The organism is Streptomyces sp. NPDC005266 (assembly GCF_040607655.1).
Classification (GTDB): Bacteria; Actinomycetota; Actinomycetes; order Streptomycetales; family Streptomycetaceae; genus Streptomyces.
In genome coordinates this window covers 67,903-123,507 of record NZ_JBEXHC010000012.1, presented here as the reverse complement: position 1 = coordinate 123,507, position 55,605 = coordinate 67,903, and the positions used below count along the sequence as shown (strand labels likewise).

The 55,605-nt window shown below is 71.4% G+C and carries 55 protein-coding genes and 1 riboswitch (2 of these 56 cut by a window edge); of the genes, 30 read left to right on the top strand and 25 right to left on the bottom strand.

Features of this window, described 5'->3' with window-relative positions:
* Together ABZU99_RS22030 and ABZU99_RS22025 are read right to left on the bottom strand one after the other, a co-directional pair.
* Positions 1 to 728, bottom strand: the 5' portion of a protein-coding gene (locus ABZU99_RS22030) for a peptidoglycan bridge formation glycyltransferase FemA/FemB family protein (protein ID WP_355943093.1). Its footprint begins 391 nt before the window's first position; only the first 728 of its 1,119 coding nucleotides appear in the window; it begins with the start codon at positions 726 to 728; the stop codon falls past the left edge of the window.
* Positions 729 to 845: 117 nt separating this feature from the next.
* Entirely contained in the window at positions 846 to 1,163 is a 318-nt protein-coding gene (locus tag ABZU99_RS22025; protein WP_355943095.1) for a hypothetical protein, read from the bottom strand.
* Between the two features lie 227 nt (positions 1,164 to 1,390).
* Here ABZU99_RS22025 and rpsF point away from each other — a divergent pair, with 227 nt between their 5' ends.
* From rpsF to rplI, 4 genes are all read left to right on the top strand, one after another.
* Entirely contained in the window at positions 1,391 to 1,681 is a 291-nt protein-coding gene (gene rpsF, locus ABZU99_RS22020; RefSeq protein ID WP_009716508.1) for a 30S ribosomal protein S6, read from the top strand.
* Positions 1,682 to 1,763: 82 nt separating this feature from the next.
* Positions 1,764 to 2,354, top strand: coding sequence for a single-stranded DNA-binding protein (locus ABZU99_RS22015; RefSeq protein WP_355943096.1), 591 nt, complete (start codon positions 1,764 to 1,766; stop codon positions 2,352 to 2,354).
* A gap of 104 nt (positions 2,355 to 2,458) precedes the next feature.
* Positions 2,459 to 2,695 (top strand): 30S ribosomal protein S18, encoded by a 237-nt coding sequence (rpsR, locus tag ABZU99_RS22010; protein WP_003978893.1) that lies wholly within the window; start codon positions 2,459 to 2,461, stop codon positions 2,693 to 2,695.
* A gap of 18 nt (positions 2,696 to 2,713) precedes the next feature.
* On the top strand, positions 2,714 to 3,160 hold the full coding sequence (gene rplI, locus ABZU99_RS22005) for a 50S ribosomal protein L9 (RefSeq protein ID WP_355943098.1): 447 nt from the start codon (positions 2,714 to 2,716) through the stop codon (positions 3,158 to 3,160).
* 251 nt (positions 3,161 to 3,411) lie between these two features.
* On the opposite strand, the gene ABZU99_RS22000 is transcribed toward rplI, so the two are convergent.
* Positions 3,412 to 4,752, bottom strand: a complete 1,341-nt coding sequence (locus ABZU99_RS22000; protein WP_355943099.1) for an MATE family efflux transporter — start codon at positions 4,750 to 4,752, stop codon at positions 3,412 to 3,414.
* A gap of 458 nt (positions 4,753 to 5,210) precedes the next feature.
* Here ABZU99_RS22000 and dnaB point away from each other — a divergent pair, with 458 nt between their 5' ends.
* Both dnaB and ABZU99_RS21990 read left to right on the top strand, forming a co-directional pair.
* Positions 5,211 to 6,698 carry a replicative DNA helicase gene (gene dnaB / locus ABZU99_RS21995; RefSeq protein ID WP_355943101.1) on the top strand — a complete coding sequence of 496 codons (1,488 nt, stop codon included), beginning with the start codon at positions 5,211 to 5,213 and terminating at the stop codon, positions 6,696 to 6,698.
* A gap of 50 nt (positions 6,699 to 6,748) precedes the next feature.
* A complete protein-coding gene (locus ABZU99_RS21990) occupies positions 6,749 to 6,892 on the top strand; it encodes a hypothetical protein (protein WP_355943103.1) in 144 nt (47 codons plus the stop codon).
* 63 nt (positions 6,893 to 6,955) lie between these two features.
* Here ABZU99_RS21990 and trxA read toward each other — a convergent pair whose 3' ends face one another.
* Entirely contained in the window at positions 6,956 to 7,294 is a 339-nt protein-coding gene (gene trxA / locus ABZU99_RS21985) for a thioredoxin (protein ID WP_355943105.1), read from the bottom strand.
* Positions 7,295 to 7,359: 65 nt separating this feature from the next.
* Positions 7,360 to 7,791, bottom strand: a complete 432-nt coding sequence (locus ABZU99_RS21980) for a MerR family transcriptional regulator (protein WP_355943107.1) — start codon at positions 7,789 to 7,791, stop codon at positions 7,360 to 7,362.
* Positions 7,792 to 7,865: 74 nt separating this feature from the next.
* Between ABZU99_RS21980 and ABZU99_RS21975 the strand changes: the two genes are divergently transcribed.
* Entirely contained in the window at positions 7,866 to 9,266 is a 1,401-nt protein-coding gene (locus ABZU99_RS21975) for a serine hydrolase domain-containing protein (protein WP_356046721.1), read from the top strand.
* A gap of 9 nt (positions 9,267 to 9,275) precedes the next feature.
* On the opposite strand, the gene ABZU99_RS21970 is transcribed toward ABZU99_RS21975, so the two are convergent.
* The 3 genes from ABZU99_RS21970 to ABZU99_RS21960 all read right to left on the bottom strand — a co-directional run bounded on the left by ABZU99_RS21970 (position 9,276) and on the right by ABZU99_RS21960 (position 10,919).
* Positions 9,276 to 9,731 carry a GNAT family N-acetyltransferase gene (locus tag ABZU99_RS21970; protein WP_355943110.1) on the bottom strand — a complete coding sequence of 152 codons (456 nt, stop codon included), beginning with the start codon at positions 9,729 to 9,731 and terminating at the stop codon, positions 9,276 to 9,278.
* A 120-nt stretch (positions 9,732 to 9,851) separates the two neighbouring features.
* A complete protein-coding gene (locus ABZU99_RS21965; protein ID WP_355943112.1) occupies positions 9,852 to 10,328 on the bottom strand; it encodes a MarR family transcriptional regulator in 477 nt (158 codons plus the stop codon).
* A 93-nt stretch (positions 10,329 to 10,421) separates the two neighbouring features.
* Positions 10,422 to 10,919, bottom strand: coding sequence for a DUF2269 domain-containing protein (locus ABZU99_RS21960; protein ID WP_355943114.1), 498 nt, complete (start codon positions 10,917 to 10,919; stop codon positions 10,422 to 10,424).
* A 492-nt stretch (positions 10,920 to 11,411) separates the two neighbouring features.
* Here ABZU99_RS21960 and ABZU99_RS21955 point away from each other — a divergent pair, with 492 nt between their 5' ends.
* The 3 genes from ABZU99_RS21955 (at position 11,412) to ABZU99_RS21945 (ending at position 14,936) form a co-directional block, all read left to right on the top strand.
* Positions 11,412 to 12,044: an HAD-IB family phosphatase gene (locus ABZU99_RS21955; protein WP_355943115.1), complete on the top strand. Its 633-nt coding sequence runs from the start codon at positions 11,412 to 11,414 to the stop codon at positions 12,042 to 12,044.
* A gap of 352 nt (positions 12,045 to 12,396) precedes the next feature.
* Positions 12,397 to 13,935: a globin domain-containing protein gene (locus ABZU99_RS21950; protein ID WP_355943117.1), complete on the top strand. Its 1,539-nt coding sequence runs from the start codon at positions 12,397 to 12,399 to the stop codon at positions 13,933 to 13,935.
* A 92-nt stretch (positions 13,936 to 14,027) separates the two neighbouring features.
* Entirely contained in the window at positions 14,028 to 14,936 is a 909-nt protein-coding gene (locus tag ABZU99_RS21945) for a pyridoxamine 5'-phosphate oxidase family protein (RefSeq protein ID WP_355943174.1), read from the top strand.
* Positions 14,937 to 15,105: 169 nt separating this feature from the next.
* On the opposite strand, the gene ABZU99_RS21940 is transcribed toward ABZU99_RS21945, so the two are convergent.
* The 5 genes from ABZU99_RS21940 to ABZU99_RS21920 form a co-directional block, all read right to left on the bottom strand.
* Positions 15,106 to 15,600, bottom strand: a complete 495-nt coding sequence (locus ABZU99_RS21940; RefSeq protein WP_355943119.1) for an NUDIX hydrolase — start codon at positions 15,598 to 15,600, stop codon at positions 15,106 to 15,108.
* Between the two features lie 42 nt (positions 15,601 to 15,642).
* Entirely contained in the window at positions 15,643 to 16,539 is an 897-nt protein-coding gene (locus ABZU99_RS21935; RefSeq protein WP_355943121.1) for a LysR family transcriptional regulator, read from the bottom strand.
* A 197-nt stretch (positions 16,540 to 16,736) separates the two neighbouring features.
* A complete protein-coding gene (locus tag ABZU99_RS21930; protein ID WP_355943123.1) occupies positions 16,737 to 17,876 on the bottom strand; it encodes a cystathionine gamma-lyase in 1,140 nt (379 codons plus the stop codon).
* A complete protein-coding gene (locus ABZU99_RS21925; RefSeq protein WP_355943125.1) occupies positions 17,873 to 18,466 on the bottom strand; it encodes a low molecular weight protein-tyrosine-phosphatase in 594 nt (197 codons plus the stop codon). Before ABZU99_RS21925 ends, ABZU99_RS21930 begins: the two co-directional genes overlap by 4 nt.
* A gap of 24 nt (positions 18,467 to 18,490) precedes the next feature.
* A complete protein-coding gene (locus ABZU99_RS21920) occupies positions 18,491 to 18,871 on the bottom strand; it encodes a phage holin family protein (protein WP_355943127.1) in 381 nt (126 codons plus the stop codon).
* 67 nt (positions 18,872 to 18,938) lie between these two features.
* Here ABZU99_RS21920 and ABZU99_RS21915 point away from each other — a divergent pair, with 67 nt between their 5' ends.
* The 3 genes from ABZU99_RS21915 (at position 18,939) to ABZU99_RS21905 (ending at position 20,416) form a co-directional block, all read left to right on the top strand.
* Positions 18,939 to 19,256, top strand: a complete 318-nt coding sequence (locus ABZU99_RS21915; RefSeq protein ID WP_355943129.1) for a cupin domain-containing protein — start codon at positions 18,939 to 18,941, stop codon at positions 19,254 to 19,256.
* Between the two features lie 151 nt (positions 19,257 to 19,407).
* Positions 19,408 to 19,623, top strand: coding sequence for a DUF5326 family protein (locus ABZU99_RS21910; protein WP_355943131.1), 216 nt, complete (start codon positions 19,408 to 19,410; stop codon positions 19,621 to 19,623).
* 355 nt (positions 19,624 to 19,978) lie between these two features.
* Positions 19,979 to 20,416, top strand: coding sequence for an SsgA family sporulation/cell division regulator (locus tag ABZU99_RS21905; protein WP_355943132.1), 438 nt, complete (start codon positions 19,979 to 19,981; stop codon positions 20,414 to 20,416).
* Between the two features lie 38 nt (positions 20,417 to 20,454).
* On the opposite strand, the gene ABZU99_RS21900 is transcribed toward ABZU99_RS21905, so the two are convergent.
* Positions 20,455 to 21,885 (bottom strand): YibE/F family protein, encoded by a 1,431-nt coding sequence (locus ABZU99_RS21900; protein ID WP_355943134.1) that lies wholly within the window; start codon positions 21,883 to 21,885, stop codon positions 20,455 to 20,457.
* A gap of 69 nt (positions 21,886 to 21,954) precedes the next feature.
* Positions 21,955 to 22,071, top strand: a riboswitch (TPP riboswitch).
* On the opposite strand from ABZU99_RS21900, the gene thiC reads away from it, so the two are divergent.
* Complete coding sequence (gene thiC, locus ABZU99_RS21895; RefSeq protein WP_355943136.1) at positions 22,064 to 23,827, top strand: phosphomethylpyrimidine synthase ThiC; 1,764 nt, start codon at positions 22,064 to 22,066, stop codon at positions 23,825 to 23,827. (Overlaps the previous riboswitch by 8 nt.)
* 390 nt (positions 23,828 to 24,217) lie before the next feature.
* Positions 24,218 to 24,760, top strand: a complete 543-nt coding sequence (locus ABZU99_RS21890) for a TIGR03086 family metal-binding protein (protein ID WP_355943137.1) — start codon at positions 24,218 to 24,220, stop codon at positions 24,758 to 24,760.
* On the opposite strand, the gene ABZU99_RS21885 is transcribed toward ABZU99_RS21890, so the two are convergent.
* From ABZU99_RS21885 to ABZU99_RS21875, 3 genes are all read right to left on the bottom strand, one after another.
* The gene (locus ABZU99_RS21885; protein ID WP_356046715.1) at positions 24,757 to 25,641 is read right to left on the bottom strand and encodes a hypothetical protein; all 885 of its coding nucleotides are present in this window, start codon (positions 25,639 to 25,641) and stop codon (positions 24,757 to 24,759) included. The genes ABZU99_RS21890 and ABZU99_RS21885 overlap by 4 nt on opposite strands.
* A 189-nt stretch (positions 25,642 to 25,830) precedes the next feature.
* Entirely contained in the window at positions 25,831 to 27,009 is a 1,179-nt protein-coding gene (locus ABZU99_RS21880; protein ID WP_356046713.1) for a metallophosphoesterase, read from the bottom strand.
* A 217-nt stretch (positions 27,010 to 27,226) separates the two neighbouring features.
* Entirely contained in the window at positions 27,227 to 28,327 is a 1,101-nt protein-coding gene (locus ABZU99_RS21875) for a LacI family DNA-binding transcriptional regulator (protein WP_355943143.1), read from the bottom strand.
* Between the two features lie 404 nt (positions 28,328 to 28,731).
* Between ABZU99_RS21875 and hisC the strand changes: the two genes are divergently transcribed.
* From hisC to ABZU99_RS21845, 6 genes are all read left to right on the top strand, one after another.
* Entirely contained in the window at positions 28,732 to 29,811 is a 1,080-nt protein-coding gene (hisC, locus tag ABZU99_RS21870) for a histidinol-phosphate transaminase (RefSeq protein WP_356046711.1), read from the top strand.
* 203 nt (positions 29,812 to 30,014) lie between these two features.
* Entirely contained in the window at positions 30,015 to 31,604 is a 1,590-nt protein-coding gene (locus tag ABZU99_RS21865) for a cytochrome ubiquinol oxidase subunit I (RefSeq protein ID WP_356046709.1), read from the top strand.
* A gap of 15 nt (positions 31,605 to 31,619) precedes the next feature.
* Positions 31,620 to 32,621, top strand: coding sequence for a cytochrome d ubiquinol oxidase subunit II (cydB, locus tag ABZU99_RS21860; protein ID WP_356046707.1), 1,002 nt, complete (start codon positions 31,620 to 31,622; stop codon positions 32,619 to 32,621).
* Between the two features lie 26 nt (positions 32,622 to 32,647).
* Complete coding sequence (gene cydD, locus ABZU99_RS21855) at positions 32,648 to 36,805, top strand: thiol reductant ABC exporter subunit CydD (protein WP_356046705.1); 4,158 nt, start codon at positions 32,648 to 32,650, stop codon at positions 36,803 to 36,805.
* Positions 36,806 to 36,967: 162 nt separating this feature from the next.
* A complete protein-coding gene (locus ABZU99_RS21850) occupies positions 36,968 to 38,617 on the top strand; it encodes a GAF domain-containing protein (protein ID WP_356046703.1) in 1,650 nt (549 codons plus the stop codon).
* Between the two features lie 227 nt (positions 38,618 to 38,844).
* Positions 38,845 to 39,666 carry a hypothetical protein gene (locus tag ABZU99_RS21845; RefSeq protein WP_355951668.1) on the top strand — a complete coding sequence of 274 codons (822 nt, stop codon included), beginning with the start codon at positions 38,845 to 38,847 and terminating at the stop codon, positions 39,664 to 39,666.
* Positions 39,667 to 39,714: 48 nt separating this feature from the next.
* On the opposite strand, the gene ABZU99_RS21840 is transcribed toward ABZU99_RS21845, so the two are convergent.
* Positions 39,715 to 40,596 carry a Cof-type HAD-IIB family hydrolase gene (locus ABZU99_RS21840; RefSeq protein WP_355951666.1) on the bottom strand — a complete coding sequence of 294 codons (882 nt, stop codon included), beginning with the start codon at positions 40,594 to 40,596 and terminating at the stop codon, positions 39,715 to 39,717.
* A gap of 100 nt (positions 40,597 to 40,696) precedes the next feature.
* Here ABZU99_RS21840 and ABZU99_RS21835 point away from each other — a divergent pair, with 100 nt between their 5' ends.
* From ABZU99_RS21835 to ABZU99_RS21825, 3 genes are all read left to right on the top strand, one after another.
* A complete protein-coding gene (locus tag ABZU99_RS21835) occupies positions 40,697 to 41,605 on the top strand; it encodes an LLM class flavin-dependent oxidoreductase (RefSeq protein WP_356046700.1) in 909 nt (302 codons plus the stop codon).
* A 112-nt stretch (positions 41,606 to 41,717) separates the two neighbouring features.
* Positions 41,718 to 42,626, top strand: a complete 909-nt coding sequence (htpX, locus tag ABZU99_RS21830) for a zinc metalloprotease HtpX (RefSeq protein WP_356046698.1) — start codon at positions 41,718 to 41,720, stop codon at positions 42,624 to 42,626.
* A 6-nt stretch (positions 42,627 to 42,632) separates the two neighbouring features.
* Positions 42,633 to 43,220 carry a hypothetical protein gene (locus tag ABZU99_RS21825; protein WP_356046696.1) on the top strand — a complete coding sequence of 196 codons (588 nt, stop codon included), beginning with the start codon at positions 42,633 to 42,635 and terminating at the stop codon, positions 43,218 to 43,220.
* Positions 43,221 to 43,244: 24 nt separating this feature from the next.
* Here the strand turns inward: ABZU99_RS21825 and ABZU99_RS21820 are convergent, their stop codons facing one another.
* Entirely contained in the window at positions 43,245 to 44,963 is a 1,719-nt protein-coding gene (locus ABZU99_RS21820; RefSeq protein WP_356046694.1) for an SDR family oxidoreductase, read from the bottom strand.
* Positions 44,964 to 45,156: 193 nt separating this feature from the next.
* On the opposite strand from ABZU99_RS21820, the gene ABZU99_RS21815 reads away from it, so the two are divergent.
* Genes ABZU99_RS21815 through ABZU99_RS21800 form a run of 4 tightly spaced genes read left to right on the top strand, consistent with a single transcriptional unit; the run spans position 45,157 to position 48,779 of the window.
* Entirely contained in the window at positions 45,157 to 46,224 is a 1,068-nt protein-coding gene (locus ABZU99_RS21815) for an ABC transporter ATP-binding protein (RefSeq protein ID WP_356046692.1), read from the top strand.
* On the top strand, positions 46,214 to 47,113 hold the full coding sequence (locus tag ABZU99_RS21810) for an ABC transporter permease (protein ID WP_356046690.1): 900 nt from the start codon (positions 46,214 to 46,216) through the stop codon (positions 47,111 to 47,113). Before ABZU99_RS21815 ends, ABZU99_RS21810 begins: the two co-directional genes overlap by 11 nt.
* Entirely contained in the window at positions 47,110 to 48,036 is a 927-nt protein-coding gene (locus tag ABZU99_RS21805; protein WP_355951649.1) for an ABC transporter ATP-binding protein, read from the top strand. The genes ABZU99_RS21810 and ABZU99_RS21805 overlap by 4 nt, the downstream gene beginning before the upstream one ends.
* A gap of 14 nt (positions 48,037 to 48,050) precedes the next feature.
* On the top strand, positions 48,051 to 48,779 hold the full coding sequence (locus ABZU99_RS21800) for an ABC transporter permease (protein ID WP_355951647.1): 729 nt from the start codon (positions 48,051 to 48,053) through the stop codon (positions 48,777 to 48,779).
* Between the two features lie 130 nt (positions 48,780 to 48,909).
* Here ABZU99_RS21800 and ABZU99_RS21795 read toward each other — a convergent pair whose 3' ends face one another.
* The 5 genes from ABZU99_RS21795 to ABZU99_RS21775 all read right to left on the bottom strand — a co-directional run bounded on the left by ABZU99_RS21795 (position 48,910) and on the right by ABZU99_RS21775 (position 53,521).
* A complete protein-coding gene (locus ABZU99_RS21795) occupies positions 48,910 to 49,182 on the bottom strand; it encodes a hypothetical protein (RefSeq protein ID WP_356046687.1) in 273 nt (90 codons plus the stop codon).
* A 168-nt stretch (positions 49,183 to 49,350) separates the two neighbouring features.
* Complete coding sequence (locus ABZU99_RS21790) at positions 49,351 to 50,643, bottom strand: MFS transporter (protein ID WP_356046685.1); 1,293 nt, start codon at positions 50,641 to 50,643, stop codon at positions 49,351 to 49,353.
* A 53-nt stretch (positions 50,644 to 50,696) separates the two neighbouring features.
* The gene (locus ABZU99_RS21785; RefSeq protein WP_356046683.1) at positions 50,697 to 51,407 is read right to left on the bottom strand and encodes a FadR/GntR family transcriptional regulator; all 711 of its coding nucleotides are present in this window, start codon (positions 51,405 to 51,407) and stop codon (positions 50,697 to 50,699) included.
* Positions 51,408 to 51,514: 107 nt separating this feature from the next.
* The gene (locus ABZU99_RS21780; RefSeq protein WP_356046681.1) at positions 51,515 to 51,973 is read right to left on the bottom strand and encodes a hypothetical protein; all 459 of its coding nucleotides are present in this window, start codon (positions 51,971 to 51,973) and stop codon (positions 51,515 to 51,517) included.
* Between the two features lie 3 nt (positions 51,974 to 51,976).
* Positions 51,977 to 53,521, bottom strand: a complete 1,545-nt coding sequence (locus ABZU99_RS21775) for an MFS transporter (RefSeq protein WP_355951636.1) — start codon at positions 53,519 to 53,521, stop codon at positions 51,977 to 51,979.
* A gap of 140 nt (positions 53,522 to 53,661) precedes the next feature.
* Between ABZU99_RS21775 and ABZU99_RS21770 the strand changes: the two genes are divergently transcribed.
* Both ABZU99_RS21770 and ABZU99_RS21765 read left to right on the top strand, forming a co-directional pair.
* Positions 53,662 to 54,666: an Lrp/AsnC family transcriptional regulator gene (locus ABZU99_RS21770; protein ID WP_355951633.1), complete on the top strand. Its 1,005-nt coding sequence runs from the start codon at positions 53,662 to 53,664 to the stop codon at positions 54,664 to 54,666.
* A gap of 299 nt (positions 54,667 to 54,965) precedes the next feature.
* Positions 54,966 to 55,415 carry a phospholipase gene (locus ABZU99_RS21765; protein WP_356046678.1) on the top strand — a complete coding sequence of 150 codons (450 nt, stop codon included), beginning with the start codon at positions 54,966 to 54,968 and terminating at the stop codon, positions 55,413 to 55,415.
* Between the two features lie 100 nt (positions 55,416 to 55,515).
* Here the strand turns inward: ABZU99_RS21765 and ABZU99_RS21760 are convergent, their stop codons facing one another.
* Positions 55,516 to 55,605, bottom strand: the end of a protein-coding gene (locus ABZU99_RS21760) for an HAD family hydrolase (RefSeq protein WP_355951629.1). Its footprint extends 738 nt past the window's final position; only the last 90 of its 828 coding nucleotides appear in the window; the start codon falls outside the window, past its right edge — the gene reads right to left on this strand; its stop codon occupies positions 55,516 to 55,518.

Below are 55,605 nucleotides of genomic sequence, written 5' to 3'. Positions count from 1 at the left end.
TGGAAGTAGCTGAGCGGGCGGGGCCGGAAGTGGTCGCGCTCCGCGGTGATCTCGTAGAGCCGCTGCCACTCGGCCAGATGCTCGTAGCCGCCCTGGACGACCTCGACACCGGCCTTCTCGGCCTTCTTGATGTTGCGGCGCCACAGCTGGTTGAAGCCCTTGTGGACATCCTCCAGCGAGCGGTTCGCCAGCGGCACCTGGAAGACATAGCGGGGCTGGACGTCGCCGAAGCCGGCTCCGCCGTCCTCGCCCTGCTGCCAGCCCATCCTGCGCAGCCGGTCGGAGACCTCGAAGGCGCGCGGCTCGATATGGGTCGCCTCGACATCACGCAGCCGCTTGACGTCGGGGTTCTGGATGCCGGACTTGATCGCGGCGGCATCCCAGCGGCGGATCACCACCGGCGGGCCCATCTTCACCGAAAACGCACCCTGCTGCTTGAGGTGCGCGAGCATCGGCCGCAGCCACTCCTCGAGGTTGGGCGCGTACCAGTTGATGACCGGGCCCTCGGGGAGGTAGGCGAGATACCGCTTGATTTTGGGCAGCTGGCGGTAGAGGACGAGGCCGACGCCCACGAGCTGGCCGGTGGCGTCGAACCAGCCGAGATTCTCCGAGCGCCACTCCGCCTTGACGTCAGCCCATGCAGGGACCTGCATGTGGCTTGCCGCGGGCAGGCTCTGGATATACGCCAGATGCTGCTCACGGCTGATCGTCCTCAGGGTCAGGCTCATGCGGGGCGCTCCTCGGCAGGTGTGTCCCCAGGGTCGGGGCTCCGGCTCTCGCGCCGAAGCCTACTGCGACCGGGACGCGCCCCGGTTGGGCCTGGGGTCAACCAGGCCCGGCCGGAATCAGCCCAGCAGGCCGCCGAAGAGCCCTCCGTGCGCCATGCCGAGATAGAAACCGACAGCTGAGGCCCCGAGTCCGATGATCAAAAGGAACCGCTCACCGGTGGTCGCGGACCTCAGCTGACCCCATAGGCCGGTGATCATGCCGATCAGCCCGGTCCATGAGCTGACCAGGTGGAGGCCGGGGAAATGAGCCGTGATGAAGGCGATCACGCCGATCGCCAGGGTGGCCACGGCGATCGTGTTCTCCAGGGGATGCGACTTGCCGTCGGTGTCCAGAAAGGAGAACAAGCCGTGCTGGGATCGTGCTGCCTGCGCCATGAGGCACCTCCAGGAGGCACATAGAGCAAGGCGGCGAACAGTAACGCCGCTCACACCCGATGTGTACAGATTGCGGGCCAAGACGCCCGGATTTCAACTCGGAGGCAGTGGCCGGGTACTGTGTACCGTCTGCGGTGGTGTCTGCACAGGCGCCGTTGCGGAACGCATTACGACCCTCCTGCCACGGAACGACCGTGGCCGCTGAGTCCAAAGGAGGTGGGTTCCACATGCGTCACTACGAGGTGATGGTCATCCTCGACCCCGATCTGGAGGAGCGCGCTGTCTCCCCCCTGATCGAGAACTTCCTTTCCGTTATCCGCGAGGGCAACGGCAAGGTCGAGAAGGTCGACACCTGGGGCCGTCGTCGTCTCTCTTACGAGATCAACAAGAAGCCCGAGGGCATCTACTCGGTCATCGACCTGCAGGCCGAGCCGGCGGTCGTGAAGGAGCTCGACCGCCAGCTGAACCTGAACGAGTCGGTCCTCCGGACCAAGGTCCTCCGTCCCGAGACTCACTGACCGCGTAAGCGATCAGCGGTCATCGGGCCGTATCCCAACGAGTAGCAAGCAGCCCAGCAGTACCCGCCGAGAGGTTCCCCCAATGGCAGGCGAGACCGTCATCACGGTCGTCGGCAATCTCGTCGACGACCCCGAGCTGCGCTTCACCCCGTCCGGTGCGGCGGTCGCGAAGTTCCGCGTCGCGTCCACTCCCCGTACCTTCGACCGGCAGACCAACGAGTGGAAGGACGGCGAGAGCCTCTTCCTCACGTGTTCGGTGTGGCGGCAGGCCGCGGAGAACGTGGCCGAGTCGCTTCAGCGCGGCATGCGCGTCATCGTGCAGGGCCGTCTGAAGCAGCGGTCGTACGAGGACCGCGAGGGGATCAAGCGCACGGTCTATGAGCTGGATGTCGACGAGGTCGGCGCCAGCCTGCGCAACGCCACAGCCAAGGTCACCAAGACCACCGGTCGCGGTGGTCAGGGTGGATACGGCGGCGGTGGCGGCCAGGGCGGTGGCGGCAGCTGGGGCGGCGGCCCCGGCGGCGGCCAGCAGCAGGGCGGCGGTGCTCCGGCCGACGACCCGTGGGCGACCGGCGCTCCGGCCGGCGGCCAGGGTGGCGGCGGTGGCGGCGGTGGCTGGGGCGGCGGCTCCGGCAACTCCGGCGGCGGCTACTCGGACGAGCCGCCCTTCTAGGAGCGGTGCGGTGTTTCACGTGAAACGGGATGTTTCACGTGAAACGGCACCCGGCCTGGTCTGGGCGACCAGCATGAACTTCTTGATCACACTGGAGAGAGACAATGGCGAAGCCGCCTGCTCGCAAGCCTAAGAAGAAGGTTTGCGTGTTCTGCAAGGAGAAGATCTCCTACGTCGACTACAAGGACACGAACCTGCTGCGGAAGTTCATTTCCGACCGCGGCAAGATCCGTGCCCGCCGGGTCACCGGCAACTGCACCCAGCACCAGCGTGACGTCGCCACGGCCGTGAAGAACAGCCGTGAGATGGCGCTGCTGCCCTACACCTCCACCGCGCGATAAGGGAAGGGTGACCGAGTCATGAAGATCATCCTCACCCACGAGGTCTCCGGCCTCGGTGCCGCCGGTGACGTCGTGGACGTCAAGGACGGTTACGCCCGTAACTACCTGGTTCCGCGTGGTCTCGCGATCCGCTGGACCAAGGGCGGCGAGAAGGACGTCGAGCAGATCCGCCGCGGTCGTCGCATTCGCGAGATCGCCACGATCGAGCAGGCCAATGAGGTCAAGACGCAGCTCGAGGGCGTCAAGGTGCAGCTGAAGACCCGCGCCGGCGACGCCGGCCGGCTGTTCGGCTCCGTCACCCCGGCCGACATCGCCTCGGCGATCAAGGACGCGGGTGGCCCCGACGTGGACAAGCGCCGTATCGAGGTGCAGTCGCCGATCAAGACCCTGGGCGCGCACCAGGTCTCGATCCGTCTGCACCCCGAGGTTGCCGCCAAGGTTGGCGTCGAGGTCGTCGCCGCCTGACGGTGACGGCAGCGTTCGGCACGGAGGGCCGCACCCCTGTGGGATGAGCATCCCCTGTGGGTGCGGCCCTCCGTCGTGTCTCGCTCATCGCCTCGCTTGTCGCCCTGAGTAGGCCCGGGCTGTCGCCCTGAGTAGGCCCGGGCTGTCGCCGGAGGCCGGGGTGTCGCCGGAGGCCGGGGTGTCGCCGGAGGCCGGGGTGTCGCCGGAGGCCCGGCTTTCGCCGGAGGCCCGGCTTTCGCCGGAGGCCGGGCTCAGCTCCGAACCGCGCCGGTGACGATCCAGCGGCCGGAGCGGGCGCGCAGCCACAGGGTCGCCAGCCGGACCGACATCATCAGTGCGATGGTCCACCACAGCACGGTCAGTCCCCCGCCGAGCGCGGGGACGAGCAGCGCGACCGGGGCGAAGACGGTCAGCGTGACGATCATCGCCCAGGCGAGATACGGACCGTCCCCCGCGCCCATCAGCACCCCGTCCAGGACGAAGACGACGCCCGCGACCGGCTGGATGAGGGCCGTCACCAGCAGCGCGGGCAGCAGGGTGCCCTGTACCGCCGGATCCGTGGTGAACAGGGGGATGAACAGCGGCCGGGAGACGACCACCAGCAGACCGAGGACGATGCCCGCGGCGATGCCCCACTGCACCATCCGGCGGCAGGCGGCCCGCGCCCCGTCGGCGTCCCCCGCCCCCAGATGGCGTCCGATGATCGCCTGGCCCGCGATGGCGATGGCGTCCAGAGCGAACGCCAGCAAACTCCACAGGCTCAGCACGACCTGATGGGCGGCGATATCGGTGTTGCCCAGGCGGGCCGCCACCGCCGTCGCGATCAGCATCACGGCGCGCAGCGAGAGCGTACGGATCAGCAGCGGGGCCCCGGCCTGCGCACAGGCCCGGATCCCGGCGGCGTCGGGCCTCAGTGAGCTGCCATGGCGCCGGGCGCCCCGGACGACCACGGCGAGATAGACGGCGGCCATCGCGGTCTGGGCGATCACCGTGCCCCAGGCGGAGCCCGCGATGCCGAGCCCGGCGCCGTAGACGAGTCCCACGTTCAGCGCGGCGTTGGCGCCGAAGCCACCGACGGCGACGTACAGCGGGGTGCGGGTGTCCTGGAGACCGCGGAGCACCCCGGTGGCCGCGAGCACCACCAGCATCGCGGGGATGCCGAGGGCGCTGATCCGCAGATAGGTGACGGCGTACGGGGCGGCGGTGTCCGAGGCGCCGAAGAGACCGACGAGGGCGGGGGCGGTGGGCAGGGTGACGCCGATGACGGCGGCGCCGAGGAGCAGGGCCAGCCAGATGCCGTCCATGCCCTGCCGGATCGCACCGGCGAGGTCGCCCGCGCCGACGCGGCGGGCCACGGCGGCGGTGGTGGCGTAGGCGAGGAAGACGAAGATGTTGACCGCCGTGGCGAGCAGGGCGGCGGCGATGCCGAGACCGGCGAGCTGAGCGGTGCCCAGATGGCCGACGACGGCGCTGTCGACCATGACGAAGAGGGGCTCTGCCACGAGGGCGCCGAAGGCGGGTACGGCGAGTGCGACGATCTCGCGATCGTGGCGGCGGGCGGTGCTCCGTGCGCTCGTGGGGGCCTGTGTCATAGAGGCAATGTAATCTTCCACAGGTAAGAGACACAAGCCAAGAGGAGTCCTTACAAGGCGGCGTGCGGGGCGATCTTCTCTGCGCCCTTTGTCGTGATCTTGAGCTCGGTGTGGAAGTTTTTCTTCTACACAGCCCCTGGATGGAGAAACCGCAGGTCAGAGTGGCTGTCTCGGGGGGATTGTGTGTTTGTCCACAGCGCTGTCCCCCGGCCCGTGCACAGGTTCACGCGACTTACCCACAGGATGACTCACATCATCCACATGGCCTGTGGATAACCAAGTTGGCTGGCGGTCCCGACGGGCCTACCGTGGTCCGGCGCCCGCCATCTGTTCCGGCCTCGAAAACACCAGAACTCGACGCGCCGTGACCGGAAGCCGGGCGCCTGTGTTTGTCATAGCCGTCCCGTAAGAAGAAGGGCACGGCGAGGTCCGCAGCGCGGACGGGAGGAGGTGGCGGGGTGAGCGTGCCCGAGCCCATGGACGACCCATGGGCGGACTCCGGCCCGGCCGACCGGTTCCCGTCCCCCCGTTTCCGCCGCGGCGAAGGCGGCGGCCGGGGCCGTGACGAGCAGCATGAGCGCGGGCGCGACGGAGGTGGCGGCTCCGCCTGGGAGGGCTCCGGGTTCGAGCGCGTCCCGCCGCAGGACCTCGACGCCGAGCAGTCCGTGCTCGGTGGCATGTTGCTCTCCAAGGACGCCATCGCCGATGTGGTGGAGGTCCTCAAGGGCAATGACTTCTACCGCCCCGCCCATGAGACCGTCTACCAGGCGATCCTGGATCTGTACGCCAAGGGCGAGCCGGCCGACCCCATCACCGTCGCCGCGGAACTGACCAAGCGCGGTGAGATCGCCCGCGTCGGCGGCGCCTCGTATCTCCACACCCTCGTCCAGTCGGTCCCCACCGCGGCCAACGCCGAGTACTACGCGGAGATCGTCCATGAGCGCGCCGTACTCCGGCGCCTGGTCGAGGCCGGCACCCGCATCACCCAGATGGGATACGCGGCGGACGGCGACGTCGACGAGATCGTCAACAACGCCCAGGCCGAGATCTACGCCGTCACCGAGCAGCGCACCAGCGAGGACTATCTGCCGCTGGGCGACATCATGGAGGGCGCGCTCGACGAGATCGAGGCCATCGGCTCCCGCAGTGGGCAGATGTCCGGGGTCCCCACCGGGTTCACCGACCTCGACTCGCTGACGAACGGGCTGCACCCGGGCCAGATGATCGTCATCGCCGCCCGCCCCGCCATGGGTAAGTCCACCCTGGCCCTGGACTTCGCCCGCGCCTGCTCGATCAAGAACAACATGCCCAGCGTCATCTTCTCCCTGGAGATGGGCCGCAACGAGATCGCGATGCGTCTGCTGTCCGCCGAGGCTCGGGTGGCGCTGCACCATATGCGGTCCGGCAGCATGACCGACGAGGACTGGACGCGGCTCGCCCGGCGGATGCCGGATGTCTCCCAGGCGCCGCTCTACATCGACGACTCCCCGAACCTGTCGATGATGGAGATCCGCGCCAAGTGCCGCCGCCTCAAGCAGCGCAACGATCTGCAGCTGGTCGTCATCGACTACCTCCAGCTGATGCAGTCCGGCGGCGCGCGGCGCCCCGAGAGCCGTCAGCAAGAGGTCTCGGACATGTCGCGAAACCTGAAGCTGCTGGCCAAGGAGCTGGAAGTGCCGGTCATCGCGCTCTCACAGCTGAACCGTGGTCCGGAGCAGCGCACGGACAAGAAGCCGATGGTCTCGGATCTGCGTGAAAGTGGCTCCATCGAGCAGGACGCGGACATGGTCATCCTGCTCCACCGCGAGGATGCCTACGAGAAGGAGTCCCCCCGCGCGGGCGAGGCGGACCTCATCGTGGCCAAGCACCGTAACGGACCGACGGCCACGATCACCGTCGCCTTCCAGGGCCACTACTCCCGCTTCGTCGACATGGCCCAGACCTGACGCGGTGGCGGGCCCAGACCTGACGCCTGGCGCCCGCGCTACCGCGTGGTGTGGGCGCCGCCGTTGACATGGAGGGTCTGGCCGGTGACGTGGCGGGCGCCGGGGGAGGGCTGCCCGCGGACGAACGCGCCGTACTCGTCGCACTGCTGGACAAGCTGCTCACGGATGTCGGACGGCGTCAGGGCGGCGTCTGACGGCCCGGGGGCCCTCGGCGCGGGCCGCCCGCCGCACACCGCGGCTGTCGGCGCGAGCCCGGGTCAGATCACGTCGGCGAGCTCCTCCAGCAGCCGACGCTTCGGTCGGGCGCCGACCATCGACCGGACCGGCTCGCCCGCCCGGAACACCATCAGCGTCGGCATCGAGAGCACGCCGTACGCCGCCGTGGTGCCCGGGTTCTGGTCCACGTCAAGCTCCACCACGTTCAGCCGGTGCGCCTCCTCCCGTGCGATCTCCGCCAGTACCGGCGCGATCATCCGGCACGGGGGGCACCACGAGGCGGTGAACTCCACGAGCACCGGCAGCTCGGCCTCCAGCACTTCTTCGGCGAAGGTGGCGTCCGTGATCACGGACACTCCCTCGGTGTGCGTCTGCGTCATCTCGTATCTCCCGTGGTGTCGGTCCCATGACGGCCTCTTCGGGCGGTGTCAGCTCGCAGCCGGTGTCAGCTCGCAGCCGCTGTCAGCTCGCAGCGCGGCTCCGGCGGTCCGCTCGGTGCCGTGGCCGCTGCCTCCAGGGCCGCCCGGGCCCGTTCGGCCTCGGCGAGCTGCGCGCCGACCCGCTCGCGTACGTCGCTCAGCCGCGCGATGCACTCGTCCAGTTCGGCCAGCTTGCGCCGGTAGACCTCCAGCGACGCCGGGCAGGAGTCACCGGCCGGATGCCCGGAGCGCAGGCACTCCACGAACGGCCGGGTCTCCTCCAGCCCGAAGCCGAAGTCCTGGAGGGTGCGGATCTGCCGGAGCAGCCGGAGATCGTCCTCGTCGTACGCCCGGTATCCGTTGCCGGTGCGCCGCGCGGGCAGCAGTCCGATCGACTCGTAGTAGCGCAGGGTGCGGGTGGTGGTTCCCGCCCGTTCGGCCAGCTCTCCGATCCGCATGGTGACGACGGTAGACCTTGACCCTGACGTCAAAGCCAGACACATGCGCGGGCCGGCCGCCGTAGGGTGCGGGCATGACCGCACCCCGGATCCCCCCGCCCTCCGATGAGTTCGCGGAGCTGCTGCCCGCCACCCGTCGCGCCCTGCTGCGGCGCGTCGCCGTCGGCCAGGTCGATGGGCGTGCCCCGTCCCTGGTGGGGGCCGTGGTGCGGGAGGGGCGGCTGGTGTGGACGGCGTCGCGCAGCTGTGTGGACGGGCACGCACCGGACGCCGATACCCAGTACCGCATCGGATCGCTGACCAAGACCTTTGTGGCGGTGCTGGTGATGCGGCTGCGCGACGAGGGGCTGCTTGACCTCGCCGATCCGCTGGCCAAGCACCTCGATGTGCCGGAGGCGGAGGGCGCGACCGTGGCCCAGCTCCTCTCCCACACCTCCGGGCTGGCCGCCGAGGCGCGCGGCCCCTGGTGGGAGCGCACACCCGGCACGCTGCGCCCCGGCACGGCGGACATCTTCGGCGAGCGCCCGCTGCTCCACCCGGCTGGCCGCCGCCACCACTACTCCAACCCCGGTTTCGCGCTGCTCGGCGCGCTGGTCGAGCGGCTGCGCGGCGCGCCCTGGGGCGAGGTGCTGGCCCGTGAGGTGCTGGAGCCGCTGGGGATGGGCCGCACCTCGGCGGCGCCACGGGCCCCGCACGCCGGGGGATGGGCCCTGCACCCCTGGGCGGATGTTCTGCTGCCCGAACCGGCGGAGGACACCGGGCGGATGGCCCCGGCCGGACAGCTCTGGTCGACCGCCGGTGACCTGGCCCGCTTCGCAACCTTCCTGCTGGACGGGGATGAGCGGGTGCTCGACGCCTCGACGCTCGCCGAGATGAGGACGCCCGCCGCCGCCCCCGACGGCGGCGACTGGGACGGCGGCTACGGGCTCGGGGTGCAGTTGATGCGCGACGGCGGCCGGTCCCTGCACGGCCACACCGGGTCCATGCCCGGTTTTCTCGCCGCCCTGTGGGTGAGCGCCGAGGCCCGGCTCGCCGGGATCGCGTTGGCCAACGCCACCTCCGGGCCTGCCATCGGTGCCGTCGCCGCCGACCTGGTGGGGATCGTGGCGGAGCACGAGCCCCGTATCCCCGGACCCTGGCGGCCGCTGTCCGAGGCCGATCCGGCGCTGCTGGCGCTCACCGGGCCCTGGTACTGGGGCGCCAACCCCTTTGTGCTGAGGCTGCGCGCCGACCGGGCCCTGGAGCTGTCCCCGGTCGGCGGGAACGGCCGCGCCTCGCGCTTCAGGGCCGAGCCGGACGGCACCTGGACCGGTCTGGACGGCTACTACGCGGGCGAGACCCTGCGCGTGGTCGAGGGCGAGGACGGCGTGCCCGCCCACCTCGACCTCGGCACCTTCGTCTTCACGCGTGAGCCGTACGCGCCGCACGGCGCGGTGCCCGGCGGCGTCGACCCGGAGGGCTGGCGCGGGCTCTGACGGTCCCGATCAGGCGAGCGGCAGCTTGAAGCCGACGTGGCTGGCCTCGAAGCCGAGGCGCTCATAGAAGCGGTGGGCGTCGGTACGGGTCGCGTCCGAGGTCAGCTGGACCAGCACACAGCCCTCGCGGCGGGACTCCGCCACGGCCCATTCGATCAGCTGGGTGCCGAGCCCGCTGCCGCGCTCGGCGGAGTGGATCCGGACCGCCTCGATGATCGAGCGGGTGGCGCCGCGCCGGGACAGCCCGGGGACCACGGTGAGCTGGAGGGTGCCGACGGCACGGCCGTCCCGGACCGCGACGACCAGCCGCTGATTCGGATCCCGATCGAGCCGCTCGAAGGCGGCGCGGTACGGAGCGGGGTCGTCGGGGGACTCCCGCGTGGCGCCGAGCGGATCGTCGGCCAGCATGGCCACGATCGCGGGTATGTCATCGGCGGTCGCGCGCCGGATCTCGAAGTCGGTCACGCGGCGAGCCTATGGCCGGCCGGTGGGCCTGCGGCAGGTCGCGCGATGGGTCTGCGGTCGGCCGCGCGGTGCGCTTACGGCCGGCCGCGCGGTGCTTCTACGGCCGGCCGGGCCGGGCGCCTACGACGGGGACCACAGCCCCTCGACGGCGGTGACCAGCGGTGCCAGCTCCGGCCGCCGGGCGGCGTCCTTGAGGGCCTCGCGCAGCGCGGCGTCATGGGTCGGCCGCGCCTCCTCCAGCAGCGCCAGCCCCTCGGGGCTGACGTTCGTGTAGATGCCGCGGCGGTCGGTCGGGCAGATGTAGCGGGACAGCAGGCCGCGCCCCTCCAGCCGGGTGACCAGCCGGGTGGTGGCGCTCTGGCTGAGCACCACGGCGTCGGCGACCTCCTTCATCTGCAGATGGCCGCCCTCGCCGTCGTGCTGGCCGCTGAGCACATTCAGCACGGCGAATTCGCGGACGCTCAGATCGTGCCCGGCCTGGAGCGCGCGCTCGATATGCGCCTCGATCCGGCCGTGCAGGGAGGACAGGGCGCCCCAGCCCTGGGCCAGCGCCTGCCCCGCGGACAGTGCGGTGGCGCCGTGCGGCTCGTCCGACATGGGACCCCTCCTTCAGTGGGTGAGCAGGATCCATGGTAATGCAGCAATGAAATAGACGGCGTGTGCAAGTACCCCGGGCGCGCGCTCGAATGATCAGCGCCCGCGCAACCGCCGCCCGCGCGCGGTCAGCCCCCACGGCTTGATCACCGAGATCGCGGTGAGGAAGACATAGACGCTCAGACTGACCGACGGGGCCAGGATCAGATCGGTGGTCGCCCCGACCGCCCGGCCCGCCGTCACATCGGCCATCGCGGCGTTGATACGGGCGCGCAGCGCGAACGCCGTGGCGGCGGTCGTCACCAGCGTCAGCCAGAACTTCACCCACACCCACCGGTACCGGGCCAGCCCCCAGGGCGTCCCCAGGGACAGCACCACCCCACTGGCCAGCGCCAGCAGACTGACCGGGATCAGCAGCCAGTCGCCCATCACATCCATCGACCGGTATGCCGCCCCGGCCTCCTCGGCCGACCCGGCGACGGCCCCCGTGATCCCGAGGGCCAGCATCCCGAGGGTCAGCCCGAGCCAGCCGACGGAGACGACGACATGCACGACGAGGAGTCCCCGGCGGACGGGGCGTTTCAGCTGCTGCATGCCCACCACCGTCGCGTGCCGTGGCCCGCGCGGCGTCTGACGGCGGGAGTATCCGCGCGTACGCGATCCCGAGTACGTGGCAGCACTCGAGCGGCGGAGCGACGACGCCGGCGGGGCGGGCGGTGGACGGTCGCGCCGATGACGGCCGGGCGGAGCCGGGGCGGCGGGACGCGCTGCGCGGCGAGGTTCTGCGGACACCGAGGGACGCGGGACCGCCGGAGGACGAACCGGTAACCGAGCCGTTGCCGCCGCGCAAGCCGGAGGCACGGCGCACAGCGGAAGCGGGGAAGTCCGCAGCCAGGCCGGAAGACCGCCGACGGCTACCTCGCCGAAAACGCGCCGTTCCGGTACCACATCCACGACGGTGTGGTGACGATCACACGTAGCGGAGCCCGGATCGGCGAGGAGACGCTCGCGCCGGAGCCTTCCCCGAGCTGACCGAAGGGCAGTCGCCGGGTGAGGATGCCGCCGTGCCGTCTACGCTCGGCTGCCATGACCAGACTGCATCTGTTCGATCTGGACGGGACGCTCATCCACGGCTCCGCCGCGGCGGTTGAGATATCCCGTCAGCTCGGCCTGGAGCGGGAGATCGGTGAGCTGGAGCGGGCGTTCGCGGCTGGGGAGCTGAGTACCGCGCAGTTCGCGGAGCGGGCCTGTGCGTTGTGGGCGGGGCTGACGGAGGCGCATGTGCTGGCGGCGTTCGAGGGGGCGCCGTGGCTGGCGGGGATCCGTGAGGTGTGGGCGGACATCCGGGCCCGGGGCGAGCGCTGTGCGGTGATCTCGCTCTCGCCCGGCTTCTTCGTGGAGCGGCTGCTGGAGTGGGGCGCGGATGCGACGCACGGGTCGGCGTGGCCCTCGGTGCCGTTCCGGGAGCCGGTGGATCCGACCGGGATCCTCACCCCTGCCGCGAAGGTCCGGATCGCCGATGAACTGTGCGGGAAGTTCGGGTTGACCAGGGCCGACTGTGTGGCTTACGGGGATTCGATGTCGGATGCGGAGCTGTTCACGGTGGTGCCGTTCTCGGTCGCGGTGAACGCGGACCACCATGTGAGCGAGATCGCATCTTGTGCGTATACCGGGCGTGATCTACGGGAGGCTTACCAATTGACGAGTTACCGCACGTAACTACGGGTAATTACGCAAGTTGGCAGGTGTAATGGGGGTGGTGCACTTGGGGCTTGTGAATTCATCCCGGCCCGGTAGGGTCGAGTCCGGTTCCGTACAGCGCGCTGTGGCGGGGTCAGAACCGGGCAACCCCGGCCAACCAGCATAACGGGAACACTGCCCCCGTTTCCCGGACTTCGGGTTAATGTGCCCGGAGCGGAGAACGAGCGTGGCATGCTGCCCGGAAGAGAGTACGGAGCGGGCCCTCAGGAACAATCTCGCGTGAACCAGTGCACCAGAACGGGGAATTGCGGGCACATTCCGGCTGCGGAAGTGCGAAGACCGACAGAAAGATGTTCGAGGCGAGGCAACCATGGACGCTCCGACCACCACGTCGTCGGCCGGTAACGATGGATCCGGCGGAAACAGTGGCGACTGGGGTTGGTTCACCCCGAGCAGGAAACCAGCCGAGGACCAGACCCGTGCCCCGGACCGGGAGGACGAGCAGCGGGTGCCCAACCGCCCGGTGAGCCCGATACGGCCGGTGGGCTCGGGAGCCGAGCGCCGTACGCAGTCCTCCGAGTCGATACGGCCTCCTGAACCCGTACGGCCCGCCGGCCCCGCACGGCACGTCGGCTCCGTACCGCCTCCCGCGCCCGGGCCCGCTTCCACGGGCCGCGAGACCGCCCCCGGCGCGCGTGAGGAGCATCAGCGCCCCGACGAGGCGCCGGCCCCACAGGACGTCCGGCCGGGCTTCGACGCCGCCTTCGCCGCGCCCGAGGCGGCCTCGCCCGACGCGATACTGCTGCGCCGCACGATGGCCGAGATCGAGCCCGTCAGCGACAAGGTCACCTCGTACTTCTACGCGCTGCTCTTCGTCCAGCACCCCGAGCTGCGGCCGCTCTTCCCGGCCGCCATGGACGCCCAGCGTGACCGGCTCTTCAAGGCGATGCTCACCGCCGCCCGGCTCATCGACGACCGCGACATCCTCACCGACTTCCTCTCCCGGCTCGGCCGCGGCCACCGTAAGTACGGCACGCAGCCCGAGCACTACCCGGCGGTCGGCGAGTGTCTGATCGGCGCGCTGACCCGCTACGCCGTCAACTCCTGGAGCGATGAGACCGAGGCGGCCTGGGTGCGCGCCTACACCCAGATGTCGCAGGTCATGATCGACTCGGCGGCCGAGGACGAGCTGCGCGCCCCCGCGTGGTGGCAAGCCGAGGTGGTCGGGCATGAGCTGCGCACCTCCGACATCGCTGTCGTCACGGTCCGCCCGGACCAGCCGTACCCCTTTCTCGCGGGCCAGTACACCTCGCTGGAGACCCCGTGGTGGCCGCGGGTGTGGCGGCATTACTCCTTCGCCTCCGCGCCGCGCCCCGATGGGCTGCTCTCCTTCCATGTGAAGGCCGTCCCGGCCGGGTGGGTCTCCTCCGCGCTGGTGCACCGGGCCCGCCCCGGCGATGTGATCCGCCTGGGTCCGCCCGCGGGTTCCATGACGGTCGACCACTCCTCCGACAACGGGTTGCTCTGCCTCGGCGGCGGCACCGGGATCGCGCCGATCAAGGCGCTGGTCGAGGATGTCGCCGAGCGCGGACGTCAGCGGACGGTCGAGGTGTTCTACGGCGCCCGCAGCGATCACGACCTCTATGACATCGACACCATGCTGCGGCTGGCGCAGAAGCATCCATGGCTCTCGGTCCGCCCGGTCGTCTCCGACGGTCCGACCAATGGACTCAGCGGCAGACTTCCGGACGCCGTGCGGCAGTACGGCCCGTGGAACGCGTTCGACGCGTATCTCTCCGGACCGCCCGGGCTGATCCGCAGTGGTGTCGACACGTTGATGGGCATCGGCATTCCGTCCCATCGCATACGCCATGACTCCATCGAGGAGCTCGCGGCGGCGGCCGAGTAGAAACGTGAAACCCGACAGACAAACCGGCGATTCGATGGCGAATCAGAACGGGGACGAGGACAGTGGACAGTACGGAGCACCTGGACGAGCGCATGGGGCGTCCGGGGAGCGACGGCGAACATCTGCTGCAGCGACGTCTGGGCACGGTTGAGCGCGCCGACCGCTTCTACGACGAACAGGTGCTGGACCACCTCAACGTCCGGATGCGGGAGTTCATCGGCCGTCAGGAGATGTTCTTCCTCGCCACCGCCGACCGGCACGGTGAGTGCGACAGCACCTTCCGGGCGGGGCCGCCCGGGTTTCTGCGGGTGCTCGACGCCCGCACCCTGGCCTATCCCGAATACCGGGGAAACGGTGTGCTGGCCAGCCTCGGCAATATTCAGGAGAACCCGCATCTGGGCCTCCTCATGGTCGACTTCCTCCGTGATCGGATCGGGCTGCATGTGAACGGCAAGGCCCGGGTGGTGGAGGACGCCGCGATGCGCGCGGCGCAGCCCGGCCTCCCGGTCGACCCGGTGCCGGGGCGGCGCGCGGTGGTGTGGGTCGAGGTGACCGTCGAGGAGGCCTATATCCACTGCGCCAAGCACATCCCGCATCTGCAGAAGGTCCCCGCGCAGCGGCGGGGCGCCGTCCAGGGCAGGCACCGCGGCCTGGAGGGCGAGGCGGCCCGTGAGCACAACCGGGCGCAGGACCACCGGGCGCAGGATCACCGGGCGCAGGATCGCCGGGCGCAGGACCACCGGGCGCAGGACCAGGAACGGGACCGGGAGCAGGACTGGGGGACGGACGACGTCAAGCGCAAGGGCGGCGACTTCTTCCATGCCGCCGCCGAGGCGCGTGAGGGACGCCGGATGCCTCCCGCGGAGCGAGTGCCGGAGTGGGCGCGCCGGCCCATGCCGCACCCCGAGGATTGGCGCGAGGAGGCCGAGCGGGTGCTGGCCGAGGCGCGTCAGCGGGCGGCCCGGAGGGTCGAGCAACCGTTCGGCGGCTGGTTCCGCTAAGCGGTTACGACGAAGTCAAGTGCTGATCCTTCTCGGCGTCCAAGCCCTCGGCCAGGCCGAACGGCGAGGGATCAGCGGCGAACTTCACCGCATCCGCTTGGAACGGAGCCCGAGCGCGGCTGGGGCGTGGCTGGGGTGCGGCCGAGCCCGGCTGGAGCCCGGCCGCACCTCAGCCGAGGTCGTCCGCGAGCAGCGCCAGCACGCCCTCGATGTTCGCGTCGAGGTAGGCGCGCAGCGACGGCGGCACCACATCGACCGAGGCGATCCCCTCGCGGCTGAAGGGGATGCGCACCACCTCGTACTCCCCGCACGGCTCGTCCACCTCCGGGCCGTGCCGCCGTGACAGATCCATCGACGCCAGTCTGCAGACGAAGAAGTGCTGTACCTTCACCCCGTCCGCGCCGGCGGTGCCCTCACCGGGATGCGGAACGGTGTCGACGAAGGCGGGCACCACATCCGTCACCTTGGCGCCCAGCTCCTCGTCCACCTCGCGGTGCAGGGCCTCGACGACGCTGGCGTCCTCGGGCTCCACACCGCCGCCCGGAGTGATCCAGTACGGCGCCTCACCGGGCTTGGTCCGCTTGATCAGAACCATCCGGGGGTCGGTCTCGCCGTCGAGCAGGATGGCGCGGGCGGTGCGTTTGACCACGGGTCGTTCGGTCATGGATGACATGTGCCGCACCTGTCGGCCGGTGAAACCACTTACTCACCAGTCGACAGCCGCGCGCAGCAGCCACTCGTGCGCCCGCGCGATATGCGGCAGCGCGAGCCCACCGGTCCGTACGACCAGGAAATAGGTGCGCAGCGGCGGCACCGGGGGGTTGAGCAGCGCCATCACCTCCCCGGCGTCCAGGGCGTCCATGCACAGATAGCGGGGCAGGACGCCGAGCCCCGCGCCCTTGGCGACGCAGGCGAGCACCGCCCGCAGATCGGGCGCGATGATGGTGCCCGCGGTGACCGGACGGGTGTCGAAGACGGCCGACCAGTAGCGGGTGAGCAGCGGCAGACTCTCATGCACCTCCACGACGGGCAGCGCCTCCAGCGCGCTCGCGCCCTTGACCTGGAGGACCGCGGAGCCGCCGAGGCGGGCGGCCCAGCGCGGCGCCGCGACCAGCACATGTTCCTCGTCGCACAGCGGGGTGGCGGCCAGTAGCCGGCCGCGCGGCCGGGCGGTGGTGATGGCCAGCTCATGGCGGCCGGCGGCCAGCCCCTCGAACAGCTCCTCGGCGCTGCCGAAGGCGCAGCGCACCGCGAGCCCCTGGGTGACCAGCGGGGTCAGTGCGGGCAGGGCGCGCAGCGTGGTGAACTCCGGAGGGCCCGCGAGGTGCAGGGTGCGCAGCGCGGAACTGTCGTCCAGACCCGCCTCGGTGATCTCCACCAGCGCGTCGAGATGCGGGGCGGCCTTGTGGGCGAGCTCTTCCCCGACGGTGGTGGGGACGACGCCGCGCGCGGTACGGAGGAACAGGGGGCGGCCGAGCTGCCGCTCCAGGGTGCGGATCTGGCCGGTGACGGCCGGCTGGGAGAGCCCGAGGAGCGCGGCGGCGCGGGTGAAGGACCCGGCGCGGTGGACCGTGACGAATGTACGTAAGAGGGCCAGATCCATGCGGTTCCCCTCGCCTCGACCCACCCCCCGACCAATGCCAACTATAAATATGCCGATAGGTCCATGTCGCTACTGTGATTGGACACTGACGCTGAGTCAACTAGCCTTGTTCGAGCGGTTCTCCACGTGAGAACCGGGGCGTCTCAAGCCACGAGGGGGGAGGCTTGAGACGCCCATCCAGGCGTACCCGCAGGCTTTCAGCCACGCCCCGTCGCGTGTGCCGTGTCGAGCGCGTGCAGCACATCGGCGATCAGATCGTCCGCGTCCTCCGCGCCCACCGAGAAGCGGATGAAGCCCTCCGGCACCGCGTCCCCGCCCCACCGTCCGCGCCGCTCCGCCGTTGAGCGCACCCCGCCGAAGCTGGTGGCGTCGGCCACCAGCCGCAGGGCGGCCAGGAAGCGTTCCGCGTGACCCTTGTCCGGGAGGGTGAAGGAGATCACACAGCCGAAGCGCCCGCCGCGCATCTGCGCCGCCGCCACGCGATGGGCGGGATCGGCCGGCAGACCGGGGTGGCGCAGCGCGGTGATCTCGGGGCGGTCGCGCAGCGCCTCGGCGAGCGCGAGGGCGGTCGCCGCCTGGCGGTCGGCGCGCAGCTGGAGGGTGGCCAGGGAGCGATGGGCGAGCCATGCCTCCATGGGGCCGGGAATCGCTCCGACGGTTTTGCGCCAGAGACGCACCGCGGCCGCGAGCTCCGGATCGCGGCAGGTCACATAGCCGAGCAGGACGTCACCGTGGCCGGTGAGCGCCTTGGTGCCGCTGGCGACGGCGAAGTCGGCGCCGAGCTCCAGCGGGCGCTGGCCGAGCGGCGTGGCGAGGGTGTTGTCAACGGCGACCAGCGCGCCGCGGGCGTGCGCGGCCTCGGCGAGGCGGCGGATGTCGCAGACGTCCAGACCGGGGTTGGACGGAGTCTCCAGCCACAGCAGTCTCGTCCTGTCGTCCAGGACGCTCAGCTGGGCGTCGCCGCCGGTCGGGGCGGTGCGCACCTCGATGCCGTAGCTCTCCAGCCGCTCGCTCACGGCGGGGAGCAGCTGATAGCCGTCGGACGGCAGGACAGCCGCGTCGCCCTGGCGCAGCTGCGACAGCAGTACGGCCGAGATCGCGCCCATACCGGAGGAGAAGACGACCGTCTGGGCGTCGGTTCCGGGGGACTCCAGCTCGCTGATCGCCCGTTCCAGCAGGGACCAGGTGGGGTTGGCGTCCCGCCCGTAGGTGTAGGGGCCGGTGGCCTCGCCGGGCAGGTGGTAGTGGGAGGCGAAGACCGGGCCCGGCAGCGTCGGTTCGTACGCCTCCGCCTCGGGCAGCCCCGCCCGTACGGCGCGGGTGCCGTCGCCGGTCATACGGACCCCTTCCCCGAGGCCGGGGCACCGGCCGCGTCGTCGGTTTCGTCGGGCGGGGCGTCACCGCAACGCCGCGGAGCCCGCGCGGCGGCGAGGGCCTCGCCGACCGCGTCCAGCAGTCCGCCGCTCGCGGCCTCGACCATCCCCAGGCACTCCTCGAAGTCGCCCGTGTCGCCGAAGTACGGGTCCGGCACATCCAGCCCGCCCAGCGTGTCCGGGTCGGCATCGGGGTCGTAGCTGCGCAGCAGCCGTACCTTCGCGGCGTCGTGCGGGGTCGGCGCGAGGGCGCGCAGCTCGTGCAGATGACCGCTGTCCAGCGCGATCACCAGGTCGAGCCGGTCGAACCACTCGGCCTGGAACTGGCGCGCGATGTGATGCTGCTCATAGCCGTGGGCGGTGAGCACGGCGATGGCGCGGCGGTCGGCCCCGTCGCCCTCGTGCCAGGGCCCGGTGCCCGCGCTGTCCACCTCGACGAGACCGTCGAACCCGGCTTCCCCGGCATGGGCGCGGAAGACGGCTTCGGCCATCGGCGAGCGGCATATGTTGCCGGTGCAGACGAAGCAGACACGGTAGGGCGACGGGTCTCTCATACCTCCCATCATCCCCGGCCGTGATCAGTCCTCGTCATCGGGCAGCACGACATGCAGGGCCCACGCGACTATGGAAATGATCAGGCCGCCGAGCAGGGCGGTGCTGAAGCCTTCGACATGGAAGGTCAGGTCGAGCTTTCCGGCCAGCCAGGAGGTCAGCAGCAGCATCAGGGCGTTGATCACCAGGGTGATCAGCCCGAGGGTCAGGATGAACAGCGGGAACGCCAGCAGCTTGACGATCGGCTTGACCACCACGTTCACCACACCGAACAGCAGCGCTACCAGGACCAGGGTGAGCGCCTTGCGACCGGTGTTGTCACCGGTGAGCGTGATGTCCTTGAGCAGCCAGATGGCGACGCCGAGGGCGCCGGCGTTCGCGATCGTCTTGACGAGAAAATTCTTCATGGTTGAGATCGTCGCAGACAGCCCTTGCGACAGGCAGGGGTCATGGCAGGCAGGGGTGGAGAGGCGAATGAAGGCGTTCCGGCTGGATGAGCTGGAGGCGGAGCGCGCCGCCAACGACGGCGCGTATCTGCAGTTTCTGCGCGAGCGGAACATGTCGGTCGGGCTGTACGCGATCGACGCGGGCCAGACCGATCCACAGTCGCCGCACGGCCAGGACGAGGTGTACCTGGTGGTCAGCGGCCGGGCGTCGATCACGGTGGGGATGGAGACGACCCAGGTGGCGCGCGGCAGCGTGGTGTACGTGCCCGCGGGAACGGCCCACAAGTTCCACCACATCTCCGAGGACCTGCGGGTCCTGGTGGTCTTCTCTCCGCCTGAGAGCTGATCCGGGGGGTACCGGTCCCGTAGGGGTCCGGTCAGGGGAGGACGGGGGCCGCGGCGCCTCCGTCCGCCTCCGTCCCGCCCTAGCATCGACGGCAGGGGAAACCGGCCGTCGGCGGCCGGACCCACGTGTCGCAGAGAAAGCAGGGAGCAACGTGGCCACCAAGGGGATATTCCAGGGCTTGCCGTGGTGGGTGACCTGGATCGCGGTGCCGGTTCTCGTCCTCGCCGTGTTCGGCGGCCTGATCATGAGCGTGCTCGGGTTCGTCATCAACCTGGTCTTCAAGGCCCTGCTGCTGGTCGCGCTCATCGCCGGCCTGATCTACGTCGTACGGAAGTTCACCTCCTCCTCCTCGTCCCGCGACTGGTGACCCGGCGGCCTCGCGCGGGTACGCCGCGCGGGGGACACCGCGGGGCGGCCAACGGCCACGCGGCACCACTCCCGTTAGAGTGCGAGACCTCGGCGTTCTCCTTCTCGGCGTCGTCTGCCTCGCAACACACCCCGGGGGTGCCTGTTGACGACAGCGAACATCGACACGGCCGGTGAGCCGGCCTCGATCTCCCGCGCCCTGGGCCGGCGCCGCCCGGCCCCATGGGTTCCACCGCGGCAACACTGGCCATTTCCGTTCCCTCACATGAGGCAAACCGACTCCGCACCGCAGTCGAGTCGCTACGCTCCAGAGTCGGCGAAGCGCAAACAACCCGGGGCGGCGAACGATGCGTGAGATGCGTGACACAGTCCAGGCGGAAGTGACGATGACCTTCCTGGTCTCGCAGGACCTCTCCTTCCGGATCCCGGTCGAGCTGTCCTACGACAGCAGCGACCCCTACGCGGTCGAGATCACCTTCCACCTGCCCGGCGACGCGCCGGTCAGCTGGGCCTTCGCCCGGGAGCTGCTGCTGGACGGGCTGAGCAAACCCACCGGCGAGGGCGATGTGCGCATCGCCCCGGCCTCGCCCGAGGGGCTGTCGGACGTCTTCATCAGGCTCCAAGTGGGACGCGAGAGAGCCCTGTTCCGGGCCGGGGCCGCGCCCCTGGTGGCCTTCCTGGACCGTACGGACCGGCTGGTCCCGTTCGGCGAGGAGCCGACGGCCTGCGATCCGGTGGACGATCTCGACGCCGAGCTCGACCGCATCCTGGCCGAGGACCGGTACGCGGGCTAGGAAGCCCGCGCCGTACGGGGGCACGCCCCGGCGGCGGCTCAGCGCGCCCGTGCCCGACGGCGCCGCCCGCGTCCGCCCCGGCCTGCCTGGCCTCCCGCTTGGTGCGTGCGCTGCCCGCCGCCGCCCTGCGGCGTGCGGTCCGCGGAGACCACGAGCACGGCCAGCGCCGTGGTCACCGGCACCGAGGCGACGAGCCCGATGCTGCCCACGAGCGTCCGTACGATCTCCTGCGCGACGATCTCGCTCGTGGCCACCGTGCCCACGCCGCTGTCCGCTATCGAGAAGAGCAGCAGCAGCGGAAGCGACGCGCCCGCATAGGCCAGCACCAGCGTGTTCACGACGGACGCGATGTGGTCCCGCCCGATCCGCATCGCGGACGCGTACAGCTTGCGCCGGGACGTCGTGGGGTCCGCGCCCCACAGCTCCCAGACCGCCGAGGTCTGCGTGACCGTCACATCGTCGAGCACACCCAGCGAACCAATGATCACACCGGCCAGCAGCAACCCGCGGATCTCGATATTCGGATAGAGACCGTGCACCAGACCGGTCTGGTCGTCGGTGTTGCCGGTCAGGCTGGCCCACCCGATGAACACCGAGCCGAGCACGCCGATCAGCAGCAGCGAGACCAGCGTGCCGAGCACGGCGACGGACGTACGGGCCGTCAGCCCATGGCACATATAGAGCGCGAGCAGCATGATCGCGCTGCCCCCGACGACCGCGACCATCAGCGGATTCGAGCCCTGGAGTATCGCCGGGAGGATGAACAGCGTCAGCACCCCGAAACTGATGGCCAGCGCCACCAGCGCGAAGACCCCGCGCAGCCGCCCGACCGCCACGACGGCGAGTGCGAACAGCCCGGCGAGCAGCGCCATCGGCATCGACCGGTCGACGTCGGAGACCGAGTACTGGAGGTTCTTGGGGGCCTTGGGCGCGTACGCCAGCTTCAGCTCCTGGCCGACGCTGAAGTGGCGTGAGGCGTTGGGCTGCACGATTTCGGGGAAGGTGCGGCCTTTGTCCTTGCCCGAGGTGACCTCGATGGTGGTCTTCTCGCAGATGCTTTTCCTGCCGTCGGGGCCGGCCTGTCCGCCCGGTCCGCCGGGGCCGCCCGAGCCGGGGGGCTGCGCGGCGTTCTGCCCCGGCTCGCTCGGCTGCTGCGGTATGGCGTTGACGTCGGCGCAGTTGACCCCCTCGACCTTCACGACCCGTCCGGCGACGGTCTGCTGGTCGAAGCCGAGCCCGGAGCGCTCTTGCGCCTTGTGCTCGGGGCCGCCCGGCCACAGCACGATCAGCCCGGCGACGACGGCCGCCGCGAACGGGATGAGCACCGCTCCGACGACCTTGCGGAGACGGGCGGAGGCGGGCGCGGCCGGGCCATGGCCGTGGGAATGGCCGTGGCTGTGGGTGTGGCCGTCTGCCCCCGGGGTGCGGTCCTGCTCGGGCGGATGATGGTCCTGCGATGTCCGGGTCACGGTCGCATCATCGCAAGAGCGCTGGGCCCCCTGTTCAGGGACGCCGGAAAACCGTTAGCGTGGGGGCGCCTTTGCAATCGCGGGAGCTCGGAGCACCGGGCTGAGAGGGCGCTGACGCGACAGCTGCGCCGACCGCTGAACCTGTTACCGGGTAATGCCGGCGTAGGGAGTGGGTCTCATGACTCAGCAGGATGCACACATGCGCGAAAACGCCGCCGAATTCGGCTGGCATAAGGGATATGTCACGGGTTCGCGCCCGGACATCCAGGTTCCGGTTCGCCGGGTGCACCTCACCAACGGCCGGGATGTGACGCTGTACGACACCTCCGGCCCGTACACCGACCCCAACATCGAGACGGACGTCCGCCGTGGCCTCGCGCCGCTGCGGCAGAACTGGATCACCGCCCGCGGCGACACCGAGGAATACGCGGGCCGCCCGGTCCGCCCCGAGGACGACGGCGTCAAGCACACCGCGCCGCGCGGCGGGCTGCGCAACCTCGACGCGGTCTTCCCCGGCCGCCCGCGCCAGCCGCGCCGGGGCCGCGACGGCGCCGCCGTCACCCAACTCGCGTACGCCCGAAGGGGCGAGATCACGGCCGAGATGGAGTACGTGGCGCTCCGCGAGAACGTCTCCCCCGAGGTCGTCCGCGAGGAGATCGCGGCGGGCCGGGCCGTTCTCCCGGCCAACGTCAACCACCCGGAGATCGAGCCGATGATCATCGGCAAGCGATTCCTGGTGAAGGTGAACGCCAACATCGGCAACTCCGCCGTCACCTCCTCCATCGAGGAAGAGGTCGAGAAGATGACCTGGGCCACCCGCTGGGGCGCCGACACGGTCATGGACCTCTCCACCGGCCGCAACATCCACACCACCCGCGAGTGGGTGCTGCGCAACTCCCCGGTCCCCATCGGCACCGTGCCGCTCTACCAGGCGCTGGAGAAGGTCGACGGCAAGGCCGAGGAGCTGACCTGGGAGATCTACAAGGACACCGTCATCGAACAGGCCGAGCAGGGCGTCGACTACATGACGGTCCACGCGGGCGTCCGGCTCCCGTACGTCCCGCTGACCGCCCGCCGCAAGACCGGCATCGTCTCGCGCGGCGGCTCGATCATGGCCGCCTGGTGCCTGGCCCACCACAAGGAATCCTTCCTCTATACGCACTTCGAGGAGCTGTGCGAGATCCTCGCGGCGTACGACGTCACCTACTCGCTGGGTGACGGGCTGCGCCCCGGATCGATCGCCGATGCCAACGACGAGGCGCAGTTCGCGGAGCTGCGCACGCTCGGCGAGCTCAACCGCGTCGCCAAGGAGCACGGCGTCCAGACGATGATCGAAGGCCCGGGGCATGTCCCGATGCACAAGATCAAGGAGAATGTCGACCTTCAGCAGGAGATCTGCGAGGAGGCCCCCTTCTACACCCTCGGGCCCCTCACCACCGATATCGCCCCCGCCTACGACCACATCACCTCGGGCATCGGCGCGGCGATGATCGCCTGGTGGGGCACGGCGATGCTCTGCTACGTCACCCCCAAGGAACACCTCGGCCTGCCCGACCGCGACGACGTCAAGACCGGCGTGATCACCTACAAGATCGCCGCCCACGCGGCCGACCTGGCCAAGGGCCACCCCGACGCCCAGGCCTGGGACGACGCCCTCTCCGACGCGCGCTTCGAATTCCGCTGGGAGGACCAGTTCAACCTGGCCCTCGACCCGGACACGGCCCGCTCGTACCACGACGAGACGCTCCCGGCGGAGCCGGCCAAGACGGCGCACTTCTGCTCCATGTGCGGGCCGAAGTTCTGCTCGATGAAGATCTCGCAGGACATCCGCCGCCAGCACGGCGGCGCGATGGACGCGGCGGAAGCCGAGGCCGGAATGGCCGAGAAGTCGAAGGAGTTCGCGGCGGCGGGCAACCGGGTGTATCTGCCCATCGCGGACTAGCCCTCGCCGCCTTGTCCCGCGCTGACCGGCCCCGGCCTTTGCCGGGGCCGGTCAAGCGATGTCCCTCCGTCACGCGGCGGCCGGCCGGCTGACGACCGCCTCGGCGACCGCCCTGTCGGACGGCTGCTCGACGCGGGCTCCCGTGGCCGCGTAGACGAAGTCGTTGACCTCCATGGCATCGCGCCGGGCGGCTCGGCCGGCGGCGTGTTGTGTTCGCGCATGTGCGCATCACCTCCGCCACGGACGGTAAACATGTTGATGGGTAAAATCCCCCGGAAAGGCGGAAGTTCGCTCGATGGATGGGGAATGGATCATTCCGCTGGCAAGTCATCCAGCTCACCCTCCGCCTCATCGGAGGGGTGGGACAGTGATCGATCTCTGGAGCAGCCCATGGACAACTGTCAGGCACTGCGCATAGCCAACGGGCACTTCTCCGAACTCCTCCGTGGCATGGGGGACGACGGTTGGGAGCTGGCCACTCCGTGCAGTGAGTGGAACGTCCGGGATCTGGTGGGGCATGTGATCGCGGGGCATGCCCATCTGGTGTCCGCGCTGACGGGCGACGAGGTCACGCCCGGGCCGGGCGACACGTTCGACGCGTGGGCGGCGCGGGCGCAGGAGGCTGCGGGAGGGCCGGGGGTGTTGGAGCGGACGGTGCGGAACAAGGTGTTCGGGGAGCTGAGCGGGGACGCGGCCGTGCGGGTTCGCTGGAGCGATGCGTATGTGCACGTATGGGATCTGTCGCAGGCCCTCGGCGCGGAGTTCACGCCGGACCAGGCGCTGGCCGAGGTGATGCTGGAATGGCTGGAGCCGCTGGGGCCGGGGATCAGCGCGACGGGGCAGTTCAAGGCTGTCCCCGACCCGGGGCCCGGGGCGGACGCCTTCGCCCGGGTGCTGGCGCTCACCGGGCGGGAGGCGTCCCACGGGGTCTAATCGGGCTGGTGTTCCGGGCCGCCGTAGTCGGGGCTGGTGAAGTCCGGGCTGCTGTATCGGGGGCGGGCCCTGGGGCCCTCGCCGTCGGTGCTGAAGCCGGGGCGGGTGTAGCCCAGGTGCGGGGTGCGCCCCATGGTCTCGGACCGTCCCGGGACGTACGTCGGGGAGGCGGCCGGGGCGGAGGCCGGGGCCGGGGTTGCGGGGGCCGCCGGGTTGGCCAGGGCCTCGCGCAGGAAGGGCAGCACCCCCCGTTCCAGCAGGGTCTGGCGCCAGATCTCTCTGGCGCGGTCCGTTTCCTCGAGCTGTTCGCTGTGGGCCCCGCCCCGGATCGCGCTGGAGCCGTTGCGCAGCGCGGTGAGGAGGAGGCCGATGGCGGCGATCAGGATGCCCATGGCGGTGAGTGCGGCGAAGAACCAGCCCGCGGTGATCATCGGCTGGGCGATGGACGGGGCGGGGTCCAGGGCGTTCAGGACGTAGCCGACGAGGAGGAAGATGATGGCGGCGGTCCCGGCGAGCACCGGGGCAAGCACCGCGAGCATGGCCACGAGCCCGGCCCCGGCGGCGTTCTGCATCGCGTCGGCGAGCCCCATCGGGCCGTCCGTGTGCTCGCCGCCGCCCCCGTCGCTGTCACCGACGAGGGGCTGCAGTGGGGAGGGCTCACGCAGCTTGGCGCGGGCGTTCACGTAGTCCTGGTATTCGGCGGCCGCGCATGCCGATATGGCGGCCGAGGCGCTGAGCGCCATGGTGCGCAGCTGCTCGGCGCTGAGCCGCTGCCCTATGCCGTTGAGGCCCGGGCGACGGTCGGCGTTACGCAGCGCGTCGTCGAGAACTCGCTCGAACTCCGGGCGGTCCTCGGTCAGCAGGTGCGGAGCGCTTTTCATGGTGCATCCCCCGATGCTCCGTAGGGCCTTGATGCCGGCTTCACCGGGCAGTCGGGCGGAAACGGAGGAGAGCCTGCGACGGATAAGCCGATGGTAGAGCGGATCCGGCACGGGGTGACAGCGAGTTTCGCGAATTGCTCCCGCCCCGGTGAAACTGTCTACCTGCCCCTGACAGCGCCTGCTGAATCCTCAGACACCCAAGGGAAGTTGGACGACCAGCAGCTTTCCGGCCATGGTGACGCCGCCGTCCATGGCCACCGCGAGATTGTCCGCGTAGACGTGCGGGCCCTCGACCGCTGGGGCCCCACCGTCCTCGCCGTCCTCGGAGCCGACTTCGCCCAGCAGATACGGGATGGGGCTGTGGCCGTGGACGATGCGCTCTCCGCCGTAGGCGTCGAGCAATTCGCGGACCGCCAGCGGCCCGGAGTCCTCGTCGCGGAAGGCGAAGCGCTTGGTCAATTTGCGGAACAGATCCCAGCACTCGTCGGCGTCGGCGCGCTGCAGGGTTTCGGTCACGGTGTCGTTGACGGCCTCGATCGAGTCGCCGTACTCCAGATAGGCGGTGGTGTCGGAGTGCACGAGCAGATGCCCGTCCTCCTCGGCCATCGCGTCCAGCCGTGACATCCACTGCAGATGATGGTCCTCCAGCCGCTCCATGTCGGTGCGCTGGCCGCCGTTGAGCAGCCAGGCGGCCTGGAAGGAGGCGGTGCCGGCGCCGGAGTTGACCGGTGTGTCGCCGAACCGCTTGGCGCCGATCAGCAGCAGTTCGTGGTTGCCCATCAGCGCCTTGCAGTAGCCGCCCGCGGCGGCGGCCTCGGCGGAGAGCTGCATGACGAGGTCGATGACGCCGATGCCGTCCGGGCCGCGGTCGGTGAAGTCGCCGAGGAACCAGAGCCGGGCGTTGCCCGCGGACCAATTGCCCTTGGCGTCGATGAGCCCCTGGGCCGCGAGCGCCTCGCGCAGCTCCTCGTAGTAGCCGTGGACGTCGCCCACCACGTACAGCGGGCCGGGGCCCTCGCCCTCGGCGAGCGGCCCGTGCTCGGGCTCGGGCTCGGGAACCGGGGTGAGCGCGACGGTCGCGCGGTCCTGTGGGGGGACGAGCGGGGTGTCCGGGACGGTGTGGCCCGGGCCCATGACGGGGAGTCGTTCGGTCGGGGTGTAGCCGGGGGGCAGGGGCTCGGGCACGGTCGGGACGGGCTCGGGCCCGGGCCCGGCGGGCGCGGGTGGCTCGGGCGTCGGCGGCAGGGACGAGGGCGCGGGGGTGCCGGCCGGGGTGGACGCCCCGTACGTGGGCACGGGCGGGATCGCCGCCATGGTCCCTGCCGTGGCTTCCAGACCGGCCCCCTGAGTCATCGACCCCTCCACCATCGCGCCGCCGTGCCACCTTGTGGACCTTGCCTGGTCGACGGCGGTCCACGGTGTCGTCCGCCCATCATAGGAATGACCGTGAGGGCTTGTGACGCACCAGGGTGCCGTCAATCCGTGCGTGGTCCTGCTTGGACGGTCTTTTATCCCGGATTGGCCCGGAAGGGGAAGCCCATCGGCTTCAGGTCCTCCTCCGGTCATCCTTGACTCACTCTCAGGGTCAGCCTCCGGTGCGGCTGCGCGGGGCGCTGACCGTCGTCCGCGGCGGACGGCGCTGGGACGACGTCCGCACCATCAATTCGGTGGGTATGACCTGCTCGACCGGGTGGTCGGGGTCAAGCCCCTCGATGGCGTCGATGAGCAACTGTACGACCGCGGTGCCGATCCTGCGGGGTTTGAGCGAGAGGGTGGTGATGGGCGGCTCGGTGGTGCGGTAGACCGTCGACTCGCTGCAGCACACCAGCAGCAGGTCCTCGGGGACCCGCAGCCTGTAGCGGCGCGCGGCGGCGAGCAGATCCGTGCCGTTGGGGTCGAAGAGCCCGTAGACCGCGTCGGGGCGGTCGGGGCGGGCGAGCAACCGGTCGGCGGCGACGGCCCCGGCGCAGGGGTCGTGCGCCGGGTACGCCTCGTAGACCGGATCCTGGCCCACCATCTCGCACCAGCGCAGATACGCGGTGGTGGACAGCCGGGTGTAGGTGTCGGTGGAGGTCCCGGTGAGCAGCCCGATGCGGCGGGCGCCGGCCTCGGCGAGATGGTCGAGCAGGCCGAGCACGGCCGCCTCGTGATCGTTGTCGACCCAGGCGGTGACGGGGAGGGTGCCGGCCGGGCGGCCGTCGCTGACCACCGGGATGCCCTGGCGGAGCAGCTCTGCCACGACCGGATCGTGATCGGACGGGTCGATGACGACGGTGCCGTCCAGGGCGACGTTTGACCACACGTCGTGACGGGAGGTGGCGGGGAGGATGACGAGGGCGTAGCCGCGGGCGAGCGCGGCGGAGGTCGCGGCGCGCGCCATTTCGGCGAAATAGGCGAACTCGGTGAAGGTGAAAGGTTCATCCCCGTACGTGGTCACGGTCAGGCCGATGAGGCCGGACTTGCCGGTACGGAGGGTACGGGCCGCTGCGGATGGGCGGTAGCCCAGCCGCTCGGCGACCTCGCGGACATGGCGGCGGGTGGCATCCGGGAGCCGTCCCTTGCCGTTGAGCGCGTCGGAGACGGTCGTGATGGAGACCCCGGCGGCGGCGGCCACGTCCCGGATGCCCGCCCGCCCTAACCGGCGGCCGGCCGACCGGCTCACCTGGTGCTTCCCTGCTGCTGTCATGGCCAGCCGATAGTAGGGCTCGGGCGGGCGGTCTGCGCGATTCCGCCATCGGTATTCGGAAGGCACGTTTCTGCATGAACGCTCTCGCCAATTCCCTTGGAAGCGAAGACAGTTGGCGGGCCCAAAGGGGCCTCTTCTCGCCTCTGTCATATCCACGCCTGCTGATTGGTCGAGGTCTCGAAGAGGTCTCAACTCACCTGCACGGGTGATGCGCGCCACGGCGCTCGCCACCGGCGCGCGCCAAAACGCGGGGCGCTCCCCCCGGGGGGTACGCGGGCTCGGGCGGCGGGTAAGCGGGCCGTCCCGGCGGGTACGCCAGGCCGGGGAATCCTCATAAGGTGTGCAGTATTGCCGTGTGCGACCACTGCGCACGGTAGGACGGGAAGGGTCGAGGAGGACTGTCGGTGACCGAGAAGAGCCCCAAGCTGCGTGCCGCGCTGGACGGCGTTCCGACGTACAAGCCCGGCAAGCCCGCCGCCGCGGGCGGCCCCACGGCCTTCAAGCTGTCCTCCAACGAGAACCCCTATCCGCCGCTGGCCGGGGTGCTGGAGACCGTCGCGAACGCCGCCGCCTCCTTCAACCGCTACCCCGACCTCGCCTGCACCGCGCTGATCGCCGAGCTCGCCCGCCGCTTCGATGTGCCGCTGGAGCATCTGGCCACCGGAACCGGCTCGGTCGGCGTCGCCCAGCAGCTGGTCCAGTCCACGGCCGGACCGGGCGACGAGGTGATCTACGCCTGGAGGTCCTTCGAGGCATATCCGATCATCACTCAGATCGCCGGGGCGACGCCGGTCCAGATTCCGCTGACCGCTACCGAGACGCACGACCTGGACGCGATGGCGGACGCGATCACGGATCGCACCCGGCTGATTTTCGTCTGTAATCCCAACAACCCGACGAGCACCGTGGTGCGCCGGGCGGAGCTGGAGCGGTTCCTGGACCGGGTGCCGGCCGATGTGCTGGTGGTGCTGGACGAGGCGTACATCGAGTTCATCCGGGACGAGGCGGTCCCCAATGGGATCGACCTCTACCGGGACCGGCCGAACGTCTGTGTGCTGCGCACCTTCTCCAAGGCGTACGGCCTGGCCGGGCTGCGGGTCGGCTTCGCGATCGCCCATGAGCCGGTCGCGGCGGCGCTGCGCAAGACCGCGGTGCCCTTCGGCGTCAGCCGGCTCGCCCAGGACGCGGCGGTCGCCTCGCTACGCAGTGAGGATGCGCTGCGTGAGCGGGTGGACGCGCTGGTGGCCGAGCGGTCGCGGGTGTGGGCGGCGCTGACCGGGCAGGGCTGGACGGTCCCGGACTCGCAGGCGAACTTCGTGTGGCTGCGGCTCGGGGAGCGTACGGCCGACTTCGCCGCCGAGTGCGAGACGGCGGGCGTGGTGGTGCGTCCGTTCCCGGGTGAGGGAGTGCGCGTCACGGTCGGCGAGCGGGAGGCGAACGACATCTTCCTGGAGGTCGCCGAGGAGTTCCGCAAGGAGCTGTGAGCGCGCTGCGGCCGGAGCCCCCGGGCGCCGTCGGGGGCCCTGCGGGGGCGCTTGTCAAGGCGCGAAGGGTAACCAGACGTACCCCTTCGCCCCCTACCCCCCGTGGGCAGGGGGCGAAGGCATGTGCGTATCATTGCTTGTGAATGTGAATACGTTCACAAGCTCGCCTCCGGGGCGCAGGCAAGACCGTAAGGAGAGTTCACGTGAATCTGGCTCTGGCGCCGGAAACGCTGGCGCGGTGGCAGTTCGGAATCACGACCGTCTACCACTTCCTCTTCGTTCCGCTCACGATCTCTCTTGCCGCCATCACCGCCGGTCTGGAAACCGCCTGGGTCCGCACGGGCAAGGAGAAGTACTTCCACGCCACCAAGTTCTGGGGCAAGCTCTTCCTGATCAATATCGCGATGGGAGTCGTCACCGGCATCGTGCAGGAGTTCCAGTTCGGAATGAACTGGTCGGACTACTCCCGCTTCGTCGGTGATGTCTTCGGCGCCCCGCTCGCGATGGAGGCGCTGCTCGCCTTCTTCTTCGAGTCCACCTTCATCGGTCTGTGGATCTTCGGCTGGGACAAGCTGCCCAAGAAGATCCACTGTGCCTGCATCTGGATCGTGTCGCTCGGCACCATCCTGTCGTCGTACTTCATCCTGGCCGCCAACTCCTGGATGCAGCATCCGACCGGCTACACGATCGACAAGGCCACCGGAAAGGCCCAGCTCACCGACATATGGGCGGTGCTCACCCAGAACACCACCCTGGTCGTGGTCTTCCACACGCTCACTGCGGCCTTCCTCACCGGCGCCGCCTTCATCGTCGGCATCTCCTCCTTCCATCTGTGGCGGGCCAAGCGCCGGGCGGATCGCGGCGGGGAACTGGGCGAGCGGCGGAAGAAGCAGATCGGCGCGATGCGGGCCTCGCTGCGGGTGGGCCTGGTCGTCGCCGTGATCGCGGGGCTGGGGACCGCGATCAGCGGTGACCAGCTCGGCAAGGTGATGTTCGAACAGCAGCCGATGAAGATGGCAGCGGCGGAGGCGCTGTGGGACACCCAGGCGCCCGCGCCCTTCTCCGTCTTCGCCGTCGGAGACGTCAGCAAGGGCCACAACAGCGTCGAGCTGGAGATCCCCACGGCGCTGTCCTTCCTCGCGCACAGCAACTTCAGCGACGCCGTCCCCGGGATCAACGACGTCGCCCAGCAGGAGGCGGCCGCCTACGGCGGTCAGCCCGAGGACTACATCCCCAGCATCTTCATGACCTTCTGGGGCTTCCGGCTGATGATCGGCTTCGGTATGACCTCGTTCGTCGCCGGACTCATCGGGCTGTGGACGACGCGGCGCCGGCGATGGCTCGCGCCCGCCTTCCGCACCGGCGAGCACGAGGTCCCGCGGCTGATGGTCACCGCGCAGCGCGAGATGAGCCCCCTGCTCACCACGTGGTCCTGGCGGATCGGGATCCTCACCATGGGGTTCCCGCTGATCGCCAACTCCTTCGGCTGGATCTTCACCGAGATGGGTCGCCAGCCCTGGGTGGTCTACGGGCTGATGAAGACCGCCGACGCGGTCTCCCCCGGGGTCAGCCAGACCGAGGTGCTGATCTCGCTCGGCGTCTTCACCCTGCTGTACGGGGTGCTCGCGGTCATCGAGGTGCGGCTGCTGACCACGTACGCCAAGGCCGGGCCGGACACCGACGAGAAGCCGCCCGCCAAGGATCCCAAGCTGCGGCTGCCCTCGGGCGGCCCGGGCGGCGGGGCCTCGGCCGAGGACGCCGACGCCGACAAGCCGCTGACCTTCGCGTACTGACGGCCGGAGAGACTCATGCACCTTTACGACTTCTGGTTTCTGCTGATCGCCTTCCTGTGGACCGGCTACTTCTTCCTCGAAGGCTTCGACTTCGGTATCGGCGTGCTCACCAAGCTGCTCGCCCGTGACCGCACCGAGCGCCGGGTCCTCATCAACACCATCGGCCCGGTCTGGGACGGCAACGAGGTCTGGCTGATCACGGCGGGCGGCGCGACCTTCGCCGCCTTCCCCGACTGGTACGCGACGCTCTTCAGCGGCTTCTATCTGCCGCTGCTGGCCATCCTGGTCTGCCTCATCCTGCGTGGTGTCGCCTTCGAGTACCGGCACAAGCGCACCGAGGAGCGCTGGCAGCGCAACTGGGAGCACGCGATCTTCTGGTGCTCGCTGCTGCCCGCGTTCCTCTGGGGAGCGATCTTCGCCAACCTGGTGCGCGGGGTGCCGATCGGCGCCGACAAGAACTACGCGGGCGGCCTGAGCGATCTGATCACTCCCTACGCCCTGCTCGGCGGGGTGGTCACGCTGGTGCTGTTCACCTTCCACGGCGCCGTCTTCGCCGCGCTCAAGACGGCCGGGGACATCCGGATGCGGGCGCGGCGCTATGCGGCCTGGCTCGGTTTGGCCACTGCCGTGGTCGCCCTGCCGTTCCTGGGCTGGACCCAGTGGGACCGCGGCAACGCACGCAGCCTCGTGGCGATGGCCGTCGCGGTGGTGGCGCTGGCCGTGGCACTCGTCATGAACCAGCGGCGACGGGAGGGCTGGGCCTTCGCGCTGTCCGGAGTGGCCATCGCGGCGACGGTCGCGATGCTCTTCCTCGCGCTCTTTCCCGACGTCATGCCCTCCTCGCTCGACCCGCGGTGGAGTCTGACGGCGGCGAATGCCTCCTCCAGCCCCTACACGCTCAAGATCATGACCTGGGTCGCGGTCATCATGACCCCGCTGATCATGGGTTACCAGGCGTGGACGTACTGGGTCTTCCGCAAGCGGATCGGCACCCAGCACATCCCCGCGGCGCACTGAGCCCTTCGCTGGATGGTGTGTTTCACGTGAAACCAATCGACCCCCGGCTGCTGCGGCACGCCCGAGCGACCCGTTTCTTCCTGGTCGCGTCCGTGGCGCTGGGCCTGGCCGGGGCGGGGCTTGTCATCGCGCAGGCCATGGTGATCGCCGAGGTGGTGGTGGGCGCCTTCCAGCGGGGCGACGGGGTGGGCGCGCTGACGCTCCCCCTGGCGCTGCTGGCGCTCATCGCCGCCGGCCGGGCGGTCGTCTCCTGGCTCACCGAGCTGGCCGCGCACCGGGCGAGCGCGGCGGTCAAGTCGGAGCTGCGGCTGCGGCTGCTGGGGCGGGCGGTGCGACTGGGGCCGAGCTGGCTGGACTCCCAGCGGACCGGTGAGCTCACCACCCTCGCCACTCGCGGCATCGACGCGCTCGACGACTACTTCGCCCGCTATCTGCCGCAGCTCGGGCTGGCCGTGGTGGTGCCGGCGGCGGTGCTCGCCCGGATCGTCACCGCCGACTGGCTCTCGGCGCTGATCATCGTCACCACCCTGCCGCTCATTCCCCTCTTCATGGTCCTCATCGGCTGGGCCACCCAGTCCCGCATGGACCGCCAGTGGCGGTTGCTGTCCCGGCTGTCCGGACACTTCCTCGACGTCGTCGCCGGACTGCCCACGCTCAAGGTCTTCGGACGCGCCAAGGCCCAGGCGGAATCGATCCGCGCGATCACCGCCGGCTACCGGCGAGCCACCCTGAAGACCCTGCGGATCGCCTTTCTGTCCTCCTTCGCCCTGGAACTGCTCTCCACCGTCTCGGTCGCGCTGGTCGCGGTCGGCATCGGGATGCGGCTGGTGCGCGGGGAGCTGGATCTCTACACCGGCCTTGTGGTGCTGGTGCTCGCCCCCGAGGCGTATCTGCCGTTGCGGCAGGTGGGCGGGCAGTACCACGCGGCGGCGGAGGGGCTGGCCGCGGCGGACGAGGTGTTCGCCGTGCTGGAACGCGAGCCGTCGGGTGCGGGCGCCGAAGACGCCCCCGACGCGCGGGGCGCCGCGTTGGCGGTCGACGGACTGCTCGTCCGCCACCCCGGGCGCGCCGAACCGTCGCTCGCGGCGACCTCGTTCGAGGTCCGCCCGGGGGAGACGGTGGCGATCACCGGTCCCAGCGGCGCGGGAAAGACGACGCTGCTGAACGCCGTGCTGGGCTTCGCGGGGCCCTCCGAGGGCCGGGTGCTCATCGGGGGCCGGGACCTGGCGTCGCTCGACCCCGAGAGCTGGCGCCGTCAGATCGCCTGGGTGCCCCAGCGCCCGTATCTCTTCGCCGGGACCATCGCGGAGAACGTCCGGCTCGCGCGGCCGGACGCCGATGACGCTGCGGTACGGGCCGCCCTGCGCGACGCGGGCGCGCTCGGCTTCGTCTCCGGTCTGCCGGAGGGGGACCGGACCCGGCTCGGCGAGATGGGCGCGGGCCTGTCCGCCGGCCAGCGGCAGCGGATCGCCCTGGCACGCGCCTTCCTGGCCGACCGTCCGGTGCTGCTGCTGGACGAGCCGACGGCAAACCTGGACGGCGAGACGGAGGCGGAGGTCGTCGAGGCGGTACGGCGGCTGGCGGCGGGCCGCACGGTCCTGCTGGTCGTCCACCGCCCTGCGCTGCTGCCGTTGGCCGGCCGCGTGCTGCGGCTTTCGGGGCCCGGGCGCGTTCCCTCCCGGCCCGGCGCCGTCGGCGGCGTGCCCGCCGCGGCGGGCGTCGCATGCGGGGTTGCCGCCCCGTCGGCCGAGGTCCGGGAGGGGCCGGGGGACCGCGCGGTGCACCCGGCAGGGTCAGCCGCCTTTCCCGGGCCCACCGCCGGTGGTGACACGGCCGCCGTATCCGCCGTGTCGACGGCCGCCGACACGTGCGCCGACGCGCGCGCGTCCGCACCGGATCCGGCTGCTCGTGAGGGCGCGGGACCGCCCCAGGTGGACGGGGACAGCGCGGCGGCGGTAGCCGTTGCCGGGCCTGCGGCCCCGTCTGGCCGGGGCTTGGCGCAGTCACCGGACGGCTCGCACCCGGCGCCATGCCGTACCGACAACGGCCCCGCGGCGGGGCATGGGTCCGTGGCCGCTGTGCCGCAGGGGGCGGGGGTGTGCGGTGACCGGTCGGCAGCGGACGTTCCACGCCGTGGCCCGTCGGCTGGGGCGGATGAAGGGGCGAAGGGCGGCGCGCTTCCGGGTGTCGGCCGCGTGGCGCGCCTCCTCGGGCCGGCTGACTCTCCCCGGCCAAGCACCGGTAGGGGCGTGGCCGCCGTGCCGCGCGAGCCCCGGGCGGCCGAAACCGACCCGGGCGCGGGTCGGCGGGACGCGGCGTCCGGCCCCGGCGGGTGCGCGGGCCGGCCGGTCGGCGCGGCCTGCACCGTGGCGTCCGGCGCGCTCGCGCGCCCAGGGCGCGGCGCCCTGGCGCGGGTGCGGGCTACCGCTCGGGGGTGGCGGGGGCGGTTCGGGCTCGCGCTGCTGCTCGGGAGTTTCGCGCTCCTCAGCGCTGTCGGGCTCATGGCCGTCTCCGGATGGCTGATCTCGCGCGCCGCCCAGCAGCCGCCCGTCCTCTACCTGATGGTGGCCGTGACCGCGACCCGGGCGTTCGGGATCGGCCGGGCGGTTTTCCGCTACGCCGAGCGTCTCGTCTCGCACGACGCCGTACTGCGGGTCCTGGCCGATCTGCGGGTCGCCGTCTACCGGAGGCTGGAGCGGCTGGCCCCGGCGGGGCTCAAGGAGACGCGTCGCGGGGATCTGCTCTCCCGGCTGGTCGCCGATGTGGACGCCGTGCAGGACTACTTCCTGCGCTGGCTGCTGCCCGTCGGCACCGCACTGACGGTGGGCGCGGCCTCGGCCGGGTTCCTCGGGTGGGTGCTGCCGGAGGCGGGGGCCCTGCTGGCGGCGGGGCTGCTGGCGGCGGGGGTCGGGGTGCCGGTCGTCTCCGGGGCGCTCGCACGGCGCGCGGAGCGCCGGCTGGCCCCGGCGCGCGGTGCGCTGTCGGCCCAGGTGGTCGATCTGCTGACCGGCACCGCCGAGTTGACGGTCGCGGGCGCGCTGCCGCCCCGGCTGGACGCGGTGCGCCGCGCCGACGGGGCGCTCACCCGCATCGCCCGCCGGGCGGCGGCGGCCGCCGGTGCGGGTGCCGGGTTGTCCGCGCTGGTCTGCGGTCTGACGGTTGCCGCCGCCGCGTGGGCGGGCGTGCAGGCGGTGGCGGACGGCCGGATGCCCGGGGTGTGGCTGGCCGTCGTGGTACTGACGCCGCTGGCCGCCTTCGAGGCGGTCGCGGGGCTGCCGCTCGCGGTGCAGCACCGGCAGCGGGTGCGGCGGGCCGCGGAGCGGGTGTACGAGGTGGTGGACGAGCCGCTGCCGGTGCGTGAGCCGGAGGCGGCGCACCGCCTGGCGGCTCCCGAGTCGCCGTTCCCGCTCGTGCTGCGGGGGGTCACGGCTCGCCACCCGGGGCAGCGCAGCCCCGCTCTGGACGGGTTCGGGCTGGAGCTGCGTCCCGGCCGCCGGGTCGCCGTCGTCGGTCCATCCGGGGCGGGCAAGACCACGCTCGCGCAGGTGCTGCTCCGCTTTCTGGACGCCGAGGGCGGTACGTACACCCTGGCGGGCCGCGACGCCGCCGCCCTGGACGGGGACGCGGTGCGCCGGCTGGTGGGGCTCTGCGCGCAGGACGCGCATGTCTTCGACAGCTCGCTGCGCGAGAACCTGCGGCTGGCGCGTACCGACGCGGACGACGACGAGCTGCGCGCGGCGCTGGCCACGGCCCGGTTGCTGGAGTGGGTGGACGGGCTGCCGGACGGCCTCGACACGCTCGTCGGCGAGCAGGGCGCGCGGCTCTCCGGCGGTCAGCGGCAGCGGCTGGCGCTGGCCCGCGCGCTGCTGGCGGACTTTCCGGTGCTGGTGCTGGACGAGCCCGCGGAGCATCTGGACCTGCCGACGGCCGACGCGCTGACGGCCGATCTGCTCATCGCGACCCGGGGCCGTACGACCGTACTGATCACGCACCGGCTGGCCGGGCTGGACGCTGTCGACGAGGTGATCGTGCTCGACGGGGGCCGCGCCGTACAGCGCGGGACCTACCGGGAACTGGCCGAGGCCGACGGGCCGTTCCGGCGGATGCTGGAGCGGGAGGCCGCGGAGGGGGCAGTGCCGGGCCGCGCCGCGCCCGCCGCGCAGCCCGTGGGGAGCGAAGGCTGAGCGGATGCGGTGAAGTTCGCCGCTGATCCCTCGCCGTTCGGCCTGGCCGAGGGCTTGGACGCCGAGAAGGATCAGCACTTGACTTCGCCGTAACCGCTTAGGCCCAGGCCGGGCGAATCCGTCGTACGACGTTCATCGGGATGATTCATTACGCTCGGGGACATGGCGGCCGCTGCCCCCTCGCAGGACCCTCTGGATGCCGCCGCGGAGGAGACCCGCGGCCTGCGGGTGCTGTCCACCGAGCTCACCGCGCGGATGCCGCGGCTGCTGGAGGCCATGCGCTCCATCGGCACCGGTGCCGAGCTGCGCACGGTCCTCGACCGGATCGCCGAGACCGCCGCCGAGCTCGCGGGGGCTCGCTGTGCCGCGATCGGCGTGAACGACGCCGCGGGCCAGGGCTTGGCCGAGGTCGTGACGTACGGCGGGAGCGCGGCGGACCGAGAGCGCAGCGGTGCGCTGCTCGCCGCTCTGCCCAGCGGGGAGCGTCCGTCCGGACATCCGTCGGATCCTCCACAGCCGCGCTCGTTCCTGGCGGTGCCGATCCGGGTCGGGGAGGAGATCTTCGGCAATCTCTGTCTGGCCCAGAAGCGGGACGGCGGCGAGTTCACCGTCTCCGATCTGCACATGGTCACGGTGCTGGCCACGGAGGCCGGCATCGCCATCGGCAACACCCGCTCCCATGAGGCCACCCGGGAGCGCGAGCGCTGGATCGAGGGGTCGGTCGCGGTGACCCACGCGCTGCTGTCCGGCCACGCCGAGGACGCACCGGCCGTCGTCGCCGAGAAGGCCCGCCGGCTCGCCGGGGCGGAGGCGGCCATCGTGCTGCTGCCGGAGGACGGAGAACGGCTGACGATCGTGGCGGCGGACGCCGAGGACCCGTCCGAGCTGCTCGGCACGGCCGTCCCGGCAGACTCCCCCGCCGTGGCGCGGCTGCTGGCCGGGAAGCCGGTCTTCATCGACGACCCGGCCTCCGATCCGCGGCTGGCCACCGGCGTGCTCGGACCCTTCGGGCCGACCATGCTGCTGCCGCTGAACAGCGGGGAACGGGTGCTCGGCGTACTGGCCACCGCGCGCGGGCACGGCGCCCGCCCGTTCACGGCCACCGAGCGCACCCTGGCCACCCGGTTCGCGGCGCAGGCGGCGGTGGCGCTGGTGCTCGCCGAGGCGCAGCGCGACCGCGAGCGGCTCGCGGTCTTCGAGGAGCGCGACCGGATCGCCCGGGATCTGCACGACCTCGTCATCCAGCGGCTCTTCGCGACCGGGATGGTGCTGGAGAACGCACAGCGCCAGTCGGACGCGCCGGAGGTAAGGGAGGGGATCGAGCGGGCCGTCGAGGAGCTGGGCGCGACCATCCAGGAGGTGCGGACGGCCATTTTCGCACTGCGGGAGGGGCCGGCGGAGGCGCCGGCCGGGCTGCGCACCCGGGTGCTGCGGGAGGTCGGGTCGGCCGCCGTGCCGCTGGGCTTCCGGCCGTCGCTGACCTTTGTCGGGCCGGTGGACTCGCGCGTCGGCGAGGTGACCGGCGCGAATCTCATCGCGGCGCTGCGCGAGGCGCTGTCCAACGCCTTCCGGCACGCACGGGCGGGACGCATCGAGGTGGTCGTGGACTCGACCGTGCGACTCCCGGACGGGCAGGAGGGGGTGCGGCTGACGGTCGCGGACGACGGGGTGGGCATCCCGGCGGGCGGGCGGCGCAGCGGTCTGACGAACCTGGTGCGGCGGGCGGAGGTGCTGGGCGGATCGAGCGCCGTCGAGCCGGGGCTCGGGGAGGGCGGGGGCGGCACGGCGGTGGTGTGGGAGGCACCGCTGTAACGGCCGTCCGCGGTGGCGGGGCAGCATGCCGGGAGGTACCGCTGTGGACGCCCGCCTTCGTCGCCCGGCCGGCCCAACGCCTCACCTGCGCGGTCCAAGCAACGCCCCGTCAGCATGCGGGCCCCCTTGACCGACGGTGGGATGAGCCTCGCGGGCCGTTCGGTCGTTCGTATCCCATCGCACTCCGCGACAGCAGGTGGCCCGATCGCGGGGAAGGAAGACATGACGTGAACAGCCAGATCCCTACCTCTCGACGGTCCCGGAAGAGCCGGGTCCTCCTCGCCTCCGTGGTGGCAGCGGCGGCTCTCTCCAGCCAGCTGCTGACCATGTCTCCCGCCGCACAGGCGGATGACAGCCCCGCGAGCCTCGGCCGCCCCAAGCCGCCGAGGCCGCCGTCCATCATCCACGGGGTGCGGGAGTTCACCGCGGACGGGACCTTCACGCCTCCGGCCGGCGTCACCTCGGTTCACATCCAGGCCTGGGGCGCGGGCGGCGGTGGCGGCGGCGGTGGCGGTGGCGCCACCACTCCGCTGACAGGCGCCGGTGGCACCGGCGGCGGCGGTGGATCCGGCGGCTTCACCTGGTGCGTCATCCCGGTCACGCCCGGCCAGACCTACACGGTTGACCTGGGCACCGCCGGTACCGGCGGTCCCGGCGGCCCTGCCGGAACGACCGGTACCGCCGGTACGGCCGGGACCGCGACGACTCTGACTTCCACCAGCGGCGTCCAGCTCACCGCCACGGGCGGCACCGGCGGTGGGGCCGGCGGCGGCGGTACGGCCACCCCGGGCACCCCGGGCGCCGGCGGCATCGGCGGCACCGGCTCCTGCAACAGCCTCTACGTGGTGAACCGCAGCGGTGAGAACGGGGCGTCCGGCGCCGACGGCGGCGAGGGCGGCGACGCGGTCGACGGCATCGTCGAACTGCCCCCGCTGAACAGCAGCGAGGGCGGCGACGGCGGCCTCGGTGGCGCCGGTGGCACCACCCCGGGCGGCCCGGGCAGCCCCGGTACCGCCGGTGGCAACGGCTACCTCGTCTTCTTCTGGTAAACCCGCTCAGGCGAGCGCCCCCGGCCGAACGGCCGGGGGCGCTCGCGGCTATCCGGCCAGGATCCGCTCGATGACGGCGGCGACGCCGTCCTCGGTGTTGGCGCCGGTGCGGTGCGTGGTCGCGGCCAGCACCTCCGGGTGGGCGTTGGCCATCGCGTACGAGGTCCCCGCCCAGCTCAGCATCTCCAGGTCGTTGGGCATGTCGCCGAACGCGACGACCTCCTCGGCGGTGATCCCGCGCTCGGCGCAGCACTGGGCCAGGGTGCTGGCCTTGCTGACCCCCGGCCCGCTGATCTCCAGCAGGGCGGTCGGGCTGGAGCGGGTGAAGTCCCCGTGGCCGCCCGCGGCCTCGCGGGCCAGCTGGAGAAACGCGTCGGGCGCCAGTTCGGGGTGGTGGGCGAGCAGCTTGAGGATCGGCGTGTCCGCGTGCGGGAAGCCGTCGTCGAGCAGCTTCTCGGCGGAACCGTAGACCGCGCCCGGGTCGAGATGGAAGGGCGGGTACTGGGGCTCGTAGAAGATGCCGCCGGTCCGCTCGACCGCGAAGGACGTGCCCGGGGCCACCTCGCGCAGGGCCCCCACGACGGCGAGCGCGCCGGCGGCGGCCAGCGGGCGGATCTCGGTGAGCAGTCCGCCCTGGTGCAGATCGACCACGGCGGCGCCGTTCGCGCAGATCGCCAGGCCGTGGCCGTGCACATGGGCGCTGACGACATCCATCCAGCGGGCCGGGCGGCCGGTGACGAAGAAGACCTCGATGCCCGCCTGCTCGGCCGCGGCGAGCGCCGCGACGGTGCGGTCCGAGACCGTCTTGTCGTCCCGCAGCAGGGTGCCGTCGAGGTCGGTTGCGATCAGCCGGGGCGGGGGCGAGGCGGTGGCCGAGGGGTCGGTGGCCGGGGTCTCGGGCTGCTCGGTAGCTGGAGTCACGGCAACCATCTTCCCGTATGTGCCGCTCAGCCGTGCGGGAAGAGCGCTCACGTGCGGGCCGGGGGCCGGCCGTATCGGGTTGTCGTGGCCACCGCTTAGGCTCGGCGGTATGCGACTGAGCACCGTGATCCTGCCCGTCCGCCGCTGGTCCGAGGGCGGCAGGGAGCAATGGCAGCGCGCCGAGGAACTGGGTTTCCACGCCGCCTACACCTATGACCATCTCTCCTGGCGCAGCTTCCGCGACGGCCCCTGGTTCGGGGCCGTCCCGACGCTGACGGCGGCCGCCGCGGCGACCTCGCGGCTGCGCCTGGGCACCCTCGTCACCTCCCCGAACTTCCGGCATCCGGTGACCCTCGCCAAGGAGCTGATATCGCTGGACGATGTGTCCGACGGGCGGATCACGCTCGGCATCGGAGCGGGCGGCTCCGGCTTCGACGCGACGTCGCTGCTGCGCGGCGGCGAGGAGCCCTGGACGCCCCGGGAGCGGGCGGACCGGTTCGGCGAGTTCGTCGAGCTGCTCGACCGGCTGCTGACGCAGGACGTGGTGACGTACGAGGGCACCCACTACAGCGCGCGGGAGGTGCGCAACATCCCCGGCTGTGTGCAGCGGCCCCGGCTGCCGTTCGCGGTGGCCGCCACCGGCCCGCGCGGGCTGCGGCTCGCGGCGCGCCACGGCCAGGCGTGGCTGACCACGGGGGACCCGAAGCTCTTCGAGACGGGGACCCCGGAGGATTCGCTGGCGGCCATCGGCGGGCAGATCCAGCGGCTGGGCAAGGCATGCGCGGAGGCCGGGCGGGAGGTGAGCGAGCTCGACAAGATCCTTCTCACCGGCTTCACCCCGGACGGCGAGCGGCCGCTGAGCTCCGTGGACGCCTTTGTGGACTTCGCGGGCCGGCATGCGGCACTGGGCTTCGACGAGATCGTGCTGCACTGGCCGATCGCCGACTCGGTCTTCGCGGCGGACCCCGTCGTCTTCGAGAAGATCGCCACGGAGGGCCTGGCGCAGCTCGGCGGGTGAGGGAAGCGCGTAAGGAGGAGCCGGACGGCTTTCCCTTATGCCGCGAAGGCGGGGATAAGGGGGAGAATCGGGTAGTGAGGCTGTCGCTGCCGCGGTGACTGTGGAGGCATCCATGTCGCATACCCGTTATCCCCCTGACCGGGGACTGACCACCCGCATGGTCATGACGATGTTCCTCATCGGTCTGCTGTACGTGATCCTCGTCGGTGTGCTGATCGCACTGTTGCGCGGGGCATGGCCGCTGATCCTGATCATCGCGGGCGGGCTGTTCGTGGCCCAGTTCTGGTTCAGTGACCGGATCGCCGCCTACAGCATGGGCGCCCGGGAGGTCACCCGGGAGCAGGCGCCCGAGCTGCACGGGGCGGTGGACCGGCTGTGCGCGCTCGCGGACATGCCCAAGCCCCGGGTGGCCGTCGCCGACACCGATGTGCCCAATGCGTTCGCCACCGGCCGCAGTCAGAAGAACTCGCTGGTGTGCGCGACGACGGGGCTGCTGCGTCGGCTGGAGCCGGACGAGCTGGAGGGGGTGCTGGCGCATGAGCTGTCGCATGTGGCGCACCGCGATGTGGCGGTCATGACCATCGCCTCCTTCCTGGGCGTCCTGGCGGGCATCATGACCCGCGCCGCCCTGTGGGGCGGGCTCAGCCGCGGCAGCCGGAACAACAACGCGGGCATCGCTCTGCTGCTCATCCCGCTGGTCAGCGCCGTGATCTATGCGATCAGCTTTCTGCTGACCCGGCTGCTGTCCCGCTACCGTGAGCTGTCCGCCGACCGTGCCGGTGCGCTGCTGACCGGGCGGCCCTCGGCGCTCGCCGCCGCGCTGACCAAGGTGACCGGGCAGATGGCCCGCATCCCCACGCGCGATCTGCGCAAGGTCGAGCCGTTCAATGCCTTCTTCTTCGCCCCGGCGCTGTCCGGGGAGAGCATCACCCGGCTGTTCTCCTCGCATCCGACGCTGGAGCAGCGGCTCCAGCAGCTGGCCCGCGTCTCCGCCCAGCTGGGCCAGGCGGGAAGGGGCTGAGGGCGCATGGGACTGTGGGACGCCATTCTCGGCCGCAGCAAGCCGGTGCGGCCCGATCTCGACCGTCTGTTCGGGCTGCCGGGTGCCGCCGTCACGCTGGAGGCGGAGACGGGGTTCACCCCCACGGGGCAGGGGTCGGTGTGCTTCGCCAGCGTGGAGGGCGGCGCCTTCGCCGGGATCCAGCGGGACGTGCGGGATCTGCTGGACGCGGACACCGACCGGGGCGGTGTGCCCGTGGAGTTCAGCCGGGACGGATACGGCTACACCTGGCTGCTGGCCCGCCAGGCGCCGGACGATGTGGCGGGCCTGGTCAACGACCTGCACGCGGTCAACACGCTCCTCCAGGACGGGGGCTTCGGCCCTCAGCTGCTCTGCTCGCTGCTCGGCTTCCACAACGCGTCGACCGGCCGCTCCCTCGCCCTGGTGTACCTCTACAAACAGGGCACCTTCTATCCCTTCGCACCGCTGCCGGGCGGCGGAGAGAAGCGGGACAACGGCCTGGAGCTCCAGGTGCGGGGGCTGCTGGGGGACGATCTGCGGATCGAGGATGATCTGAGCCGGTGGTTCCCGGTGTGGGGCGCGCCCGGTCTGTGACCGGGCCCCGCCGCCGCGCACCGGCTACCGCGCCCGGCGCAGACGGGCCAGCGCGCGCAGCGACGCCGGTGCCACCCGGGACAGGGCACGTGCGGCGCGCGCCTCCGGCGTCACCGGCACGACGGCCGCGTCGCGCAGCACGGCCCGCAGCACCGCGTCCGCGACCTTCTCCGGCGGATAGTCGCGCAGCCTGCGCCGCCGCGCGGGCCGGTCGCCCCCGGCGCGGGCGAAGCCGGGGCAGATCACCGAGACCCCGATGTCCCGGCCCGCCAGCTCGGCGCGCAGGGATTCGCTGAGCGCCGGCACCGCGGCCTTGGACGCGCCGTAGGCGGACAGCACCTTGGAGGGGCGAAAGGCCGCGGCCGACGCGGTGTTGACGATGTGTCCGCCCTGGCCGCGCTCGGCCATCTGCCGACCGAAGGCCCGGCAACTGTGGATGACGCCCCACAGGTTGATGTCGAGCACCCTGCTCCACTCGGCCGCCGAGGTGTCCAGAAAGCCGCCGGTGAGCCCCGCCTCGGCATCGTTGACCAGCACATCCACCACGCCGTATTCCTCGGCGACCTTGAGGGCGAGCTTCTCCACCGCCTGCTCGTCCGAGACGTCCGCGCCCTCGGCCCACGCCTGGGGCGCCCCGGCGGCCCGGGCCATCGAGGCCGTGCGCGCCGCGCCCTCCGCGTCCTGGTCCACCGCGACCACCCGGGCGCCGGCCGCCGCGAAGGCGAGACAGACGGCCCGGCCGATGGCGCCCGCCGCGCCCGTCACCATCACCAGCCGGCCGCCGAACCGCTGGGCGTATGGACCGGACGAGCCCGCCCCGGGGCGCGGGGCGCCCTCCTCGATCGCGGTGATGAACTCACCGATCCACGCGGTGAGCTGATCGGGCCGGGAGAGCGGCATCCCGTGCCGGGCGGCCAGGGTACGGCGGGTCAGCTCCGGCACCCAGGTCTCCAGATCGTCGTACAGCCGCTGGGACAGGAAGGGGTCCTTGGTCGGGACGATGAGCTGGACCGGGGCGTGGGCATAGGGGTCCGCCCGGGGTCGGCGGAACCTCTCCCGCACGTTGTCCCGGTAGAGCCAGGCCCCGTGCGCGGCGTCATCGGGCAGGGAGGAGGTGGGATAGCCCTCGGTCGACACCCGCTCGGCGCGCTCCAGGATCCTCGGCCAGTACCGGCCGAGCGGCCCGCGCCACAGCGCCTCCGGGACCTTGGGCGTATGCAGCGCGCCCACGTACCAGGAGCGGGCGGACTGGCCGAGGACCTGCGCCACCCGGCGCGGGGTGGGCCGGGTCAGCCGCTTCCTGAGCCAGTGGCCGAAGTGGTCCAGGGACGGGCCCGACAGCGAGGTGAAGGAGGCGATCCGCCCCTTGGTGCGGCCGGTCGTGACGAACTCCCACGACTGGACCGACCCCCAGTCGTGCCCGACCAGATGCACCGGCCGGCCGGGGCTGACCGCGTCGGCCACGGCCAGGAAGTCGTCGGTCAGCTTCTTAAGGGTGAAGCCGCCGCGCAGCGGGGTCGGAGCGCTCGACCGGCCGCAGCCGCGCACGTCGTACAGGACGACATGGAACCCCCACTGCCCGGCGAGGCGCGTCGCTACCTTTGCCCAGACCTCCTTGCTGTCCGGATAGCCGTGCACCAGCACCGCCGTCGGCCGCGCCGGGTCGCCGAGCTCGGCGACGCACAACTCCACTCCGCCCGTATGAATGCTGCGCTCGGTCGCTTCCGCGATCCCGTCCGTCACGCTGTCCTCCCCTTCCGGGCACGAGCCCCGGCGAACCATGCCCACTCGACCATGCTCGGCGTTCGAAATTCCCGTCAAGAGGGGATCAGCCCCTGTGGATACCCGGGGTAACATCTCCGGAAGGGTCCCTTCCCCTACGGGGGCGTCAGACCCGAGGACGAGAGAAATCCCGTCGTCCGGACTGACGTCGGATGTGGCTGGCACCACTACCGTCGAACGCGTGACTGTGATCGCCACCGAAAGTCTGAGCAAGCGGTTCCCCCGGGTCACCGCGCTGGACCGGCTCTCCGTCGACATCGCGCCAGGCGTCACCGGCCTGGTGGGTGCCAACGGCGCCGGCAAGTCGACCCTGATCAAGATCCTGCTCGGGCTGTCCCCCGCCAGCGAGGGCCGCGCCGCCGTCCTCGGTCTCGACGTGGCCAAGGACGGCAGCGCCATCCGCGAGCGCGTGGGCTACATGCCCGAGCACGACTGCCTGCCGCCCGATGTCTCGGCGACCGAGTTCGTCGTCCATATGGCGCGCATGTCCGGCCTGCCGCCGTCCGCCGCCCGCGAGCGGACGGCCGACACCCTGCGTCATGTAGGGCTGTACGAGGAGCGATATCGCCCCATCGGCGGCTATTCGACCGGTATGAAGCAGCGAGTCAAGCTCGCCCAGGCCCTGGTGCACGATCCGCAGCTGGTCCTGCTGGACGAGCCGACCAACGGCCTCGATCCGGTCGGCCGCGATGAGATGCTCGGTCTGATCCGCCGGGTCCACACCGACTTCGGCATCTCGGTCCTGGTCACCTCCCACCTCCTCGGCGAGCTGGAGCGCACGTGTGACCACGTCGTGGTCATCGACGGCGGCAAGCTGCTCCGCTCCAGCTCCACCAGCGACTTCACCCAGGTCACGGCCTCGCTCGCGGTCGAGGTGACCGACACCGCCGGGCATCCGGACGGCACTGGGGTGCTGCGCGCCGCGCTCGACCGGGCCGGGCTCACCGTCCAGTCGGCCGGCCGTGGCGCCGACGGGGCTCCCGCCTCCGAGCATCTGCTGCTCGTGGACGTCGATGGTGAGGAGACGTACGACACGGTCCGGGACGCGATCGCCGATCTCGGCCTCGGCCTGGTCCGCATGGAACAGCGCCGCCACCGCATCGCGGAGATCTTCCGCACCGACGGCGAGGCGGAGTCCGCGGACGGCGACATGGCGTCCGGCGCACAGAGCAGGGGCCATGGAAGCGGACAGGGGAACGGAGGTGCCGTCGATGCCGCCTGAGACCGTGACCCACCAGCGCGCCGACGTCATTCACAACATCGGCTACCGCCACTACGAGGGCCCGCGCCTCGGCCGCGCCTACGCCCGCCGCTCGCTCTTCTCCCAGAGCCTGCGCGGCGCCTACGGCCTGGGCCGCTCCGCGAAGTCCAAGATCGCGCCGATGCTGATGCTCGCCGTGATGTGCCTGCCCGCCGCGATCATCGTCGCGGTCGGCGTCGCCACCAACGCCACCAAGCTCCCGGTCGAGTACACCCGCTACGCGATCATGCTCCAGGCCGTCATCGGCCTCTACACCGCCGCCCAGGCACCGCAGTCCGTCTCCCGCGATCTGCGCTTCAAGACGATCCCGCTCTACTTCTCCCGCCCCATCGAGACGGTGGACTATGTGGTGGCCAAGTTCGCGGCCATGGCCTCCGCCCTCTTCTTCCTCACCGCCACGCCCCTGCTGATCCTGTACGTCGGGGCGCTGCTCGCCAAGCTCGACTTCGCCGACCAGACGAAGGGCTTCGCGCAAGGACTGGTTTCCGTGGCTCTGCTCTCGCTCCTCTTCGCCGGCCTCAGCCTGGTCATCGCGGCGGCCACCCCCCGGCGCGGCTTCGGCGTCGCCGCCGTGATCGCCGTACTGACCATCTCCTACGGCGCGGTGTCCACCATTCAGGCCATCGCGTACGAGCAGGGCACCACCGGTGCGGTCAGCTGGATCGGCCTCTTCTCGCCGATCACTCTCATCGACGGGGTGCAGACGGCGTTCCTCGGCGCCACCTCCGCCTTCCCCGGCAATTACGGCCCCGACACCGGTACCGGGCTCGTCTACCTCCTCGTCCTCCTCGGCCTGATCGCCGGCTCGTACGGGCTGCTGATGCGCCGCTACCGAAAGGTCGGGCTGTGACCACGATCGCCATCGACAATGTCTCGCGCTGGTTCGGAAACGTCGTGGCCGTCAACGACGTGACCATGACCATCGGCCCCGGCGTCACCGGACTCCTCGGCCCCAACGGCGCCGGAAAGTCGACCCTCATCAACATGATGGGCGGCTTCCTCGCCCCCTCCACCGGGAGCGTCACCCTCGACGGCGCCACCATCTGGCGCAATGAGCAGGCGTACCGCCAGATCGGCCTGGTTCCCGAGCGGGAGGCGATGTACGACTTCCTGACCGGCCGTGAGTTCGTCATCGCCAACGCCGAGCTGCACGGGCTGCCCGATCCGCGCGCCGCCGCCCGCAAGGCCCTCGACACGGTCGAGATGGACTTCGCGGGGGCGCGGCAGATCTCCACGTACAGCAAGGGCATGCGCCAGCGCGTGAAGATGGCCTCCGCCCTCGTCCACGATCCCTCGGTGCTGCTGCTGGACGAGCCGTTCAACGGCATGGACCCGCGCCAGCGGATGCAGCTGATGGAGCTGCTGCGGCGCATGGGTGCCGAGGGCCGTACCGTCCTGTTCTCCTCACACATCCTGGAGGAGGTCGAGCAGCTCGCCGCGCATATCGAGGTGATCGTCGCGGGCCGGCACGCCGCCTCCGGCGACTTCCGTAAGATCCGCCGACTGATGACGGACCGTCCGCACCGCTATCTCGTACGGTCCAGCGACGACCGCGCGCTCGCGGCCGCCCTGATCGCCGATCCGTCGACCACCGGTATCGAGGTCGACGCGAGCGGCGGCGCCGACGGCGGGCTGCACATCCAGGCGGTCGACTTCGCCCGCTTCACCGAACTGCTTCCGCGTGTCGCCCGTGACCAGGGCATCCGGCTCCTCACGGTCTCGCCCTCCGACGAGTCCCTGGAGAGCGTCTTCTCCTACCTCGTCGCGGCCTGAAAGGAGCCACAGCGATGCCCTCGCTCATCCACCCCACCGTCGCCCGGCTCACCTACCGGGCCCTGCTCGGCCGCCGCCGCGCGCTGATCCTCTTCATGCTCCCCGGTCTGCTGCTGCTCATCTCGCTCGCCGTACGGCTGCTGACCGGACCCGACGACGACACGGCCGACGCCATCCTCGGCGGCTTCGCGATCGCCACCATGGTGCCGCTGATCGGCGTGATCGCGGGTACGGGCGCGATCGGCCCGGAGATCGACGACGGCTCGGTCATCTATCTGCTGGCCAAGCCGGTCAAGCGCCCGACGATCATCACCACCAAGCTGGTCGTCGCGATCGGCGTCACGGCCGCCTTCTCCGCGATCCCCACCCTGCTGGCGGGCTTTCTGCTCAACGGCAACGCCCACCGGATGGCGGTCGCCTACGCGGTCGCCGCCGCAGTGGCCTCGGTCGCCTACAGCGCGATGTTCCTGCTGCTGGGCACCGTCACCCGGCACGCGGTGGTCGCGGGCCTGGTCTACGCCCTGGTGTGGGAGTCGCTGTTCGGCAGCCTGGTGGCCGGGGCCAAGACGCTCAGCGTCCAGCAGTGGTCGCTCGCGCTCGCCCAGAAGGTCGCGGACGGCGATGTGATCACCTCGGACGTGGGCCTGCCGACCGCCATCGTCCTGCTGGTCGCCGTGACCGCGGCCGCGACCTGGTACGCGGGCCGCAGGTTGCGCTCGCTGACCCTCGCGGGCGAGGAGTGACCACCTGCGCGAGGTGACGCTCGGCGCCCAGGGGGTTCGTGCACGCCTTACGGCCGCCGGGGGGCGTGCATGCCTTACGGCCGCCGGGGGGCGTGCACGCCTTACGGGCGCCAGGGGGCTCATGCACGCCTTACGGCCGCCACCGCCCCGGGACGGCGGAGCGGCCGCCGGTCGTCTCCGCGGTGGCGGCGGTCGTCGCGACGGCCGCCGCCGTGAGGTGTCCGGGGGCCGCGTTGGCCTGGTACAGGGCGCAGGCCACGGCCGCGGACGACCCGAGCAGGACCGTCGCCGCCACACAGACCACGGTCCAGGGACCCCGCAGCAGCCGCCGCCACGGCCGTCGGGTGCCGCCCGCCGCGGCCCGCGTGCCGTGGGTGGTCTTCGTCTCGTCCACGCCGCTCATCCCGTCCTCATCGGTGCCGATGACACTGAGAGTGGCGGCGGGAGTTGTCGGCCGGGCCTCGGGGGCCTGAGGACCGGCTGTGAAAGCGTGAGGCCGCTCAGGCCACGTGGGCGTCGTAAGGATGTCGTGCTGCTCGGGCGCCGTCAGAGTTTCGGGCCCTCCGGCCGCTCAGGCCCGGATCTTGCGGTCGCGTCCCGCGCCCAGGCCCAGCACCGCCAGTACCCCGCACACCGCCAGCATCAGCGTGAGCGGCAGCCCCCAGCCGCCGATGGTCTGGTGCACCACGCCGAGCGCCAGAGGGCCCGCCGCGGCCAGCAGATAGCCCCACGTCTGCGCCATTCCGGACAGTCGCGCCGAGGTGTGGGCATCCCCAGTCCGCAGCACCATCATGGTCAGCGCGAGCCCCACGGACCCGCCCTGCCCCACGCCGATCAGCGTCGCCCACACCCACGCCCCCGCGACGGGAGCCACCAGCAGGCCCGCGATGCCGGCGCCCATCAGCGCCGCGACCGCGACGGCCAGCATCCGCTGGGAGCGCATCCGCCCGGCAAGGGTGGGCACCACGAACGAACCGACCATCTGCAGCATGGTGCTGAACGCGAACACCAGCCCGGCCGTGTTCTTGCTCATGCCGTGGTCGGTGAAGATCGTCGGCAGCCACGCGATGCAGACGTACGCGATCGACGACTGCAGCCCCATGAACAGCGTGACCTGCCAGGCCAGCGGGGAGCGGCCCAGCCTTGGCCCCGCGTCCGGCGTCGTCCTTACGGGCGTCGCCGCGGGCTCACCGTGGTGCGTTCCGCGCCGCGCGAGCACCGTCTGCGGTATCCAGACCACGGCCGCGACCGCCGCCAGCAGTGACCAGGAGGCGAGCGAACCCCGCCAGCCGCCGAGCGCGTTCTCCAGGGGCACGGCGGAGGCGGCGGAGACCGTCGCCCCGCCGATCATCGAGGTGGTGTAGAGCGCGGTCATCCCGGCGGCCCGGTGCGGGAAGTCACGCTTGACCAGGCCCGGCATCAGTACATTGAGGAACGCGATCCCGCTGCCGACGAGGGCGCCCCCAGCGAAGAGCGCCATCACGGGCGGCGCCACGCGCAGCAGGATGCCGCCGAACAGCAGCGCCAGCGCGCTCAGCAGCACCGCCTCCGTGCCCCAGCGCCGGGCGAGCCGGGGCGCGAAGGGCGAGGCCAGGCCCATGAAGATCAGCGGAATGGTGGTGACCAGGCTGCTCATGGTCGCGGACATCCCGAAGTGGCCGCTGATCTCGCCGAGAAGCGGGGAGACCCCGGCGAGCGCGGCCCGCATGTTGAGCGACGCCAGCACGATGCCGATCAGGAGAAGGGCGGGGTGGGCCCGCAGGGTGCGCCGCGCCGCGGCCACCTCAGGGGTCGGCCGCAGATCCGTCCCGGCGTCCACGAGCAGGGGTTCGGCCTCGGGGCCGGGGGTGTGCGGGCGTGGCAAGAAGAGCTCCGTTCCGTCGTGGTGGGGCTGGGGTGAGGCCCGCCGAGAGGGGCTCAGCCGGTGGCGAGCAGGGCTTCGATGGCGCGTTTCGGCGCCTCTAGCAGCGCCCGCGCCGCCGCCTCTGCGGCCGCCGGGTCGCCGGAGGCGATGGCGTCGACCAGGGCGCGGTGGTCGGCGGGGACGATGCTCGGCACACCGCGGTCGCCGAGCGAGGCCACCAGCGAGTCGCGCACCGAGCTGCTGAACCAGCCGTAGGTCGCGCTCAGCGCGGCGTTGTGCGCGGCCTCCACCACGGCGGTGTGGAACTCGAGGTCATGGGCGGCGTGCAGCTCGTAGTGGCCGGCCGCGGGCGACTCCCCGGCGTGCTCGAACGCCTCGAGCGACTCCAGTGCCGCCCGCATCCGCCGCAGATCGGCGGGGCCGCGCCGGAGCGCCGCCAGCCGCGCGCCCTCCGCCTCCAGCGCGATCCGCAGCTCCAGCACATCCCGGATTCCGGCGCGCCGCACATCTCGCATGACCTCGGCGGGGTCGGTCGTGGAGACCACAAAGGTGCCCTCGCCCTGCCGGGACTGCAGCATTCCCGCGTGAACGAGGACGCGGACCGCCTCGCGGACCGTGTTCCGGCCGACCTGGAGCTGCTCGGCGAGGGCGTGCTCGGTGGGCACGCGGTCGCCGACCTTCCACTCGCCCTCGGCGAGCTGCGCGCGCAACTGTTCCACCACGGTGGCGACCAACGACTGCCGTCCGACCGCCCGCAACGCCATCCCTCTCGGCTCCCTCACTCGATTCACCCGGTCGCCCAATCATCCTACAAGTCTCGGAAAGCCCGGTGGGCGGGGCCCCACCCCATCCACCGAGCTCCTCCGATCCGCTACCCGCGCCGCCGCTTGGCGCGCCGCGCCCGTCGCTGGACCGACTCGGCCTTGAGTGTGGCGACGTCCCTGCGGACCTCGGTCATGTCCTCACCGAGATCGCAGGGCCGCTCGCTCATGGCGCAGATGACCCGGCCGTGTGCGTCGAGCCGCCGGTCCATCCCGTCCAGCCGACCGGAGACCCCGGCCATCCACGGCGCCGGCTCGCGCAGCGTGGAACCGACATCCGCCAGACACGCCTCGACGGCGTCGAGGTGGCTGCCGATCGGCCCGGCCGGCATCCGCTGGGTGAGGATTCGTTCGAGCGGGAGCTGATCCGTCCCGGCTTCCGGTCCGCTCCGGGTCGACTGCTCGACATCGAGGAGATAGGTGCGTACCCGCCTGGCGATATCGCTGTCCCGCAGTAGCGAGGGGCGAGCGCCGTCGGGCGCCCGCCCCTCCTGACTCGTGTCGTCCACGGCTCAGGCGTGGACCGGCTCCGCAGGGGATTTCTCGGTGGTCGGCTTCGGGGCCGCTCCGCCGGGGCCGCCCCGGACGATGGTGAGGACCAGCAGGCCTGCCGCCAGTGCCGCGATGCCGGCGATCACGCAGATGCGGTCGAGCCCGGCCGCGAACGACTCGTGGACGAGTGCGCGCGCCGCGTCCGCCCGGGCTGGTGGCGCGGCGGCGATCACCGCGTCCGCGTGGCCGCCGCTGATGGCCTCGGCCGCTTGCCCGGCGGCCCGCGCCGGGACCGTTCCGCTGCCGTCGACCATGTCCCGTACCCGCGCCGCGAACACCGTGCCCAGGACCGCGATGCCCAGCGCGTAGCCGAGCTGCCGGAAGGTGTTCACCGCGCCGCTGGCCATTCCGGCCCGCTCCGGCGGCGCCGCGCTGAGCGCGGCGGACACCAGGACCGGCATGGCGAGTCCGATCCCCAGGCCGGCGATGGCCAGGCCCGGGGCCAGGGCCGCCCAGCCCGCGTCCGGCGTGAGCAGCGCGGCGTTGACCAGTGCGCCGACGCCCACCAGCAGCAGTCCGGCGCCCAGCGCCCGCCCCGGGGCGACCCGCTCCAGCAGCCGTCCGCCCGCCGCGCCGACGACCAGCGCGACACCCGCCATCGGCGTCACCGCGAGCCCCGCCCTCACCGGGCTGAGCCCGAGCACCGACTGGAGCCACAGCCCGGCGTAGGTGAGATACGGGAACGCCGCCGCCTGCAGCAGGAGGGCCGCTGCCATCAGCACCGCGAACGACGGGCGACGCAGCAGCCGCAGATCCAGCAGCGGCTGCCGTTTCCCGCGCTCCACCCCGATGAAGACGCTCAGCGCGACGGCGGCGGTCACCAGTGAGGCGACCGTGCCGGTGTCCGCCCAGCCCTCTTCGCCGCCCCGCATCAGCCCGTAGGTCAGGGCCCCGGCGCACACCGTGAACGAGGCGGCGCCAGGCCAGTCGATACGCGCCCCCGGCGCACCGCGTGACTCGCTGATCGAACGCACCGTGATCCACACGGCGATCGCGGTCAGCGGCAGATTGACCAGGAAGATCGCCCGCCAGTCGGCGTACTCGGTCAGCACTCCGCCCAGTACCGGGCCGACCGCCGCGGCCGCCCCGCTCGTACCGCCCCACACCCCGAAGGCGATGCCACGGGCGCGTCCGGAGTAGGTGGCCATCAACAGCGGGGTGTTGGTGGCGAACATGGCCGCCGCCCCGACGCCCTGCACGGCACGGGCGGCGATCAGCACCCCGGCGTCGGGCGCGAGCCCGCAGGCCAGCGACGAGAGCGCGAAGACGGCGAGGCCTATCAGATACAGCCGCCGCCGGCCGAAGAGGTCCGCCGCCGAGCCCGCCACCATCAGCAGTGCGGCGAGCGCCAGCGCGTAGATGTCCATCACCCACTGGAGGGAGGAGAAAGAGGCATCCAGCCCGTACGCCACCTCGGGCAGCGCCGTGTTCACGATCGTGACGTCTATCAACAGCATGAAGTTGCCAAGAGTGATGGCGGCGAGCGGCCACCATGTGCTGCGCATGAGGTACTCCGAGACCCGTCGAAGAGATGGGGCCCGGCCGGACGCCGCACCCCGCGGCCCCCACGGTCGCCAGGACACGAGCCCCGCTTCCAGCCAGTGCCCCTGGGGTGGCGATATCCGACACCGGTTAGCTTTGGGCGGTGGATTTCGATGCGTACGACGACGTCGACCGGGCCCTGGTGTACGCCCTCCAGCTCGACGGCCGGGCCCCGTTCAGCCGTATCGCCGAGGTGCTCGGCGTCTCCGACCAGACCGTGGCGCGCCGTTACACCCGGATGCGGACCACGGGCGCGATACGGGTGCTGGGACTCACCGACCCGACCGCGCTCGGCGAGATCGTCTGGATGGTGCGCGTGGAGTGTCTGCCCGAGGGCGCCGAGTCGGTGGCCGAGGCGCTGGCCCGGCGCGCCGACACCTCATGGGTCAGCCTGATGTCCCACGGCACCGAGGTGGTCGCCGTGGTGCGGGCGGCGAGCGGCCAGGACAGCGAGACGCTGCTGCTGCGCAAACTCCCCCATACGCCACGGGTGGTGGGCGTGAGCGCGCACTGCCTGCTGCATGAGTACTTCGGCGGGGCACAGAGCCTGGTCACCAAGTCGGGGGCGCTGACCGCCGAGCAGGCCGAGCGGTTGCGCCCGCCGGCCGCGGACCGCTCGAAGGGACCGCGCGGGCCAGTGGGGGCGGAGGACCACAGGATGCTGGCCGTGCTCGCGAGCGACGGGCGGGCGCCGCTGGCCGAACTGGCCGCGGCCACCGGCTGGTCGCACTCGACAGTCCGCCGCCGCCTCACCGATCTGCGCGCCGACGGCACCCTCTACTTCGATGTGGACTACTCCCATCGGCTGTTCCGGCAGGACATCACGACCTTGCTGTGGCTGTCGGTGCCGCCGTCGGATCTGGCCGCCACGGGGCAGGCGCTCGCGGACCACCCCGAGGTCGCCTTCGCATGTGCGACCACCGGGCCGAACAATCTGCTGGCGACCGTGGTGTGCGCCGATGTCCCGGCCCTTTACACCTATCTGACGACGCGGATCGCCGCGCTGCCCGGCGTACGGCATATGGAGACCTCCCCGATGATCCGCAGGATCAAGGGCCCGGGGCCGCTGCTGGCCCCCTCGCGCGGGGTGCTGCGGCGGAAGTCCTGAACTCTCCCTCGCGCGCGGTGCTGCGAGGAACGAGGACCCCTCGACACCGACGATCGGGGAACTCTCCCTCGCGCGGGGTGCTGCGGCGGAAGTCCTGAACTCTCCTTGACACAGGTGGAGTTGGAGGAACATCCGAACCTTTGGTGGGGGAAGTCTGTTCATCTCCACGTCTGTCCATATCTTGACGGTTGTCAGGTACCTGCTCAAATCTTGGCGTGCGCTGGATCACCACGCCGTCCCCTCGTACCGCCCACCGGCGTTGAGGGGGCGTCAGAAGTGAACATCGGAGGGAACCGAGAATGCGTCGTCTTGCCACGAGCCTCGCCGCCACCGCGGTTACCGCAGCAGCCACCGTCGCCCTCGCCGTACCCGCCCAGGCGGCCCCCGCGGACAAGCCGCAGGTCCTCGCCGGCTGGACTCAGACCAGCGCCAGCAGCTACAACGCCTGGCTCTCGGCACGCAACAACCAGGGCGCCTGGGCGTCCTACGCCTTCGACTGGTCGACCGACTACTGCAGCACGTCGCCGGACAACCCGTTCGGCTTCCCCTTCCAGACCTCCTGTGCCCGGCACGACTTCGGATACCGCAACTACAAGGCCATGGGGACGTTCGACGCGAACAAGTCGCGTCTCGACAGCGCCTTCTACGAGGACCTCAAGCGTGTGTGCACCGCCTACAGCGGCGCCACCAAGTCGTCCTGCGACAGCACCGCGTGGACGTATTACCAGGCGGTGAAGATCTTCGGCTGAGCCCGGATCCCGGCTGCGTCCTGGATCCCGGCTGAGTGCTGACCCGGTGAAGCAGGGTGCCGGACGGTCTCGGGGGGCCGCCCGGCATCCGCTCGGTCCGTCAGCCCGCGGCCGGGAAGAGCCGCTCCAGCACGATGGCGATGCCGTCCTCCACATGGGACGCGGTGATCTCGTCGGCGACGGCCTTGAG

Bases quoted from the DNA above. Each gene is read 5' to 3' on its own strand.
- ABZU99_RS21880 (WP_356046713.1), bottom strand. From the start codon at position 27,009: ATGGTGGAGGGGTCGATGACTCAGGGGGCCGGTCTGGAAGCCACGGCA.
- ABZU99_RS21925 (WP_355943125.1), bottom strand. From the start codon at position 18,466: ATGAGAGACCCGTCGCCCTACCGTGTCTGCTTCGTCTGCACCGGCAAC.
- ABZU99_RS21930 (WP_355943123.1), bottom strand. From the start codon at position 17,876: ATGACCGGCGACGGCACCCGCGCCGTACGGGCGGGGCTGCCCGAGGCG.
- ABZU99_RS21960 (WP_355943114.1), bottom strand. From the start codon at position 10,919: ATGCAGCAGCTGAAACGCCCCGTCCGCCGGGGACTCCTCGTCGTGCAT.
- ABZU99_RS21950 (WP_355943117.1), top strand. From the start codon at position 12,397: ATGGACGCTCCGACCACCACGTCGTCGGCCGGTAACGATGGATCCGGC.
- ABZU99_RS21885 (WP_356046715.1), bottom strand. From the start codon at position 25,641: ATGAAAAGCGCTCCGCACCTGCTGACCGAGGACCGCCCGGAGTTCGAG.
- ABZU99_RS21775 (WP_355951636.1), bottom strand. From the start codon at position 53,521: ATGCGCAGCACATGGTGGCCGCTCGCCGCCATCACTCTTGGCAACTTC.
- ABZU99_RS21920 (WP_355943127.1), bottom strand. From the start codon at position 18,871: ATGAAGAATTTTCTCGTCAAGACGATCGCGAACGCCGGCGCCCTCGGC.
- ABZU99_RS22025 (WP_355943095.1), bottom strand. From the start codon at position 1,163: ATGGCGCAGGCAGCACGATCCCAGCACGGCTTGTTCTCCTTTCTGGAC.
- ABZU99_RS21825 (WP_356046696.1), top strand. From the start codon at position 42,633: ATGGGACTGTGGGACGCCATTCTCGGCCGCAGCAAGCCGGTGCGGCCC.
- cydB (WP_356046707.1), top strand. From the start codon at position 31,620: ATGCACCTTTACGACTTCTGGTTTCTGCTGATCGCCTTCCTGTGGACC.
- ABZU99_RS21850 (WP_356046703.1), top strand. From the start codon at position 36,968: ATGGCGGCCGCTGCCCCCTCGCAGGACCCTCTGGATGCCGCCGCGGAG.
- ABZU99_RS21915 (WP_355943129.1), top strand. From the start codon at position 18,939: ATGAAGGCGTTCCGGCTGGATGAGCTGGAGGCGGAGCGCGCCGCCAAC.
- ABZU99_RS21965 (WP_355943112.1), bottom strand. From the start codon at position 10,328: ATGTCGGACGAGCCGCACGGCGCCACCGCACTGTCCGCGGGGCAGGCG.
- ABZU99_RS21875 (WP_355943143.1), bottom strand. From the start codon at position 28,327: ATGACAGCAGCAGGGAAGCACCAGGTGAGCCGGTCGGCCGGCCGCCGG.
- ABZU99_RS22000 (WP_355943099.1), bottom strand. From the start codon at position 4,752: ATGACACAGGCCCCCACGAGCGCACGGAGCACCGCCCGCCGCCACGAT.
- ABZU99_RS21890 (WP_355943137.1), top strand. From the start codon at position 24,218: ATGGACAACTGTCAGGCACTGCGCATAGCCAACGGGCACTTCTCCGAA.
- ABZU99_RS21840 (WP_355951666.1), bottom strand. From the start codon at position 40,596: ATGGTTGCCGTGACTCCAGCTACCGAGCAGCCCGAGACCCCGGCCACC.
- ABZU99_RS21835 (WP_356046700.1), top strand. From the start codon at position 40,697: ATGCGACTGAGCACCGTGATCCTGCCCGTCCGCCGCTGGTCCGAGGGC.
- ABZU99_RS21975 (WP_356046721.1), top strand. From the start codon at position 7,866: ATGACCGCACCCCGGATCCCCCCGCCCTCCGATGAGTTCGCGGAGCTG.
- ABZU99_RS21940 (WP_355943119.1), bottom strand. From the start codon at position 15,600: ATGACCGAACGACCCGTGGTCAAACGCACCGCCCGCGCCATCCTGCTC.
- ABZU99_RS21810 (WP_356046690.1), top strand. From the start codon at position 46,214: ATGCCGCCTGAGACCGTGACCCACCAGCGCGCCGACGTCATTCACAAC.
- ABZU99_RS22015 (WP_355943096.1), top strand. From the start codon at position 1,764: ATGGCAGGCGAGACCGTCATCACGGTCGTCGGCAATCTCGTCGACGAC.
- ABZU99_RS21945 (WP_355943174.1), top strand. From the start codon at position 14,028: ATGGGGCGTCCGGGGAGCGACGGCGAACATCTGCTGCAGCGACGTCTG.
- ABZU99_RS21980 (WP_355943107.1), bottom strand. From the start codon at position 7,791: ATGCGGATCGGAGAGCTGGCCGAACGGGCGGGAACCACCACCCGCACC.
- ABZU99_RS21800 (WP_355951647.1), top strand. From the start codon at position 48,051: ATGCCCTCGCTCATCCACCCCACCGTCGCCCGGCTCACCTACCGGGCC.
- ABZU99_RS21795 (WP_356046687.1), bottom strand. From the start codon at position 49,182: ATGAGCGGCGTGGACGAGACGAAGACCACCCACGGCACGCGGGCCGCG.
- rpsF (WP_009716508.1), top strand. From the start codon at position 1,391: ATGCGTCACTACGAGGTGATGGTCATCCTCGACCCCGATCTGGAGGAG.
- ABZU99_RS21935 (WP_355943121.1), bottom strand. From the start codon at position 16,539: ATGGATCTGGCCCTCTTACGTACATTCGTCACGGTCCACCGCGCCGGG.
- rplI (WP_355943098.1), top strand. From the start codon at position 2,714: ATGAAGATCATCCTCACCCACGAGGTCTCCGGCCTCGGTGCCGCCGGT.
- htpX (WP_356046698.1), top strand. From the start codon at position 41,718: ATGTCGCATACCCGTTATCCCCCTGACCGGGGACTGACCACCCGCATG.
- thiC (WP_355943136.1), top strand. From the start codon at position 22,064: ATGACTCAGCAGGATGCACACATGCGCGAAAACGCCGCCGAATTCGGC.
- rpsR (WP_003978893.1), top strand. From the start codon at position 2,459: ATGGCGAAGCCGCCTGCTCGCAAGCCTAAGAAGAAGGTTTGCGTGTTC.
- trxA (WP_355943105.1), bottom strand. From the start codon at position 7,294: ATGACGCAGACGCACACCGAGGGAGTGTCCGTGATCACGGACGCCACC.
- ABZU99_RS21785 (WP_356046683.1), bottom strand. From the start codon at position 51,407: ATGGCGTTGCGGGCGGTCGGACGGCAGTCGTTGGTCGCCACCGTGGTG.
- ABZU99_RS21765 (WP_356046678.1), top strand. From the start codon at position 54,966: ATGCGTCGTCTTGCCACGAGCCTCGCCGCCACCGCGGTTACCGCAGCA.
- ABZU99_RS21955 (WP_355943115.1), top strand. From the start codon at position 11,412: ATGACCAGACTGCATCTGTTCGATCTGGACGGGACGCTCATCCACGGC.
- ABZU99_RS21905 (WP_355943132.1), top strand. From the start codon at position 19,979: ATGCGTGACACAGTCCAGGCGGAAGTGACGATGACCTTCCTGGTCTCG.